The 56,730-nt window shown below is 65.5% G+C and carries 52 protein-coding genes; 32 read left to right on the forward strand and 20 right to left on the reverse strand.

The features are described 5' to 3' along the window. The first annotated feature begins 68 nt into the window (after window positions 1-68). From AO684_RS11255 to AO684_RS11285, 7 genes are all read left to right on the forward strand, one after another. Window positions 69-812: an ABC transporter ATP-binding protein gene (locus AO684_RS11255; protein ID WP_054303032.1), complete on the forward strand. Its 744-nt coding sequence runs from the start codon at window positions 69-71 to the stop codon at window positions 810-812. Continuing rightward, a complete protein-coding gene (locus AO684_RS11260) occupies window positions 809-1,477 on the forward strand; it encodes an adenosylcobinamide amidohydrolase (RefSeq protein ID WP_054302845.1) in 669 nt (222 codons plus the stop codon). The genes AO684_RS11255 and AO684_RS11260 overlap by 4 nt, the downstream gene beginning before the upstream one ends. A 96-nt stretch (window positions 1,478-1,573) precedes the next feature. Then, window positions 1,574-2,257, forward strand: coding sequence for a MotA/TolQ/ExbB proton channel family protein (locus tag AO684_RS11265; RefSeq protein ID WP_054302846.1), 684 nt, complete (start codon window positions 1,574-1,576; stop codon window positions 2,255-2,257). Continuing rightward, the gene (locus AO684_RS11270) at window positions 2,254-2,631 is read left to right on the forward strand and encodes a biopolymer transporter ExbD (RefSeq protein ID WP_054302847.1); all 378 of its coding nucleotides are present in this window, start codon (window positions 2,254-2,256) and stop codon (window positions 2,629-2,631) included. Before AO684_RS11265 ends, AO684_RS11270 begins: the two co-directional genes overlap by 4 nt. Before the next feature lies 1 nt (window position 2,632). After that, window positions 2,633-3,055, forward strand: coding sequence for a biopolymer transporter ExbD (locus AO684_RS11275; protein ID WP_054302848.1), 423 nt, complete (start codon window positions 2,633-2,635; stop codon window positions 3,053-3,055). Next, complete coding sequence (locus tag AO684_RS11280) at window positions 3,052-3,915, forward strand: TonB family protein (RefSeq protein WP_054302849.1); 864 nt, start codon at window positions 3,052-3,054, stop codon at window positions 3,913-3,915. Before AO684_RS11275 ends, AO684_RS11280 begins: the two co-directional genes overlap by 4 nt. Window positions 3,916-3,978: 63 nt before the next feature. Then, window positions 3,979-5,139 carry an exo-alpha-sialidase gene (locus AO684_RS11285; RefSeq protein ID WP_054302850.1) on the forward strand — a complete coding sequence of 387 codons (1,161 nt, stop codon included), beginning with the start codon at window positions 3,979-3,981 and terminating at the stop codon, window positions 5,137-5,139. A 20-nt stretch (window positions 5,140-5,159) separates the two neighbouring features. Here AO684_RS11285 and AO684_RS11290 read toward each other — a convergent pair whose 3' ends face one another. Together AO684_RS11290 and AO684_RS11295 are read right to left on the reverse strand one after the other, a co-directional pair. Further along, on the reverse strand, window positions 5,160-6,800 hold the full coding sequence (locus tag AO684_RS11290) for a BCCT family transporter (protein ID WP_054302851.1): 1,641 nt from the start codon (window positions 6,798-6,800) through the stop codon (window positions 5,160-5,162). Window positions 6,801-7,144: 344 nt separating this feature from the next. Then, window positions 7,145-8,080 carry a hydrogen peroxide-inducible genes activator gene (locus tag AO684_RS11295; RefSeq protein ID WP_054302852.1) on the reverse strand — a complete coding sequence of 312 codons (936 nt, stop codon included), beginning with the start codon at window positions 8,078-8,080 and terminating at the stop codon, window positions 7,145-7,147. 152 nt (window positions 8,081-8,232) lie between these two features. Here AO684_RS11295 and katG point away from each other — a divergent pair, with 152 nt between their 5' ends. Then, on the forward strand, window positions 8,233-10,410 hold the full coding sequence (katG, locus tag AO684_RS11300; RefSeq protein WP_054303033.1) for a catalase/peroxidase HPI: 2,178 nt from the start codon (window positions 8,233-8,235) through the stop codon (window positions 10,408-10,410). Window positions 10,411-10,477: 67 nt separating this feature from the next. Here the strand turns inward: katG and AO684_RS11305 are convergent, their stop codons facing one another. Both AO684_RS11305 and AO684_RS11310 read right to left on the reverse strand, forming a co-directional pair. Continuing rightward, a complete protein-coding gene (locus AO684_RS11305; protein ID WP_054302853.1) occupies window positions 10,478-10,768 on the reverse strand; it encodes a DUF1330 domain-containing protein in 291 nt (96 codons plus the stop codon). Continuing rightward, window positions 10,765-11,448, reverse strand: a complete 684-nt coding sequence (locus AO684_RS11310; protein ID WP_054302854.1) for a GntR family transcriptional regulator — start codon at window positions 11,446-11,448, stop codon at window positions 10,765-10,767. The genes AO684_RS11305 and AO684_RS11310 overlap by 4 nt, the downstream gene beginning before the upstream one ends. 103 nt (window positions 11,449-11,551) lie before the next feature. Between AO684_RS11310 and AO684_RS11315 the strand changes: the two genes are divergently transcribed. The 10 genes from AO684_RS11315 (at window position 11,552) to AO684_RS11360 (ending at window position 21,623) form a co-directional block, all read left to right on the forward strand. Then, window positions 11,552-12,154: an amino acid synthesis family protein gene (locus AO684_RS11315; RefSeq protein WP_054302855.1), complete on the forward strand. Its 603-nt coding sequence runs from the start codon at window positions 11,552-11,554 to the stop codon at window positions 12,152-12,154. Continuing rightward, window positions 12,126-12,920, forward strand: coding sequence for an alpha/beta fold hydrolase (locus tag AO684_RS11320; protein ID WP_054302856.1), 795 nt, complete (start codon window positions 12,126-12,128; stop codon window positions 12,918-12,920). Before AO684_RS11315 ends, AO684_RS11320 begins: the two co-directional genes overlap by 29 nt. Beyond that, window positions 12,917-13,837: a flavin reductase family protein gene (locus AO684_RS11325; RefSeq protein ID WP_054302857.1), complete on the forward strand. Its 921-nt coding sequence runs from the start codon at window positions 12,917-12,919 to the stop codon at window positions 13,835-13,837. The genes AO684_RS11320 and AO684_RS11325 overlap by 4 nt, the downstream gene beginning before the upstream one ends. Before the next feature lie 3 nt (window positions 13,838-13,840). Continuing rightward, complete coding sequence (locus tag AO684_RS11330; protein WP_054302858.1) at window positions 13,841-14,878, forward strand: LLM class flavin-dependent oxidoreductase; 1,038 nt, start codon at window positions 13,841-13,843, stop codon at window positions 14,876-14,878. Window positions 14,879-14,887: 9 nt separating this feature from the next. Beyond that, complete coding sequence (locus tag AO684_RS11335) at window positions 14,888-16,345, forward strand: aldehyde dehydrogenase (protein ID WP_054302859.1); 1,458 nt, start codon at window positions 14,888-14,890, stop codon at window positions 16,343-16,345. Window positions 16,346-16,374: 29 nt separating this feature from the next. Beyond that, window positions 16,375-17,385, forward strand: coding sequence for an ABC transporter substrate-binding protein (locus AO684_RS11340; RefSeq protein ID WP_054302860.1), 1,011 nt, complete (start codon window positions 16,375-16,377; stop codon window positions 17,383-17,385). Between the two features lie 70 nt (window positions 17,386-17,455). Further along, complete coding sequence (locus AO684_RS11345) at window positions 17,456-18,292, forward strand: ABC transporter permease (protein WP_054302861.1); 837 nt, start codon at window positions 17,456-17,458, stop codon at window positions 18,290-18,292. Further along, complete coding sequence (locus AO684_RS11350) at window positions 18,292-19,092, forward strand: ABC transporter permease (protein ID WP_054302862.1); 801 nt, start codon at window positions 18,292-18,294, stop codon at window positions 19,090-19,092. Before AO684_RS11345 ends, AO684_RS11350 begins: the two co-directional genes overlap by 1 nt. Next, complete coding sequence (locus AO684_RS11355) at window positions 19,089-20,177, forward strand: ABC transporter ATP-binding protein (protein ID WP_054302863.1); 1,089 nt, start codon at window positions 19,089-19,091, stop codon at window positions 20,175-20,177. The genes AO684_RS11350 and AO684_RS11355 overlap by 4 nt, the downstream gene beginning before the upstream one ends. A 3-nt stretch (window positions 20,178-20,180) precedes the next feature. Continuing rightward, entirely contained in the window at window positions 20,181-21,623 is a 1,443-nt protein-coding gene (locus AO684_RS11360; protein WP_054302864.1) for an NAD-dependent succinate-semialdehyde dehydrogenase, read from the forward strand. A gap of 37 nt (window positions 21,624-21,660) precedes the next feature. Here the strand turns inward: AO684_RS11360 and AO684_RS11365 are convergent, their stop codons facing one another. Next, on the reverse strand, window positions 21,661-24,084 hold the full coding sequence (locus tag AO684_RS11365) for an FAD-dependent oxidoreductase (protein ID WP_054303034.1): 2,424 nt from the start codon (window positions 24,082-24,084) through the stop codon (window positions 21,661-21,663). Between the two features lie 350 nt (window positions 24,085-24,434). On the opposite strand from AO684_RS11365, the gene AO684_RS11370 reads away from it, so the two are divergent. From AO684_RS11370 to AO684_RS11400, 7 genes are all read left to right on the forward strand, one after another. Then, window positions 24,435-25,484, forward strand: a complete 1,050-nt coding sequence (locus AO684_RS11370; protein ID WP_054302865.1) for a hypothetical protein — start codon at window positions 24,435-24,437, stop codon at window positions 25,482-25,484. Next, complete coding sequence (locus AO684_RS11375) at window positions 25,484-26,830, forward strand: acyl-CoA dehydrogenase family protein (protein ID WP_235451272.1); 1,347 nt, start codon at window positions 25,484-25,486, stop codon at window positions 26,828-26,830. Before AO684_RS11370 ends, AO684_RS11375 begins: the two co-directional genes overlap by 1 nt. A 3-nt stretch (window positions 26,831-26,833) precedes the next feature. Continuing rightward, window positions 26,834-28,123 (forward strand): alpha/beta fold hydrolase, encoded by a 1,290-nt coding sequence (locus tag AO684_RS11380; RefSeq protein ID WP_054302866.1) that lies wholly within the window; start codon window positions 26,834-26,836, stop codon window positions 28,121-28,123. Next, entirely contained in the window at window positions 28,120-28,812 is a 693-nt protein-coding gene (locus AO684_RS11385; protein WP_054302867.1) for a TetR/AcrR family transcriptional regulator, read from the forward strand. The genes AO684_RS11380 and AO684_RS11385 overlap by 4 nt, the downstream gene beginning before the upstream one ends. Further along, window positions 28,802-30,142, forward strand: coding sequence for a glutamine synthetase family protein (locus AO684_RS11390; RefSeq protein WP_054302868.1), 1,341 nt, complete (start codon window positions 28,802-28,804; stop codon window positions 30,140-30,142). The genes AO684_RS11385 and AO684_RS11390 overlap by 11 nt, the downstream gene beginning before the upstream one ends. A 3-nt stretch (window positions 30,143-30,145) precedes the next feature. Continuing rightward, the gene (locus tag AO684_RS11395; RefSeq protein WP_054302869.1) at window positions 30,146-30,658 is read left to right on the forward strand and encodes a flavin reductase family protein; all 513 of its coding nucleotides are present in this window, start codon (window positions 30,146-30,148) and stop codon (window positions 30,656-30,658) included. Window positions 30,659-30,724: 66 nt separating this feature from the next. Then, window positions 30,725-32,167 carry an APC family permease gene (locus AO684_RS11400; protein WP_054302870.1) on the forward strand — a complete coding sequence of 481 codons (1,443 nt, stop codon included), beginning with the start codon at window positions 30,725-30,727 and terminating at the stop codon, window positions 32,165-32,167. A 19-nt stretch (window positions 32,168-32,186) separates the two neighbouring features. Here AO684_RS11400 and AO684_RS11405 read toward each other — a convergent pair whose 3' ends face one another. The 6 genes from AO684_RS11405 to AO684_RS11430 form a co-directional block, all read right to left on the reverse strand. Then, entirely contained in the window at window positions 32,187-33,317 is a 1,131-nt protein-coding gene (locus AO684_RS11405) for an MFS transporter (protein ID WP_054302871.1), read from the reverse strand. After that, window positions 33,314-34,102, reverse strand: coding sequence for a DeoR/GlpR family DNA-binding transcription regulator (locus AO684_RS11410; protein WP_054302872.1), 789 nt, complete (start codon window positions 34,100-34,102; stop codon window positions 33,314-33,316). The genes AO684_RS11405 and AO684_RS11410 overlap by 4 nt, the downstream gene beginning before the upstream one ends. A 41-nt stretch (window positions 34,103-34,143) precedes the next feature. After that, a complete protein-coding gene (locus AO684_RS11415; RefSeq protein WP_054302873.1) occupies window positions 34,144-35,139 on the reverse strand; it encodes a YeiH family protein in 996 nt (331 codons plus the stop codon). 68 nt (window positions 35,140-35,207) lie between these two features. After that, on the reverse strand, window positions 35,208-36,572 hold the full coding sequence (locus AO684_RS11420) for a HAMP domain-containing sensor histidine kinase (RefSeq protein ID WP_082400911.1): 1,365 nt from the start codon (window positions 36,570-36,572) through the stop codon (window positions 35,208-35,210). Beyond that, window positions 36,569-37,231: a response regulator transcription factor gene (locus AO684_RS11425; protein ID WP_054302874.1), complete on the reverse strand. Its 663-nt coding sequence runs from the start codon at window positions 37,229-37,231 to the stop codon at window positions 36,569-36,571. The genes AO684_RS11420 and AO684_RS11425 overlap by 4 nt, the downstream gene beginning before the upstream one ends. After that, window positions 37,231-37,545 carry a PepSY domain-containing protein gene (locus AO684_RS11430; RefSeq protein WP_054302875.1) on the reverse strand — a complete coding sequence of 105 codons (315 nt, stop codon included), beginning with the start codon at window positions 37,543-37,545 and terminating at the stop codon, window positions 37,231-37,233. Before AO684_RS11430 ends, AO684_RS11425 begins: the two co-directional genes overlap by 1 nt. A gap of 116 nt (window positions 37,546-37,661) precedes the next feature. Here AO684_RS11430 and AO684_RS11435 point away from each other — a divergent pair, with 116 nt between their 5' ends. Together AO684_RS11435 and AO684_RS11440 are read left to right on the forward strand one after the other, a co-directional pair. Beyond that, window positions 37,662-37,907 carry a PepSY domain-containing protein gene (locus AO684_RS11435; RefSeq protein WP_054302876.1) on the forward strand — a complete coding sequence of 82 codons (246 nt, stop codon included), beginning with the start codon at window positions 37,662-37,664 and terminating at the stop codon, window positions 37,905-37,907. Window positions 37,908-38,049: 142 nt separating this feature from the next. Then, window positions 38,050-38,658 carry a calcium-binding protein gene (locus tag AO684_RS11440; RefSeq protein ID WP_054302877.1) on the forward strand — a complete coding sequence of 203 codons (609 nt, stop codon included), beginning with the start codon at window positions 38,050-38,052 and terminating at the stop codon, window positions 38,656-38,658. A 64-nt stretch (window positions 38,659-38,722) separates the two neighbouring features. Here AO684_RS11440 and AO684_RS11445 read toward each other — a convergent pair whose 3' ends face one another. Continuing rightward, window positions 38,723-41,794 (reverse strand): efflux RND transporter permease subunit, encoded by a 3,072-nt coding sequence (locus AO684_RS11445; protein WP_054302878.1) that lies wholly within the window; start codon window positions 41,792-41,794, stop codon window positions 38,723-38,725. 10 nt (window positions 41,795-41,804) lie between these two features. Further along, window positions 41,805-42,905 carry an efflux RND transporter periplasmic adaptor subunit gene (locus AO684_RS11450; RefSeq protein ID WP_054302879.1) on the reverse strand — a complete coding sequence of 367 codons (1,101 nt, stop codon included), beginning with the start codon at window positions 42,903-42,905 and terminating at the stop codon, window positions 41,805-41,807. A 263-nt stretch (window positions 42,906-43,168) separates the two neighbouring features. On the opposite strand from AO684_RS11450, the gene AO684_RS11455 reads away from it, so the two are divergent. After that, window positions 43,169-43,705, forward strand: coding sequence for a GNAT family N-acetyltransferase (locus AO684_RS11455; protein WP_054302880.1), 537 nt, complete (start codon window positions 43,169-43,171; stop codon window positions 43,703-43,705). A gap of 7 nt (window positions 43,706-43,712) precedes the next feature. Here the strand turns inward: AO684_RS11455 and AO684_RS11460 are convergent, their stop codons facing one another. The 6 genes from AO684_RS11460 to AO684_RS11485 form a co-directional block, all read right to left on the reverse strand. Continuing rightward, complete coding sequence (locus AO684_RS11460; RefSeq protein ID WP_054302881.1) at window positions 43,713-44,732, reverse strand: GSU2403 family nucleotidyltransferase fold protein; 1,020 nt, start codon at window positions 44,730-44,732, stop codon at window positions 43,713-43,715. 93 nt (window positions 44,733-44,825) lie between these two features. Then, window positions 44,826-45,884 carry a hybrid-cluster NAD(P)-dependent oxidoreductase gene (locus tag AO684_RS11465; RefSeq protein ID WP_054302882.1) on the reverse strand — a complete coding sequence of 353 codons (1,059 nt, stop codon included), beginning with the start codon at window positions 45,882-45,884 and terminating at the stop codon, window positions 44,826-44,828. A gap of 4 nt (window positions 45,885-45,888) precedes the next feature. Next, on the reverse strand, window positions 45,889-47,118 hold the full coding sequence (locus AO684_RS11470) for an SRPBCC family protein (protein WP_054302883.1): 1,230 nt from the start codon (window positions 47,116-47,118) through the stop codon (window positions 45,889-45,891). A gap of 45 nt (window positions 47,119-47,163) precedes the next feature. Further along, on the reverse strand, window positions 47,164-48,198 hold the full coding sequence (locus tag AO684_RS11475) for a glycine betaine/L-proline ABC transporter ATP-binding protein (protein WP_054302884.1): 1,035 nt from the start codon (window positions 48,196-48,198) through the stop codon (window positions 47,164-47,166). Continuing rightward, on the reverse strand, window positions 48,195-49,235 hold the full coding sequence (locus AO684_RS11480; RefSeq protein ID WP_054302885.1) for a proline/glycine betaine ABC transporter permease: 1,041 nt from the start codon (window positions 49,233-49,235) through the stop codon (window positions 48,195-48,197). Before AO684_RS11480 ends, AO684_RS11475 begins: the two co-directional genes overlap by 4 nt. A gap of 48 nt (window positions 49,236-49,283) precedes the next feature. Then, a complete protein-coding gene (locus AO684_RS11485) occupies window positions 49,284-50,249 on the reverse strand; it encodes an ABC transporter substrate-binding protein (protein WP_054303037.1) in 966 nt (321 codons plus the stop codon). A gap of 180 nt (window positions 50,250-50,429) precedes the next feature. Between AO684_RS11485 and AO684_RS11490 the strand changes: the two genes are divergently transcribed. The 3 genes from AO684_RS11490 (at window position 50,430) to AO684_RS11500 (ending at window position 53,804) form a co-directional block, all read left to right on the forward strand. Beyond that, entirely contained in the window at window positions 50,430-51,353 is a 924-nt protein-coding gene (locus AO684_RS11490; RefSeq protein ID WP_054302886.1) for a LysR substrate-binding domain-containing protein, read from the forward strand. 118 nt (window positions 51,354-51,471) lie between these two features. After that, window positions 51,472-53,019, forward strand: a complete 1,548-nt coding sequence (locus tag AO684_RS11495; protein WP_200907809.1) for a trimethylamine methyltransferase family protein — start codon at window positions 51,472-51,474, stop codon at window positions 53,017-53,019. 5 nt (window positions 53,020-53,024) lie between these two features. Next, complete coding sequence (locus AO684_RS11500; RefSeq protein WP_054302888.1) at window positions 53,025-53,804, forward strand: pyrroline-5-carboxylate reductase; 780 nt, start codon at window positions 53,025-53,027, stop codon at window positions 53,802-53,804. A 2-nt stretch (window positions 53,805-53,806) separates the two neighbouring features. On the opposite strand, the gene AO684_RS11505 is transcribed toward AO684_RS11500, so the two are convergent. Continuing rightward, on the reverse strand, window positions 53,807-54,430 hold the full coding sequence (locus tag AO684_RS11505) for a TetR/AcrR family transcriptional regulator (protein ID WP_054302889.1): 624 nt from the start codon (window positions 54,428-54,430) through the stop codon (window positions 53,807-53,809). 134 nt (window positions 54,431-54,564) lie between these two features. Between AO684_RS11505 and hpbA the strand changes: the two genes are divergently transcribed. After that, the gene (hpbA, locus tag AO684_RS11510; protein ID WP_054302890.1) at window positions 54,565-56,601 is read left to right on the forward strand and encodes an N-methyl-L-proline N-demethylase HpbA; all 2,037 of its coding nucleotides are present in this window, start codon (window positions 54,565-54,567) and stop codon (window positions 56,599-56,601) included. Window positions 56,602-56,730: the final 129 nt, after the last annotated feature.

Here is a 56,730-nt window from a genome sequence, read left to right on the forward strand (position 1 = left end):
GGCGTTCTGATGGCGCTGGTGGGCGCGCCGGTGTTCCTGCATCTGATCTGGCGCATGCGGGGGCAGACATGAGCCTGTTGACGCTCGACCGTCTGAGCCTGTCCCGTAATGGCACGCCCGTTCTGCGCGAGATTTCCCTGACCATCGCGCCCGGCGAATGCGTGGGGTTGCTGGGGCCGAATGGCGCCGGGAAATCCACGCTGATGCGCGCGGCGCTGGGGCTGGTGCAGGCCAGTGGCCAGAGCTCGCTCGCCCGGCTGCGCCCGGCGGAGCGCGCGGCGCAGGTCGCCTGGCTGCCGCAGGCGCGTGAAATCGCCTGGCCGGTCAGCGTGGCCCATCTGGTCTCGCTCGGCGCGATGGCGCGTGGCCGGGCCGGAGATCACCCCTCGGTCGCGGCTGCCATCGCCCGCATGGGGCTGGAGCCATTCCGCAACCGCGTGGCAACGGCCCTTTCTGGCGGGGAGCAGGCGCGGGTTCTGTTGGCCCGCGCGCTGGCCCAGGATACTCCGCTCCTCATGGCGGATGAGCCCGTCGCGGGCCTCGACCCTGCCCAGCAGATCCGCAGCATGCGGGTGCTGCGCGCGCTGGCGGACGAGGGGCGCGGTGTAGTGGTCTCGCTGCACGATCTCGGGCTGGCGGCGCGACACTGCACCCGGCTTCTGGTGCTGCATCAGGGCGCGCTGGTGGCCGATGGCGCGCCCGAGGCGGTGCTGACGCCTGAGCTTCTGGCCGGGGTGTTCGACATCATCGCCCATCGTGCCGATACGCCCGAAGGCCCCAGTTTCCAGCCGCTCGCTACGGTGTCGGAATGACTGTGCTCACCCTTGCCCGTCCCTGGCTGATCGCCGATCTGGGGCAGGAGATGCGCGTGCTCAGCTTCGCGCCGTGGCGGCCGGGCTTTGCCACTGCGCGCCGCATCCTGTGGCGCGAGGTGCGTAATGCTGATTTGACGCCGGATCTGGACGTGGACCGCTGGTTCGCGGCTGAAATGGCGGGGCAGGGCGCGTCGGGGGATGTCGGCATGCTGACCTCGCGCGATATCGGGCGACATTTCACCGCGCAGGCAGAGGTGGAGGGGATAGCCGTCACCTGTATCGCCACGGTCGGGCTTGGCAATGCCGAAACGGCGGGCGCCCGCCGCGCGACGGCCCCCGCGCCGGTGGGCACCATCAACCTCGCTGTTGTGGTCGGGGCCGGGCTGACCGAAACCGCGCAGCTTGAGGCGCTGACCATCGTGGCCGAGGCGCGCACGGCGGCGGTGATGGACAGCGGGTTGCGCCTCGGGAATGGTGCCCGAGCCACCGGCACCGGCACGGATTGCATCGCGCTGGCCGCCCGGCCGGGAGAGATGCGTTTTGCCGGGCTGCATACCGCCCTGGGCGAGGCACTTGGCCGCGCGGTGCGGCAGGCCGTTGCCGTGGGGGCTGAGGACTGGATGCTGGAAAACGGCAGGGTGGCCGACGGCTATCCGCCGTGAACACGGCGCCGCCCGGGGGCGAGGCTTTCTCCGGGCGGGGATTTTTGCTAACCATGGCTCAGGCTGACGCCGTGCCGCACGTTTGAGGAAACGCCGATGTCCGGTCAGGAACCCATCACCGCCACGGCCCCTGCGCTGATGTCCTTCATCGCCATGGGCGGCCCTGCCATGTGGGCCATCGCCGTGCTGTCGGTTCTGGCGCTGGCGCTGATCCTGTGGAAGGTGATGCGGCTTCTGTCCTTCGGGGCCTGGTCCGGCGGGCGGCGCACGGCCGAGGCGCTGGTGCTTTGGCACACAGGGCAGCGGGATTCGGCGATGCAGCTGCTGGCCGGGCGCAGCTCGCTGCGCGCGCAGCTCGCACTGGCCGCAATGCGGGCGGCGCAGAACCCCGCCCTTGATCGTGAGGCAGCCGAGGCGGAAACCGCGCGGGTGGCGCGCAAGCTGCTGGCGCAGGCGCGGGCGGGTTTGCGGGGGCTGGAGCTTGCCTCGACCATCGGGCCGCTTCTGGGGCTGCTGGGCACCGTGACCGGCATGATCGCGGCGTTTCAGGCATTGCAGGAGGCGGGCAGCCGCGCTGATCCGGCCACGCTGGCAGGCGGCATCTGGGAGGCGCTGCTGACCACCGCCGCCGGCATGGCGGTGGCCATTCCGGCGCAGGTGGCGCTGACCTGGTTCGACAGTGTGGTCGATGCGCTGCGGCACGACATGGAGGATGCGGCGACGCAGATCCTGCATGGCGCCCCGCCCGCCGCGCCGAAATTGCGACAGGCGGCGGAATGATCCGCTTCGGCCCTGACCGGCCGCGCCGGAGGCCCAATCTGACGCCGATGATCGACGTGGTGTTCCTGCTGCTGGTGTTCTTCATGCTCGCCTCGCGCTTTGGCACCGACCGGGCCCTGCCCGTCGCCACCGCAGGAACGGGGGGCAGTTACAGCGGCCCCCCGCGCCTGGTGGAGCTTGCACCGGCTGGCCTGCGGCTGAACGGTGTCACCGTGACGCCCGATGCGCTGGTGGCCGGGCTGGAACGGCTGACCGAAAGCGGATCGGATGTGATCGTGCTGCGTGCCCGCGACGGTGCTGATCTTCAGGCGCTGGTCGCGGTGATGGACAGGCTGTCGGCGGCGGGCTTCAGCCGTCTGGTTCTGGTGCCCTGAGATGGATTTCTCGGACCCGCCCCGCCGTCGTGGCGATGAAAACCTGCTGCCGATGATCAACGTGGTCTTCCTGCTGCTGATCTTCTTCCTGATTGCTGCCCGGCTGACCGCGCCCGAACCTTTCGCGGTCGAACCACCTGAGGCCCGATCCAGGGCAGAGGCGCTGGGGGAGTTCACGCTGTTCCTGTCAGCAGACGGCAAGATCGGTTATCGCGATGCCGAAGGCGACCAGGCGCTTGAGGCCCTCGCTTCTGCCCGGGTGGAACATTGCGCCGTGGTGGATTGTGCCGCGGTTCCGACCCGGCTGACCCTGCGCGCCGATGCGGCATTGCCTGCCGCCGATCTTGCTGCCTTGCTGCCCCGGCTGTCTTCGCTGGGCTTTGCGGCAATCGAGCTGGTGGCGCGGCCCGGAGGCGCAGAGTGAGCGGGCGCCTGCAAGCCGTGCTGGCGCTGTGTCTGGCGGTGGGCCTTCATCTGGCGGCTTTTGCGCTGCGGCCCGAGGCTGCGGGGGCGGCGTCGTCCGGGGCAGGCGGGCTGGATCTGCTGACGCTGCAAGCCGCTGATCCCGCGATTGCCGGGCTGGTGGCGGAATGGGATCGCCCGCCCGTGCCCGTTGCGGAACCGTCCCTCCCGGATGCGCCCGAGGCCCCGCCGCTTTCCGAAGCGCCGGATCTGCCCGCGCCAGAGGCGGCACCACCTCTGCCGCTGGCACCATCCGCGCTGGCGATGCCAGAGGTGGCGGAGGCTGCCCCGAACCTTGATGCCAGCCCCGCCGCCCCGCCGCCGCCCGAGGTGCTGCCCGAGGCGGCCCGGAAGCCTGCGCCGAAACGACCGGAGCAGAAACAGGCGGCGGAACCGCCCAAGCCCGCCAGGACGACAGAGGCCAAACCTGCCGGGTCACCGAAGGCAGCAGGCGCTCCCAAGGCCGCGCCCGGTCAGAAGGCCAGCCGTGCGGCAGGCAGCGGCGGTGGCGATACGGCGGCAGCAGGCAAACCCTCGCAGGCGCAGACCGCCAATCTGGCGAAGCAATGGGGGGCGGCGATCCAGGCGCGGATCGAGCGCCGCCTGCGCCAGTATCCGGGCGTCGGCAGGGTCACGATTCAGGTGACGGTCGCCCGCTCGGGGCAGGTGTTGGGCATCCGCCTCGTCGCCTCCTCGGGCAAGCCCGCGCTGGACGAGGCGGCGCTGCGGGCCGCGCGTGCGGCGGGCCGGATGCCTGCCGCCCCAAAGGGCCTGGCTGAGGACAGCCACAGCTTCAACCTGCGCCTGCGTTTCACTCGCTGACAGAAGCCGCTTCGGCCCTGCGGGGACGCGTGCTACCATCCCGCCGGGACAGGGAGGCGCGAGATGGACAAAGGATTGTTCCGCATTCTGATCGGCACCACCAAGGGGGCCTTTCTGCTGACAGCACTGGAGGGGCGGGGCGGCTGGAAGGTTTCCGGCCCGTTCTGCGACGGATGGCCGATCAACCATATCATCGGCGACCCCGAAACCGGCACGATCTGGGCAGGCGGGGGCGGGGACTGGCATGGCGCCGGGGTCTGGCGCTCTGATGATGGCGGGGAAAGCTGGACGGTCACACGGCTCAGCCGGGGCCAGCTTGACCGCTGGGCCGAAAGCGACGCCGATTTCGCCGCGATGATCGGATGGAGCCCCGAGCCGCTGCCTTTCGGCGAAACCATGTCGCAGATCTGGTCGCTGGGGCTGGTCGGGGGCACGCTTTACGCGGGGACCAAACCGGCACATCTTCTGGCCAGCACCGATGGCGGCCAAAGCTTCGCGCTGGTCGAGGGGCTGGACAATCACCCCTCTGCCGGAAGCTGGAGTCCCGGTGCGGCGGGGCTGGTGCTGCATACCATCCTGTCGGACCCGGAAGCCCCCGAAAAGCTCTGGATCGGGATTTCCGCCGCCGGGGTCTTTGCCTCGGAAGATGGCGGCACGACATGGGAGCGCCGGAACCGCCTGTCCAATCTGGGTGGCTGTGCCGGGCATGACCATCCCGCAGGGCCGCAGGGTGGCGAGATCGGCCATTGCGTTCACAACATGATGCGCGCACCGGGGACGGGGGATGTGCTGTATCAGCAGAACCACCATGGAGTCTGGCGATCCCCTGACGGCGGGCGAAGCTGGGATGATATCACCGCCGGTCTGCCTTCAACCTTTGGCTTTCCGATCCGGGTGCATCCGCGCGATCCGAACCGGCTGTGGACGCTGCCACTGAACGGGGATCGTGATGGCCGATTCCCGCCCGGCGCGGCGGCGGCGGTGTGGCAGTCGGATGATGCCGGGGCAAGCTGGCGGGCGCAGCGCGCGGGCCTGCCGCAACAGGGTTGTTTCTTCACGGTGCTGCGACAGGCAATGGCGGGCGATGCGCGCGACCCCGCCGGGGTCTATTTCGGCACCAATTCCGGCTCTGTCTTCGCCAGCATCGACGAAGGAGAAAGCTGGGAGGAAATCGCCCGCCACCTGCCGACCATCCTGTCGGTGGAGGTGCTGGACCGCGGCTGAGGCCGCGGCCCGGCATGGGTTCAGCGTGGCTCGGACATCAGCCCCTTCAGCACGGCCCAGCACATCAGCAGCAGGACCAGCGCAAAGGGCAGCCCGGTCGAGATCACCATGGCCTGCAAGGCGCCGAGGCCACCACCGACCAGCAGCACGATGGCCACCGCGCCCTCGAACGTTGCCCAGAACACGCGCTGCGGCATGGGCGCATCGACCTTGCCGCCCGCCGTGATCGTGTCGATCACCAGCGAGCCGGAATCCGACGAGGTGACGAAGAACACGATGACCAGCACAATGGCGATGACCGAGGTGATGGAACTGAGCGGCAATCCCTCCAGCATTGCGAACAGGGACAGCGGCGGGTCGTAATTGTCGATGACCTGAGCCTTCACCGCCGAAGTGGCGGGGTCCGTCAGAACCTGATCAATCGCCACGCCGCCGAAGACGGCCATCCACAGCACGCAGACCAGCGAGGGAATGATGAGGACACAGGTGATGAACTCGCGCACCGTCCGGCCGCGCGAAACCCGCGCGATGAACATGCCGACAAACGGCGACCAGCTGATCCACCACGCCCAGTAGAACGCCGTCCAGCCCTCGCGGTAATCGTCATCCGAACGGCCGAAGGGGTTCGACAGCGGCACGAGATCCTGCGCATAGGCCAGAAGCCCCTGCCCGAAATCGCCCAGAATGGCCAGTGTCGGCCCGGCGAGCAGCACGAACAGCAGCAGCAGTGCTGCGATGCCCATGTTGATCTCTGACAGCAGCTTCACCCCGCCATCCAGCCCGCGCAGCACCGAAAACAGGGCGACGCCGGTGATCAGCGTGATCAGGATGACCTGCACCGTGGTGTCGACCGGAATGCCGAAGACATGGTTCAGACCGGCATTCGCCTGTTGCGCGCCGAAGCCGAGGCTGGTGGCAAGGCCGAACAGCGTGGCGAAGACGGCCAGAATGTCGATGATATGCCCGGTCCAGCCCCAGATCCTTTCGCCGAAGATCGGGTAAAAGGCGGAACGGATGGTCAGTGGCAGACCCTTGTTGAAGGAAAACAGCGCCAGCGCCAGCGCGACCACGGCATAGATCGCCCAGGGGTGCAGACCCCAGTGATAGATCGTCGCGGCAAGGCCCATCGCCTTCGCCCGGTCCACATTTTCCGGAATCAGGTTGCCTGCCTCGTCAAAGGGCGAGGGCGTGCCCAGCGGGGCGGAAATCGCCATGTGATAGACCGGCTCCAGCACGCCGAAGAACATCAGCCCGATGCCCATCCCGGCTGCGAACAGCATGGCGAACCAGCCGGTGTAGCTGTAATCCGGCGTCGCATCGCGCCCGCCCAGCCGGACATTGCCCCAAGGGCTGACGATCAGCACAAGGCAGAACACCACGAAGATGTTCGCGGCGATCATGAAGAACCAGTCAAAGGTGGAGGTCAGCCAGGGGCGGAGCCAGCCGAAAGCCGCGCCCGCCTGTTCGGGCAGTGCAAGGGCGTAAAACACAAAGGCCACGACCGACAGGGCCGAAACCAGAAAGACCGGGTTGTGGATGTCAAACCCCAGGGGGCCGAGGTTGCCCTCGATATTGTGTTGTCCGATTTCATATTCGGTATCAATGATCTGTGTCGCGCCTTCGGGCGCGGGTATGCCCTGCGTGTCGCCGGACTCGGCCATGGCCTGTCTCCTGTTCTGATACATCATGTGGCGGAATGCGAATGCACCCATCCGCGTGGCAGAAGGGCCGAAACCCTGAACGGGACGTCAGATACGGCGCCTCAATGCCGTTGGGGCGACACCGGGCTGACCCGGCAGGAGCCCCGGAAACTGCGTGACGGCAAGGCTGGAGGCGGACCCGGTTGCGATGGATCGCGTCTTGCCGGTGCGGGCCGGGCGGCGCAGATCCACAGGAACCAAGGTTTTATCCAGCATACTCTTCCCTCACGGTTTCGAGACGTCACCCTAAGGAAAGTGCCTGCGGGAGTCCACCAGCGGGGGCACAAAAGCGACGTATCAGGTCGCTAAATTCCTTTTCCGGACGTTTTGGCGCCTCTATTTGCAGGGTTCTCCCCGGATTCGACGGTGCGCAGGATCGTGGCGATGCGAGTCAGCTGCGGGGCCAGCGGGTTGGTCTTGCGCCAGACCATGCCAATGGTCCGGCGCGGGCGCGGCTCTGCCAGACGGGCCAGCGATACCGCTGCCGACCGGGTTTCGATCGGCGCTGCCATTTCCGGGATCAGCGTGACGCCGATCCCGGCGCCGACCATCTGCACCAGTGTTGAAAGCGAGCTGCCCTCCATCAGATCGCGAGGGGTGGCCGATGTCATTTCGCAGAAGGACAGCGCCTGATCGCGGAAGCAATGGCCCTCTTCCAGCAGCAGAAGCCGCATCTCGCGCAGCTTTTCGGGTTTCGGAACCGGCTTTGCGGCATCCTCCTGTGGCCGCACCAGCACGAATTCCTCGTCAAAGAGGGCCTCTTCATGCAGGAAGGGTTCGGAAATCGGCAGGGCGACGATGGCGGTATCCATCCGTCCTTCGGCCAGATCCTCGATCAGGCGCTGAGTCACCGCCTCGCGCGGGCGCAGGTCAATGCCGGGGAAGGCAGCGGCCAGTTCCTTGATCACGCGGGGCAGGAGATAGGGCGCGACGGTGGGAATAACGCCGATCCGCAACTGCCCCACCAGCGGACCCTGCGAGGCACGGGCCAGTGCACCCAGTTCATCCACGGCCCGCAGGATATCCCGCACCCGCAGCGCAAAGGCCTCGCCCAGGGCCGTCAGCCGGATGCGTCGCGCCCCGCGTTCGACCAGAGGCGTGCCAAGGATTTCCTCCAGTTCCTTGATCTGAAGCGACAGTGCAGGCTGCGAGATCGCGCAGGCCTCGGCCGCGCGACCGAAATGGCCATATTGGGCCAGCGCATCGAAATATCGCAGATGGCGCATCGACAGACCGATCATAAGCCTTGCATATCGCCATCATTAGAAAATGCAAATTCTAATTATGGAAGAACCGTGCCACAACCTTGCCATCAAGCGCCGGCCAGCCTTGGGGAACAGGATTCGGACCGACCCTGATGCAGCAGGCAGGAAGCCAGAAGTGGGAGAGCAAGATGGACGGAAACGACATGAACCCCGCCGGGAAATGCCCGGTGATGCATGGCGGGAACACCGAGACCGGCGCATCGGTCGTCAGCTGGTGGCCCAATGCACTGAACCTCGACATTCTGCATCAGCATGACAGCAAGTCCGACCCGATGGGGGCAGAGTTCAGCTATCGCGAAGCCGTCAAGACGCTGGATTTCGATGCGCTGAAAAAGGATATGCATGCGCTGCTGACCGACAGCCAGGACTGGTGGCCGGCGGACTGGGGTCACTACGGCGGCCTGTTCATCCGCATGGCCTGGCACTCGGCCGGATCGTATCGCCTTGCCGATGGCCGTGGCGGTGGCGGCACCGGCAACCAGCGTTTCGCGCCGTTGAACTCGTGGCCGGACAACGCCAGCCTCGACAAGGCCCGCCGCCTGCTGTGGCCGCTGAAGAAGAAATACGGCAACAAGATTTCCTGGGCCGATCTGATGATCCTCGCCGGGACGGTGGCCTATGAAAACATGGGCCTGAAATCCTTCGGTTTCGGTTTTGGCCGCGCCGACATCTGGCACCCCGAGAAAGACGTTTACTGGGGTGCGGAAAAGGAATGGCTGGCGCCTTCGGACAATCGCTATGGCGATGTCGAAAAGCCGGACACCATGGAAAACCCGCTGGCCGCCGTGCAGATGGGCCTCATCTACGTCAACCCGGAAGGCGTGAACGGCAAACCCGATCCGCTGAAGACCGCCGCTCAGGTGCGCGAGACCTTCGCCCGCATGGCGATGAATGACGAAGAGACCGTGGCGCTGACCGCGGGTGGTCACACCGTCGGCAAGGCGCATGGCATGGGCAATGCCGCGCGGCTCGGCCCGGAGCCGGAAGCGGCCGGGATCGAGGCGCAGGGCTTCGGCTGGGCTAACCCCGACCAGAACGGCCAGGCCAACCGTGCCATGACCTCGGGCATCGAAGGCGCCTGGACCACGCACCCGACGAAGTTCGACATGGGCTTTTTCGAGATGCTGTTCGGCCATGAGTGGGAGCTGCGCAAATCTCCCGCCGGTGCCTGGCAGTGGGAGCCGGTCAGCATCCGCGAGGAAGACAAGCCGCTGGACGCCACAGACCCGTCGAAGCGCCATAATCCGATGATGACCGACGCCGACATGGCCATGCGCATGGACCCGGACTACAACGCGATCTGCCAGAAGTTCATGGCGGACCCGGAGTATTTCAAAGAGACCTTCGCCCGTGCATGGTTCAAACTGACCCACCGCGACATGGGGCCGAAGGTGCGCTACATCGGGCCTGACGTCCCGGCCGAAGACCTGATCTGGCAAGATCCGGTTCCGGCGGGGTCGACCGGCTGGGATGTGGCGGCGGTGAAGGCGAAGATTGCCGCCTCCGGCCTGTCGCTGGCCGATATGGTCGCGACCGCATGGGACAGCGCCCGCACCTATCGCGGCTCTGACATGCGGGGCGGGGCTAATGGCGCCCGCATCCGTCTGGCTCCGCAGAAGGACTGGGCCGGGAACGAGCCGGCGCGTCTGGCGCGTGTACTGTCTGTCCTGGAGCCGATTGCCGCCGCAGCGGGCGCTTCGGTCGCGGATGTGATCGTGCTGGCGGGCAATGTCGGGGTGGAACAGGCGGCCCGGGCTGCGGGCCATGCCGTCGAGGTGCCCTTCGCACCGGGCCGTGGCGACGCGACCGATGCGATGACCGATGCCGAGTCCTTCGATGTGATGGAGCCGTTGGCCGATGGCTTCCGCAACTGGCAGAAGAAGGATTACATTGTCAGCCCCGAGGAGATGCTGCTGGACCGGGCGCAGCTTCTGGGCCTGACCGCACCGGAAATGACCGTGCTGGTCGGGGGGATGCGGGCCATGGGCACCAACCACGGCGGCACGGCGCATGGTGTGTTCACTGATCGCGTTGGCGCGTTGACCCCGGACTTCTTTGTCAACCTTACCGACATGGCCTATAGCTGGCATCCCGTCGGTTCGGGTGTCTATGAAATCCGCGACCGCAAAACCGGCGCGGTGAAATGGACGGCGACGCGGGCGGATCTGGTGTTCGGTTCTAATTCGATCCTGCGCTCCTATGCCGAGGTCTATGCTCAGGACGACAACGCCGGGAAGTTCGTGAAGGACTTCGTGGCCGCCTGGACCAAGGTGATGAACGCCGACCGTTTCGATCTGAGCGCCTGACAGGGCAACGGAAACATCAGGCCGGGCGCGTGCATCGCGCCCGGCTTTTCATTGTCGTTCAGACCGTTCAGCCGGGCAGGCCTTCAACAATGACCACATGCACCGTTGCCGCCCCTTCACGCCGGGCGCGGGCGGCCCGGTATTCGGCCGAGTCGTAGCAGGCGCGCGCATCCGCCAGAGTCGGAAATTCGATCACTACGTGCCGATCCAGCACCGGACCTTCGAGCACCTCGGAGGGACCACCCCGCGCCAGAAACCGTGCGCCGTGGGCGGCGAAGGCTGCCGGGGCCAATGCCTGATATCCGGCATAGGCATCCGGGTCCGTGACCGTCACATGGGCAATCCAATAGGCGCTCATCCCTGATCCTCCAGCAATTGCCGGGCGATTTCAGCCGCATCCCGCAGATGGGCGCGGACCGCGTCGGCAGCAGCTTTGGGGTCATTGGCGCAGATGGCGGCACAGATTCGCGCCATATGTGCGGGGCCGGAAATCCGACGGTCGGTTGTGGCCAGTGTCAGCGCCCGCAGCCGCGAGATACGGCTGTTCAGGCGCTGCACGATCTCCCATGCGATGTCATGCCCCGCGGAGGTGAAAATCACTTCGTAAAACGCTGTTGTAGCAGCATAAAGTTTCTGCGGGGCCGCATCGGTGAAGGCGGCCTCAAGCTCTGCCAGCGCGACGCGCAGCCGGTCTTTTACCACCGCATCCGCAACGCGCGCGCAGGCAGCGGCGGCATCGGCCTCCAGCAGGCGGCGGATGTCATAGATCTGCCGCGCGCGCGGCCAGTCCAGTGTCGCCACCACCGGGCCACTGCGGCCCAGCGTTTCCACCAGCCCCTCGGCCTCCAGATAGCGGATCGCCTCGCGCACCACCGACCGCGACACGCCCAGTTGATCACAGAGCGTGCGTTCCACCAGACGGTCACCGCCGGTGAATCGTCCGGTGATGATGGCATGGCGGAGCCGTTCAACCGCCAGCTCCCGCAGGGTGGTAGGTGAATGGGCGATGCGCAGGTCGTGTTCGGGTGTCTGATCCATGGCCGCAGATTAGACGCGCCCCGGTCTTCGCGCAAGTTGTTCTTGACATGTCGTATTATGGTATACCAACATACCATCACAACGAACCGGAGGGACTCAGGGCATGTCGGCGCAGATTCGCAAGACGCTCATCACCATCGAAACCACGCTGGTCGAAGGCGGCCGCGCCGCACCGCGTCCGCTGAAACTGATTGCGGCGGCGGCTGTGCTGAAGAACCCCTGGGCCGGGCGTGGTTTCGTCGAGGATCTGAAGCCGGAAATCCACGCCGTCGCGCCGGAACTGGGCGCGCTGCTGACCGGGATGATTTTGGACGCAGCGGGCGGCGCCGATAATGTCGAGGGTTATGGCAAGGCGGCAGTCGTGGGGCTCGACGGCGAGCTGGAACATGCCAATGCGCTGATCCACACGCTGCGCTTCGGCAATCATTACCGTCAGGCGCTCGCCGCCAGGACCTATCTGGCTTTCACCAATGTGCGGGGGGCGGCCAACTGCCCGGTGATGATCCCGCTGATGGACAAGAATGACGAGGGTCGCCGCTCGCACTACCAGACCATTCATTTTGCCATTCCCGACGCGCCTGCGGCGGATGAGATCGTGGTGGCGCTGGGGGCCTCGACCGGCGGGCGCCCGCATCACCGTATCGGCGACCGCTATCAGGATCTGAAGGATCTGGGGCATGATGTCTCGAACCCTGCGGCTGTCTGACGGCAGCGCGGTCCGGTTGCTGGAGGCCGGAACCGGCGCAGCCCTGCTGCTGATCCACGGCGTCGGCCTTCGGGCCGAGGCCTGGGGGCCGCAGATCGGGGCGCTGGCCGACACCGCGCATGTGATCGCGGTGGACATGCCGGGCCATGGCGGCAGCGACCCGCTGCCCGAAGGCGCGCGCCTGCCCGACTATGTCGCCTGGGCGGCGCAGGTGGTGGAGTCGCTGGCCCTTGGGCCGGTCGCGCTGGCGGGGCATTCGATGGGCGCGCTGATCGCCGGGGGCCTCGCGGTTGAACGCCCGGATCTCGTGCGCGGGGTTGCACTTCTGAACGGCGTGCATCGTCGCAGTCCCGAGGCGCGCGCGGCGGTCGAGGCGCGGGCGACGGAAATCGCGGCCGGGGCCAACGGGATCGAGGTGCCTTTGGCGCGCTGGTTCGGGCCGGGGGACGAGGCGGCGCGCGATCAGGTTGCGGGCTGGCTGCGCAGGGTCGATGCGGCGGGCTATGCCGCCGCCTATCGCGCCTTCGCGGAAGGTGATGATGTCTATGCCGACCGCCTGTCGGCCATCCGCTGCCCGCTGCTGGTGCTGACGGGTGACGGAGATGCCAACTCGACCCCGGCGATGACCGAGGCGATGGCCGCCATGGCGCCGCAGGGCCGGGCGGTCGTGATTGCCGGGCACCGCCATATGGTCAACCTCACCGCGCCCGAGGCGGTGACGGCCGAGATGAAACGCTGGCTAGCAACGATGGAGGCGCAGGCATGACCGGAACTCCGCTGGACCCCCGCGCGCTGCGCGATGCCTTTGGCTGTTTCATGACCGGGGTGACCGTGGTCACCGCCCTCGGGCCGAATGGCAAGCCCCTGGGCTTTACCGCCAATTCCTTCTCCTCCGTCTCACTCGATCCGCCGCTGCTGCTGGTGTCCATTGCCAACAGTTCGATCAACCGCGCCGCTTTTGAAAGCGCGCCGGGCTTTGCCGTGAACATTCTGGCCGAGGGGCAGAAGGATGTTTCCGCCACTTTCGCGCGGCCGGTGGAGGATCGCTTTGCCACCGTCTACTGGCGCAAGGGGCCGGTCGGCTCACCGCTGATCGCGGGGGTTTCGGCATGGTTCGACTGCACGCTGGAACAGGCCGTTGCGGCGGGGGATCACACCATTCTTATTGGCCGCATCGGCGGGTTCGAGGCCACGCCTGCGCCGGGGCTGGGCTATTACCGCGGCGCCTATGTCACCCCGGCCCAGACGGCGGCGCAACTGCCGACCGGGCCCGATGTCGTGATCTCGGCTATTCTGGAGGCGGGTGGCCAGATCCTGTTGATGGATGACGGGCAGGGCGGGCTGACTCTGCCCACCGCGCGGGTGGGCCGCGAAGGTGTCCAGACCGCGCTTGCGCAGTTGATCGCCGCGACCGGGCTGACCGCAGCGCCGGGCTCGATCTACGCCGTTTACGAAGATGTCGCGCAGGGACGGCAGCATATCGCCTTCCGCTGCGCCGCCGAGACAGGCCGCCCCGCACGCGGCGCTTTCGTTGACCTGACAGCCGAAGGCGTGGCCGACGTGACGGACCCGGCGATGCGCGTCATGCTGGAGCGGTTGGCCGACGAGGCGCGGATCGGCAATTACGGCATCTATTTCGGGACCCACGAACAGGGACGCGTGCAAAGGACCGGGGAAAGGTAACCCATGAAATTCTCACTTTTCATCCATATGGAGCGCGTCTCGGCCGAAGAGGACCAGAAGCAGCTTTACGACGAGATGATCGCACTGTGCCGGATTGCCGACGAAGGCGGGATGCATGCCATCTGGACGGGTGAACATCACGGCATGAACTTCACCATCGCGCCCAATCCGCTGTTGAACCTCGTCGATCTGGCGCATCAGACGAAGAACGTGCGTCTGGGCACCGGCACAGTGATCGCGCCGTTCTGGCATCCGATCCGGCTGGCGGGCGAGGCGGCGATGGCCGACATCATCACCGGCGGGCGGCTGGAACTGGGTATCGCACGCGGCGCCTACAACTTCGAATACGAACGGCTGATGCCGGGGATGGATGCCTGGGGCGCGGGCGGCCGGATGCGCGAGCTGGTGCCGGCCATCAAGGCGCTGTGGCAGGGCGATTATGCCCATGACGGCGAATATTGGCAGTTCCCGAAAACCACCTCCGCGCCCTTGCCGATGCAGCAGCCGCACCCGCCGATCTGGGTGGCGGCGCGTGATCCGAACAGCCATGAATTTGCCGTCTCGCAGGGCTGCAACGTGCAGGTGACGCCGCTGCATCTGGGCGATGAGGAAGTGCAAAGCCTGATGGAGCGTTTCAACGCGGCCTGCGCCAAATTCCCTGAGATTGCCCGGCCCAGGATCATGGTCCTGCGCCACACCTATGTCGCGGACAGCGAGGCCGATGCGCAGCAGGGCGCGGAGGAGCTGAACATGTTCTACAACTACTTCGGCGCCTGGTTCAAAAATGAACGTCCCATCTCGATGGGTCTGATCGAAACGCTGACCCCTGAGGATGTCGCCGCCCATCCGTTCTATTCAGCCGAGGCGATGCGTAAGAACCAGATCATTGGCGAGGCGCCCGAGGTTATCGAACGCATCAAATCCTATGAGGCGATGGGCTATGATGAGTTCAGCTTCTGGATCGACAGCGGCATGAGCTTTGCACGGAAAAAGGCTTCGCTCGAACGCTTCATCCGCGACGTGATGCCCGCCTTCGCCTGAGGACAGACCATGGACCGTTTCCAGCATTATATCGACGGGCGTTTCGAGGATGCCGCGCAGGGGTTCGACAGCATCGACCCCGCGACCGGCACGCCTTGGGCGCGGATGCCCGCCGCCTCGGCCGAAGATGTGGGCCGGGCGGTGGTGGCGGCGGACCGGGCCTTTGGCGCCTGGGCCGCGACCACGGCGACCGCGCGGGGCAAGCTGCTTTATCGTCTGGCCGATCTGGTGCAGGAAGCGGCGCCGCGTCTGGCAGCGCTGGAAACCCGTGATACCGGCAAGATCATCCGCGAGACCAGCGCGCAGATCGCCTATGTCGCGGAGTACTATCGCTATTACGCAGGGTTGGCCGACAAGATCGAGGGCGCGCATCTGCCCATCGACAAACCGGATATGGAGGTCTGGCTGCGGCGTGAACCCGTGGGCGTGGTGGCGGCCATCGTGCCGTGGAACAGCCAGCTGTTCCTCAGCGCGGTGAAGCTGGGCCCGGCGCTGGCAGCTGGCTGCACGGTGGTGCTGAAGGCCAGCGAGGACGGCCCCGCGCCGCTGCTGGAATTCGCGCGGCTGGTCGATCAGGCGGGATTCCCCGCCGGGGTCGTGAACATCCTGACCGGCGGGCCCGAGGCGGGGGTGGCGCTGACCACCCATCCGAAGGTTGCCCATATCGCCTTCACCGGCGGGCCGGAGACCGCGCGGCATATCGTGCGCGCGTCTGCCGAGAACCTTGCGAAAACCTCGCTGGAGCTGGGCGGCAAGTCACCCTTCATCGTGTTTGACGACGCCGATCTGGACAGCGCGGCCAATGCGCAGGTGGCAGGCATCTTCGCGGCCACCGGGCAAAGCTGTGTCGCCGGTTCGCGCCTGCTGGTGCAGCGCAGCGTGAAGGATGCTTTCCTTGCGCGGCTGAAGGCCAAGGCAGAGGCGGTGGCCATCGGCGCCCCCGATGCGATGGCAACCGAGGTCGGCCCGCTGTGCACCGCGCGGCAGCGCGACCGGCTGCACGGGCTGGTGACGGAAACGCTGGCGGCGGGGGCAAAGCTCGTGACCGGCGGGCAGATGCCGCAAGGCGCGGGTTTTTACTATCCGCCGACGATCCTTGATTGTTCCGACGTGCCCGATGCGCCTTCGGTCAGGCAAGAACTGTTTGGCCCGGTCCTTTCCGTCGTCACCTTCGACACCGAGGCCGAGGCACTGCAACTGGCCAATGACACCGCCTATGGCCTTGCCTCGGGCGTGTTCACCCGCAGTCTGACGCGGGCGCACCGGATGATCCGCGGTATCCGCGCCGGCATCGTCTGGGTGAATACCTATCGCGCCGTTTCTCCCATCGCGCCTTTTGGTGGCCACGGTCTTTCCGGCCATGGCCGCGAGGGCGGGCTGGCGGCGGCGCTGGACTACACGACGGTGAAGACCGTGTGGCTGCGCACCTCGGACGATCCGATCCCGGACCCGTTCGTCATGCGCTGAAAACTGAAAACACAACAGGGAAGAATGCCATGAAGAAAACGATGTTCGCGCTGGCCGTCGCCAGCGCCGTGACGGCGCATGCCGCCATGGCCGAGGATATGGTCTTCACCTCCTGGGGCGGCACAACCCAGGATGCGCAGGCCGCCAACTGGGCCCAGCCCTTCACCGAGAAAACCGGCACTGGTGTGATGCAGGACGGGCCAACCGACTATGGCAAGATCAAAGCCATGGTCGAGGCGGGTGCCGTGACCTGGGATGTGGTCGATGCGGAATTTGACTGGGCGCTGCAAGCGGGGAAGCAGGGCCTGTTGGAGCCGCTGGATTTCACGGTGATCGACAAGGCGAAGCTCGACCCGCGCTTCGTGTCGGATTACGCGGTGGGCTCGTTCTATTATTCCTTCGTTCTGGGCTGGAACCCGGCAAATTTCAGCGATGCGCAGCCCGCCACGCTGGCCGATCTGTTCGACACCACCAAATTTCCCGGCAAGCGGACCTTCTACAAATGGTCGGCCCCCGGTGTGATCGAGGCGGCGCTGCTGGCCGATGGCGTGGCCCCGGATGCGCTCTATCCGCTGGATCTGGACCGGGCGTTTGCCAAGCTGGATACCATCAAGTCCGATATCATCTGGTGGGAAGGGGGCGCGCAGTCGCAGCAGCTTCTCGCCTCCGGCGAGGCGCCGATCGGTTTCTTCTGGAACGGCCGTCTGGCCGCGCTGCAAGCTGACGGTATGCCGGTCGGCATCAGCTGGGACCAGAACATTACCGCCGCCGACGCGCTGGTCGTGCCGAAGGGCACCGCCCACAAGGACGCCGCGATGAAGTTCATCGCCGAAGCGACCAGTGCGGAGGGGCAGGCCGCCTTTGCCGCCGCGACCGGCTATGCGCCCGTCAACCTCGGGTCGGCCGATCTGATGGACCCGGCGGTTCGTGCCACGCTGCCCGATGCGCAAACGGCGGTGCAGGTGAATGCCGACATGGCCTATTGGGCGGAGCACCGTGACGAGATCGGCAACCGCTGGTACGCTTGGCAGGCGCAGTAACGCCTGAACGACCGCCCGGATGACCGCCGAGGGCATCCGGGCCATTTCCCGACTTTCTGGAGGTTCTGCAATGCTCTCCGCCACTTCCGGCGGCCGCGGTTCGGGGTTGGGCTTCGCCATGCCCGCGATCCTGCTGCTGCTGGCTTTCTTCGTCATCCCCGTCGCATTCCTGCTGATGCGTTCGGTGACCGAGCCCGCGCCGGGCTTGCAGAACTATGCGACCCTGCTGGGCAGCACGACTTATGCGAAGATCTTCTTCAACACCTTCTTCGTGGCAGGGGTGGTGACGGCCATCACCGTGCTGATCGCTTTCCCCGTTGCCTGGGCACTGGCCATCATGCCCGCCCGCTGGTCGGCGGTGATCTTTGCTGTCATCCTGCTGTCAATGTGGACCAATCTGCTGGCCCGCACCTATGCTTGGATGGTGCTGCTGCAACAGACGGGCCTGATCAACCGTATGCTGAAGGCCATAGGGCTGATCGACCAGCCGCTGCAACTGACCAACAATCTGATCGGCGTGACCATCGGCATGGTCTATATCATGCTTCCCTTCATGATCCTGCCGCTGCTGGGCGTCATCAGGAAGATCGACCCCGCCATCCTGCAAGCCGCCGCGCTGTGCGGTGCCACCAGGGCGCAGGCCCTGCGCCGGGTGCTGCTGCCGCTGGCAGGGCCGGGGCTGACCTCTGGCGGGCTGATGGTTTTCGTGATGTCGCTGGGCTATTTCGTCACCCCCTCGCTTCTGGGCGGCACCGCCAACATGATGCTGGCCGAGTTGATCGCCCAACAGGTGCAAAGCCTTGTGAACTGGGGCATGGGCGGCGCGGCAGCCTTCGTGCTGCTGGTCGTCACGCTCGGCCTTTATGCCGTGCAACTGCGGTTCTTCGATCAGGCGGAGGCGCGCTGATGCTTCTGGATTTCGACAAGCTGGGCGCGTGGAAATGGGCGCTGTCGGCCATCTGTGCAGTGATGGCGCTGTTTCTGCTGCTGCCGATCCTGTTCATCGTGGCGCTGTCTTTCGGATCGTCCCGCTGGCTGATCTTTCCGCCACCGGGCTGGACGCTGAAATGGTATGAGGAGCTGTTCGCCGATCCGCGCTGGATCGGGGCGGCGCTGACCTCGGCCAAGATCGGGGTCATCGTCATGGTGCTGTCGGTGGTGCTGGGGTTGCTGGCCTCGATGGCGCTGGTGCGCGGCACCTTCCGGGGCCGGGCGGTGCTGCGTGCCTTCTTCCTGACGCCGATGGTGCTGCCGGTGGTCATCGTCGCCGTGGCGCTTTACGCGGCCTTCCTGCGGTTGGGGCTGAACGGCACCTTGCCCGGCTTTGTCATCGCACATCTGATCGTGGCGCTGCCTTTTGCCATCATCACCATCTCCGGCGCGCTGGAAACCTTTGACCCTTCGATCGAGGATGCCGCCATCCTGTGCGGCGCAAGCCCGTGGGAGGCGCGGCTGCGCGTCACCCTGCCGGGCATCCGCCATGGCCTGTTCTCGGCCGCGATCTTTTCCTTCCTCATCTCCTGGGATGAGGTGGTGCTGGCGATCTTCATGGCCTCCCCCGCGCTTCAGACGCTTCCCGTGAAGGTCTGGACGACGCTGCGGCAGGATCTGACCCCGGTGATCGCCGCCGCCTCCACCCTGCTTGTCGCGCTGACGGTGATCCTGATGATCGTCGCCGCCCTGATCCGCAAAGGCAAATCCGAATGACCACGCCCTTCCTGCACATCAACGGCATCCGCAAGACCTATGGCGATGTCGTGGCGACCGATCATGTGGAGCTTTCCATCGCAGAAGGCGAGTTCATGACCTTCCTCGGCCCATCAGGCTCCGGCAAGTCCACCACGCTTTATATTCTGGCAGGCTTTCAGGACCCGACGGCGGGCGACATCCGCCTGCGCGGGCAGTCGATCCTGCGCACGCCTTCGCACAAGCGCAACATCGGCATGGTGTTCCAGCGCTATACCCTTTTCCCGCATCTGAGCGTGGGCGAGAACGTCGCCTTCCCGCTGCGCGTGCGCCGGATGGGGCAGGCCGAGGTGGCCGCAAAGGTGAAGCGCGCGCTGTCACTGGTGCGGCTGGACGGGTTCGAGGACCGGATGCCGGCCAGGATGTCGGGCGGCCAGCAGCAGCGCGTGGCCCTTGCGCGGGCGTTGGTCTATGATCCTCCGGTCCTTCTGATGGACGAGCCGCTTTCTGCGCTGGACAAGAAGCTGCGCGAGGAAATCCAGTTCGAAATCCGCCGCATCCATCAGGAAACCGGGGTGACCATCCTTTACGTCACACACGATCAGGAAGAGGCGCTGCGCCTCTCGGATCGCATTGCCATCTTCAACCGTGGCAAGATCGAACAGGTTGGCACTGGGCCAGAGCTTTACGCCAATCCCGCCACGCATTTCGTGGCCGATTTCATCGGCGACAGCGCCTTTCTTTCGGGCCGTCTGGCCTCATTGAAGGGTGGCCGCGCTGCGATCCGGTTCGAGGGTGGGCAGCAGATCATCGATGTGCCACTGCATGGCGCCGGGCAAGAGGGGCAGGCGGCCGATCTGATGCTGCGCCCCGAGCGGATGGAATTGACCCCCGAGGCCGGACCGGCGGGTGCCTCGCTGCCGGTGACGGTGCAGGACATAACCTTCCTCGGGAACTGTACTTCGGTCGCGGCGCGCACCGACTGGGGCGATGCGCTGACCGTGCGGCTGAACTTCGGTCATCCGCTGGCAGGCCGCGTGGCGCGCGGTGACCGGCTCAACGTGCGCTGGTCGCCCGAGGCCGCCCATGCCTTCGTGCGGGGGTAAGCGATGCGGTTGAACGATCCGACATTGCTGGAAACCCGCGCCTTCCTCGCCGGGGTCTGGGTGCAGGGCGGAAGCCACATCGCGGTGCATGACCCTGCACGCGGCAGCCTGCTGGCCGAGGTGGCGGATTGCACGCGCGCTGACGCCGCGGCGGCCATCGCGGCCGCGCAGGCGGCGCAACCCGGCTGGGCCGCGCTGACAGGCAAGGAACGTGCGGCACTTCTGCGGCGCTGGCATGATCTGGTCATCGCCAATGCCGACGACCTTGCCGCGATCCTGACTGCCGAGATGGGCAAGCCGCTGGCCGAGGCGAAGGGCGAGATCCTCTATGGCGCCTCTTACATCGAATGGTTCGCCGAGGAAGCGAAGCGGCTTTACGGCGAGATCATCCCCGGCTATCAGCGGGACAAACGGCTGTTGGTGCTGCGTCAGCCGGTCGGCGTGGTGGCCGCGATCACGCCCTGGAACTTCCCCAATGCCATGATCGCCCGCAAGCTTGCACCTGCTCTGGCGGCAGGCTGCACCATCGTGGCGAAACCGGCGGCGGAAACCCCGCTGTCGGCACTGGCGCTGGCGGTGCTGGCCGAACGCGCCGGGCTGCCGAAGGGCGTGCTGTCGGTCCTGCCGTCAATCGATGCGGTCGGGTTGGGGCTGGAGTTCTGCGAAAACCCGGCGGTGCGCAAGATCAGCTTCACCGGTTCGACCAACGTGGGCCGCATCCTGATGCGGCAGGGCGCGGCGCAGATCAAGAAACTGTCGCTGGAGCTTGGCGGCAACGCCCCCTTCATTGTCTTTGATGATGCGGATCTGGAGGCGGCGGTGCAGGGCGCGCTGGTGGCGAAGTTCCGCAACGCCGGGCAAACCTGCGTCTGCACGAACCGTATCTATGCGCAGGCCGGTATCCATGATGCCTTCGTCGCGCGCCTGTCCGAGGCTGTGGCGGCCCTGCGGGTCGGCCCCGGCGATGAGGCAGGCAGCGAGATCGGGCCGCTGATCTCCGTCGCCGCACTGGCCAAGGTTGAAGCGCATCTGGTGGATGCCCGCGCAAAAGGCGCGGTCGTCACCACCGGCGGCGCGCGGCTGGAGGGCACCTTCTTCCAGCCTACCGTCCTTTCCGGCGTCAGGGCGGATATGCAGATTGCGCACGAGGAAACCTTTGGCCCGCTGGCCCCGGTCTTCCGGTTCGATACCGAGGCCGAGGTGATCGCCGCCGCAAATGACACCGAATTCGGGCTGGCATCCTACGTTTTCACCCGTGACCTCGGCCGGGTCTGGCGGGTGATGGAGGCGCTGGAATACGGCATGGTCGGGGTGAACACCGGCCTCATCTCGACCGAGGTGGCGCCTTTCGGCGGCATCAAGCAATCGGGATTGGGCCGCGAGGGCAGCCGCCACGGGATCGAGGATTACACGGAACTGAAATACGCCTGTCTGAGCCTTGGCTAAGACCCGGGCGGCGGGCGTCGGTGACGCCCGCCATCGCTCAGCCTGTGCCGCGCAGGCGCTTGCCATCGGGGTCGAAGGGCGGTTCAGCGAGAGCCCGCGCGGTATGCGGACGGCCAAGGATCGCCACATGGACCGTGTCACCGGGCTGCGTCGTCCCTGCCTTCAGATAGGCGATGGCCAGTGACTTGCCGACGGAATAGCCATAGGCGCCGGAAGTCACCTGCCCGACGGGCGTGCCGTCGGTCAGAAATATCGGCTCCCCGCCTGTGGCATCGGCATCTGCCGCGTCGATTTCCAGCATGGTCATCACGGCGCGGGGGGCGTGACCGGCAATGCTCTGCCACGCCGCCTTGTTCAGGAAGTCCTTGTCAGCCCTGATCAGCCGGTCCAGCCCGCTTTCCTGCGGCCAGTATTCGGGGCTGTAATCCCGGCCCCATGAGCCGTAACCCTTCTCGATCCGCAGGCTCATCAGCGCACGGCTGCCCACCGGACCGGCACCAAGGGCGCGGCCAGCGTCCAGCAGCGCGGCGTAAAGCCGGGTCTGGTCGGCCTCGGCGCAGTGCAGTTCCCACCCCAGATCGCCGGTAAAGCTGACGCGGATCGCCACGCAATCCACCCCCGCCACGCTGATGCGGGCCGAACGCATGAACGGGAAGGCCGTGTCCGACAGATCGGCCCCGGTCAGCCCCGACAGCAGATCGCGCGCCTTTGGTCCGGCGACGTTGAAACCGCATATCGCCTCAGTCCGGCTTGCGAAACGGGTGCCTTCGGGCAGCGGTATCTGACGGAAGAACCGCAAATGAAACCGTTCGGCCATGCCGGAGCCCACGATCAGGAATTCCTCTGCCCCGAGCCGGGTCACGGTGAAATCGCCCGCGATGCCGCCCCGCCGGCCGATCAGCGGCGTCAGGCAGGACCGCCCCACCGCCCTGGGCATATGGTTGGCGAACAACGCGTTGAGCCAGTCCTCAGCCCCCGGCCCGGTGACGCTGTATTTCGCGAAGTTCGAGATGTCGATGATCCCGGCGAGCTCGCGCAGCATCCGCGCCTCGCGCCCGACCGGCGCCCACCAGTTCTGCCGGGTGAAGCCGCAGGTCTCATGATCCGGCTCGCCCTCGGCGGCAAACCACAGGGGATGCTCCCAGCCGTAGTTCAGCCCGAAGATCGCACCCATGTCCTTTTGCATCGCGAAGGCCGGGCGCGTGCGGACCGGGCGGCCCGCAGCGCGTTCTTCATTCGGGAAGTGGATCTTGAAGCGGTGGGAATACTGATCTTCGACCCGCGCTTTGGTGAAAGCCCGCCCCGCCCAGTGGCCAAAGCGCGCCATGTCCCAGCCGAACATATCGAGCGAGGGCTCCCCCTCGACGATCCATTCCGCCGCAAGCTTGCCCAACCCCCCGGATTGCGAAAAACCGGGGATGATGCCGTTGCAGCAGAAATAGCCGGTCAGTTCCGGCACCGGGCCGAACAACGCCGCGCTGTCGGGCGACCAGATCATCGGCCCGTTGATGACGCGCTTGATACCCGCCGCGCCCACCGCTGGCACGCGGTCAATGGCGCGCATCATATTCGGCTCGATCCGTTCCAGATCGTCGGCGAAAAGCTCGTGGCCAAACCCCTGCGGCGTGCCGTCCTCGGCCCAGAACTTCATGTTCTTTTCATAGGCGCCGACCAGCAGGCCAAGCCCTTCCTGCCGCAGGTAATATTCGCCGTCGCGATCCGCGACCGAAGGCAGGCGGCGGCCCAGATCCGCGATGGCGGGGATGGTTTCGGTGACGAAATACTGATGTTCCGTCGGGATCAGTGGCAGTTCGACCCCCGCCATCCGCGCCACCTCGCGCGCCCAGAGCCCTGCGGCATTGACGACCCAGGGGCTGCGGATGTCGCCCTTGTCGGTGCGCACGATCCAGCTGCCGTCGGGCTGCGGTTCCGTCCCGGTGACGGGGGTGAAGCGCATGATTTCCGCCCCCATCTGGCGGGCCCCTGCGGCATAGGCCATGGTCACGCCCGATGGATCGACATTGCCGCCGTCGGGTTCATACATGATGCAGCGGATGCCGTCGAAATCGACCAGAGGATGCAGACGCTCGGCCTCGTCCCGGCTGATTTCGTGGAAATTCATTCCGTAGCGGCGGGCCTTGGCGGCCTGAATCCGCAACTGGTGTTCGCGTGCCTCGGTCTGTGCCAGATACAGCGAACCGGGCTGGAAGATGCCGCAACCCTGACCCGTCTCGGCCTCGAGCTGCTTGTAAAGCGTCATCGTATAGTGCTGAAGCCGCGAGATATTGGTGACATCATGCAGCCCGTGGATATTCGCCGCCGCATGCCAGGTGGAGCCGGAGGTCAGCTCTGACCGTTCCAGCAGGATGACATCGCGCCAGCTAAGCTTCGCAAGGTGATAGAGGATCGAACAGCCGATGAGGCCGCCGCCGATGACAACGGCTTGGGCATGGGTCCGCATTTTGTGGTCCTTGTGGGTCATGTCGGTCATTCCGGGGCTTCGTCTCCGGCGCTGGTCACTGCGTTGCGGCAGGAGGGGCGGCCTCTGGCGCGCGGGCGGGGACGGGCTGTTGCTATGTTCCATCGCATCTTGCCCACGCACCGTCGCGCGGTTCAGCGACGCCAGCCTTTGCCATCCGCGGCAGCATTTTGCCCGAGATCTGTCAGCTCCAGTCTGCCATGGCGCTGAATTTTCGACGTTTTTAATATTTTCGAAAATTCTGTTGACAGAATCCGGGCTGCGATAAAATCTTAACTACAGAGTTAAGAAATTCGCGCGAACGCGAATCGTCAACAGGGAATGAGGAACCGATGCTTCAGGAACGCATCGAGGGGAAATGGCTTGCCTGTTTCCGGCGCGTCTTCGCGCTGAACGGGATCGGGCAGGGCACACCCGTCGCCATCCTTTCGGAAACCCAGTCGCGGCCGGTGCTGGTGCATCTGTCGGAACTGGCCGCCTATGATCTGGGGGCGGATTTCTGCATGATCCAGATGCCCACCCCGGTGCAGACCGCGCCGGTCCCGGTCAAATCCACCGGCACCTCCTGGGCGATCCAGGGCAATCGCGCGGTGATCGAGGCGCTTAAACGCGTCGAGGTGATTGTGGATTGTACGGTCGAGGGGCTGATCCACGCCCCGGAATGGCCGGAGATCGAGGAGGCGGGGAACACCCGCCTGCTGGTCATCACCAACGAACACCCCGAAATCCTGGAACGGACCGAGCCGAAGGCCGAACACGGTCCGAAGGTGCAACTGGGTATCCAGATGCTGCGTGAAGCGTCCGAGATGCGGGTGACTTCGGCGCTTGGTACTGATCTGACGGTGGATCTGCGCGGCGCCCCCTGCGGCGGGACAGCGGGCTTTGGCACCACACCCGGCGCGGTGGCGCACTGGCCGGGCGGCCTGTGCCTCGCCTTTCCCGGCAGGAATGCGGTCAACGGTCGCATCGTCATGGGGGTCGGTGACATGAACCTGACCTTCAAGACTTACCTGACCAGCCAGATCGACTTCACCATCGAGAATGATTTCGTCACCGCGATCCGGGGTGACGGCATCGATGCGCTGCATTTCCGCGAATACATGGAAGCCTGGGATGACCGTAACGCCTATGGCATGAGCCATGTCGGCTGGGGGATGCATCCCGGTGCGCGCTGGATCTCGGCGGCGATGTACGACAAGCGCGACATGCAGGCGGTGGAATTCCGCGCGCTGGCCGGGTCTTTCCTGTGGTCCACCGGGGCCAATCAGTATGCGGGGCGCTACACGCTCGGCCATTTCGATCTTCCGATGAGGAACTGCACCATTGCCCTCGACGGGCGCGTCGTCGTTCGCGACGGCGTTCTGCAAGGAGAGCTTGCCTGATGACCGACCAGAGCGCGATCACCGCCCACCCGCCCATGAGCGACCCGGCCGATTACTACGACATCAGCCGCATCCGCCCCGTTGTGCTGGAAAAGCTGCGCCGGGTGAATGAGCTTGGCGCCACGAGATTTGCCGCCCGCGCAAGGGCGGTGGATGACGAGGCCAGCTTCCCGGTGGAAAACTACCGTGATCTGGCGGAGGAGGGCTTTCTGGGTCTCTGCATCCCCGAGGAATATGGCGGCTGGGGCTTTTCCATGTGGGAATATGCCATGGTCGGGGCTGAGATCGCCAAATACTGCGGGGCGACTGCGCTGACCTTCAACATGCACAATTCCTCGATGGCCTGGTCGCGGTTCATGTTCGACATGCCGAACCTGACGCCCGAGGAAAAGGCGGCCTTCGCCCCGCTGCGCGACCGCCAGTTCCGCCGTGCCATTGCGGAACGGGCGATCTTCTCGCAACCGATCTCCGAGGGCGGGCAGAACTGGACCTCGAAACCCAACCAGACCCAGTGCCGCAAGGTGGATGGGGGATGGCGCATCAACGGATTCAAGAAGTTCGCTTCGCTGGCAGGCTATTGCGATTACTACACCATCGTCTGCACCGAGGTGTTCGAGGGGGTAGAGCCGCAGCACGAGGACACGATGCTGTTCGTCGTCCACAAGGATGCGCCGGGTCTCAGCGTGAAGGGCGAATGGGATCCGCTGGGCATGCGCGGCACCAATTCGCGCGACCTGATCCTGAAGGATGTCTTCGTCACCGGGGATGATCTGCTGATGCCGCGCGGCATCTTCGGCAAGACGCTGCCGAACTGGCCGCACATGATGGCGACGCTGTCGCCCACCTATATGGGCGTCGCGCAGGGGGCGTTTGATTTCACGGTGGCCTACCTGAAGGGCAAGGTGCCGGGCCAGCCGCCCATCGACCGTCGCATGTATGCGACCAAGCGCGTTGCGGTGGGCAAGATGTATGCCCGCCTTGCCAATATGCGCGCCCTCTGGTGGCAGGCGTTTACCGAAGCGAAGGGCTTTCCCACCAAGGGTGAGGTCATGCGCATGTATGCCGCACAGTATAACGTGATGGAAGGCGCGGCCGAGATGACTTCGATGGCTATTCGCACCTGCGGCGGGCAGTCCATGCTGCGCAGCCTGCCGCTGGAGCGGATGTATCGCGACAGCCGCTGCGGGGCGCTGATGCTGCCCTATACCTCTGAAATCATGGAGGACTATCTTTCGATCCTCACCCTCTACGACATGGACGAGATCGACACCGCGCCGGGCGACGAGGGCGGTGCCCGCAACTCGCTGTGGCGGGGGGATTCCGGCACGCTCAGGGCGCTGCGCTAGACTATGCCGCGCGATCAGGTCCATGTGCATGGCCATGTGCCGCTGCCGCCAGAACAGGTCTGGCAGGTGGCAGGCGACTTCTGCGCCGCCTGGCATCCGGCGATCCGCGAGATCGGCGTCGAACGCGATGCCCGTGGTGCTTTGATCCGGGCGTTCAGGGTTCATGGTGAGGATACGCTGTACCGCGAACAGCTCACCTATCGGTCAGACAGCGACCGGGTGCTGGGCTATACCCATCTTGAGGGCATCGCCGGCTGCGAGGCCTATGACGCCCGCTTTTCGGTCGCCCCGGCAGAAGGCGGCGGGTCCAGCGTCCTGTGGACGGCGGCGATCCGGGCCCCCGCCGTGCGGCTGGGCCAGATTGCCGAAGGTACGCGGGCGGTGTTCGAGGCTGGAATTGCCGCGCTGGCGGTGCTGCGTGTGGCCCCGGCTCCCGCTGTGCAACCGCTGCCTCACCCGATGGGCAGCACCTCGATGATGGTGGATGATCTGCCCCGGCTGGCATTGTCGGTCACGCCTGAAATCGGCAGCCGCACGCTCTGCCTGTTCCTGCATGGGATCGGCGGCGCGCGCGGTAACTGGCTGCCGCAGCTGGGTCAGGCAGGGCGGCTGATGCGGGCGGCGGCGCTGGATCTGCGCGGTTACGGCGACAGCACGCTCGGTCCACGGCAATCCACCGTCGACGATTACTGTGCCGACATCCTGCGCCTGCGCAGCGTTCTGGGTGCCGACCGGCTGGTGCTGGTGGGGCTGTCCTATGGCTCGTGGATCGCGACCTCCTTCGCGATGCGCCACCCAGAGCTTCTGGCCGGGCTGGTCTTGTCCGGAGGCTGCACCGGCATGTCCGAGGCGGGACCGGAGGAACGCGAGGCGTTCCGGCTCAGCCGTGAGGTGCCCCTGAACGCGGGTCAGGTGCCTGCCGATTTCGCGCCGGCGGTGGTGAAGGTTCTGGCGGGGCCGGAGGCTGATGAGGCGACACGGCAGGCGCTGCATGCCTCGATGGCGGCCATTCCCGCCGCCACTTATCGCGATGCGCTGGTCTGCTTCACCAACCCGCTGGAGCGTTTCGATTTCTCGAAACTGACCATGCCGGTTCTGCTGATGACGGGAGAGCACGACCGCCTGGCGCCGCCTGCCGAAATCCGCGGCATCGCGGGCCGGATCTGGGATCAGGCGCCGCATCCTGCGGTTCAGTTCGAGGTGATCGCCGGGGCAGGCCATGTCTGCAACGTGGAATGCCCCGAAAGCTACAGCCGCATCCTCACCGGCTTTCTGGAGGCGCTGCCGCGATGACCGTCCTGTCCCGCCGCGAACAGAACCGGATCGACCGCGAAAGGCGCATTCTCGATGCGGCGCTGAAGGTCTTTGCCGAAACAGGCTATTCCGGCGCGACGATGGATGCGGTGGCCATGGCGGCGGGGCTTTCGAAGCCGACGCTTTACCAATACTTCGCGTCGAAAGAGGCGCTGTTCTCGGCCATGATGCTGGGCAAGCGCGACCGGATGCTCGATGTCTTTGAACATCCGACCGAAGAGGGCATGGTCAACGACCTGCTGGAGTTTGCCTGGGACTATGCCGACACGGTGATGCGCCCGGACCTGCTGTCACTTGCACGGCTGATCATCGGCGAGGTGCAGCGCTTTCCCGAGATCGGCCGGGCCTATCAGGCCTCTGGCCCCGATCATGTGCTGCAAGGGATCATGGCCTATCTCGTGCGGCGGCGTGACGAGGGGCGGCTGACTTTCGAAGATGCCGAACTCGCCGCGCAGGATCTGTGGGGCCTGATCCTTTCAGCCCCGCGGACGCAGGCGCTTTACATGCCGGACGCGGCGCCGACCCAGGCGCAGCTGGCCCGCTATATCCACAATGGCCTGCGGGTTTTCCTGCGCGCCTATTCGACCGATCCGCAAACCGATCTTCATCAACTAGAGGCGCTGACAGGCGCCCGACCGCTTCCGACAGGGGAACAGGATGACGCTTGAAGACTTCCTTGCCGATCCCGGCAGCCGCTTTGCCACGGTGGCCATGGCCGATACGAACGGGCTTTTGCGGGGCCAGATGGTTTCGGCCCGCAGCCTGAAAGGGATCGCGCAGAACGGCATGGGCATGGCTCCGGCCCAGCTTGCGCTGGATCCGACCGACGAGATGCTGACCATTCCGGGCGTGAATGATGACAGCGGGGATTTTCACGACGATCCGCTGCAACTGGACCCGGCCTCGGCGCGCAGCCTGCCATGGTCGAAGCCGGGGCATGATCTGCTGGTGTTGTCCAACTACACCGGAGCGTCAGCCGCGATCTGCCCGCGCGCGATCCTGAAATCGGTGCTGGCGCGGGCGGCGGACGCCGGGTTCTTCCCGAAATACGGGATGGAACTTGAATATACGCTGTTCGACGAAACCCCGGAAAGCGCGCGTGCCAAGGGATACCGAAACCTCAAGACCGCGACGCCACATGCCAGCCATGACCTGATCCTCTATCAGGTCATGCAGACGGAATGGTATGAGGCGCTGGCCGCGATCTGTGAACCGCTGCGCATCGACCTTGCCAAGATGCACGAGGAAATCGGCGCCGGTTTCATGGAAGCCTGCATCGGGGCGGGCGAGGGAGTGGAGCCTGCCGATCAGATGGTGCTGCTGAAGAACTTTGTCCGCGCGCTGGCGCTGCGGCAGGGGCGCAGCGTCACCTTCATGCCGCGCTGGAACGAACAGGCCGACAGCCAGTCCATCCACCTGCATGTCAGCCTGAAGGGGGCCGATGGCAGGGCGCTGTTCCATGACCCGGCGGCGCGGCACGGCATGAGCGCGACCTTCCGCCAGTTCATGGGCGGTTTGCAGAAATATCTCGGCGACATGACGCTGATTTTCCAGCCCACGGTGAATTCCTATCGCCGCTTCGCGCCGGGCACCTTCGCGCCGCCCGGCCTGACCTGGGGGTACGAAAACCGCACGACCTGCCTGCGGGTGGTAGGCCATGACGCGGGCAGCCTGCGGGTGGAGAACCGCCTGCCCGGCGCCGATACCAACCCCTATCTTACCACCGCCGCCACACTGGCCGCAGGCGTTGCCGGTATCCTTGAAGGGCTGGAACCCGACCCCGAAACCATCGGCTCCGGCTATGCACAGGAAACGCCGCGCGATTTTGCCCGCTCGATGCCCGAGGCGATCTCGCGGCTGCGCGGCTCTGCCTTCGCGGCCGACTGGCTGGGCCCGCGCTTTGTCGAGGCTTTCACCGCCACGCGCGAATGCCAGTACGATGCCTTCCGCCGCAAGGTTCCCGATGTGGAACTCGAACGCTTTTTCGATCTGGGCTGAGCCATGGCGGATCTGCGCAGCCTGTTTCTGGAAGGCATGAGCCGCGCCGCGACGTTTGTCGCGGTCGCGACCACCGATGGCGAGGGCGGGCGCGAGGCGGTGACGATTTCGTCGCTCACCTCCGTTTCTGCCGATGGCGACCATCCTTCGCTTCTGGCCTGCATTCATCACCAAAGCCCGGCGGCGGCGGCCATCCTGAAGAACCGCGCCTTCTGTGCCAACCTTCTGGGGGAGCACCAGATGGATGTGTCGAACCTCTTTGCCGGGCGCGGCCTGACCGGCCACCGGGCCGGGCGTTTCGATCACACGCCCTGGCAACCCGGCGAACTGGGCCAGCCGCTTCTGACCGGCGCGACCGCAGCCTTTGAATGCCGTCTTGGCACCGCGCTGCTGTGGGAGACGCATCACATCATCATCGGGCATGTCGTCGGTGTGCGGCTGTCCGAAAGCCCGGCGGCACTGCTTTACGGCCAGCGCGCCTATCGCCGGGCCGTGCATTTCTCCGAGGGCGACTAGGCCCGAGGCACTGCATCGGACAGCTGGCACAAAGACCGGCGTCCGCAATCCAGCAAGGAGTGGACCATGACTGATACGACTGGCGCGGGGGCGAACCGGCTCCGCAGCAATTCTCTCGGGCTTCTGGCGGTCACCTTCATGGTGATTTCAGCCGCAGCCCCGCTGACCGGGGTGGCGGGCGCGGTGCCCATTGCCTTTCTGATCGGCAATGGCACCGGGGTGCCTGCGACCTTCCTTTTCATGACGCTGGTCATGCTGGCCTTCTCGGTCGGCTATGTCGCGATGTCGCGACATGTGAAGAATGCGGGTGCCTTCTATGCCTATGCGGCGCGGGGCCTGGGCGGCACCTGGGGTGGCGCCACCGCTTTCACCGCGCTGGTGGCCTATAATGCCATGCAGTTCGGGCTGATCGGCCTGCTGGGTGGCATCGCGGCTGGCGTCTTCGGCAGCTTTGGCCTTGTCCTGCCCTGGTGGGTCTGGAGCCTTCTGGCTATCGCGCTGGTGGGCGTTCTGGGCTACCGGCAGGTCGATCTTTCGGCCCGTGTGATGATGGTGCTGGTCGCGCTGGAATACCTTGTGGTGTTCATCGTCGATTTCGCCATCCTCGGCAAAGGCGGGGCCGGGGGGCTGGCGCTGAACATCTTTGACACCGGGGCCATCTTTTCGGGGTCGATGACGGCGGCGATCCTGTTCTGCCTGGGCTCTTTCATCGGCTTCGAGGCGACGACAATCTATGCCGAGGAAGCCCGCGACCCTGACCGCACGATCCCGCGCGCAACCTATCTGTCTGTCCTGATGATCGGGCTGTTCTTCGTTTTCACCACCTGGCTGATGATCGTCGCGGTGGGGGCCGACAACCTGCTGCCGACCATCGGCGGGCTGGCCGATCCGACCGAATATTTCTTCGTGCTGGCCGATCAGTATGTCGGCGGGCCGGTGCCACCCATCGCGGGTATCCTGCTGGTATCGAGCCTTTTCGCCGCGCTGTCCGCCTTTCACAATTACATCGCGCGCTATTCCTATGTCGCCGGACGCGAGGGGCTGTTGCCCGCAGTGTTTGGCCAGACCCATGACCGGCATCAAAGCCCGCATATCGGCTCGGTTGTGCAGACCGTCGGGGCGCTGGTCGTGCTGGCGATCTTCGCCGGGTTGGGGCTTGATCCGATCCTGAACATGTTCACATGGATCAGCCAGATCGGCACCCTGGGCGTGTTGGGCATGATGACCGTAACCTCGGTTGCCGTCATCGTATTCTTCGGCAAGGGCGCGGCGGGGGCCTCGCCGCTGAAGACGCTGATCCTGCCCGGCGTCTCGGGGCTGATCATGGCGGCGCTCTTCGTCTACATCTTCCTGAACTTCGGCGATCTGACGGGCACCACCGGCGGGGCGCTGGGGATCATCCTGCCCTCGCTGATCCCGCTGGCGGCGCTGGTGGGGGTGCTGGCGGCGCGGCGGCTGAAGGCGGCGAACCCTGCCGCCTTTGCCCGGATGGGCCAGAACCAGCACTGAGCCGCCGCGGCCCGCCCCCTCAGCGCGTGACGATGCGGGCCGACAGCGGTACCAGCGCGACCAGCACAGCCAGCAGCCAAAAGGCGGTGGACAGGCTGGTCGCCTGCGACAGCGCGCCGATGGCGGCGGGACCGGCAAGGATGCCAGCGTAGCCGGTCGTCGTCACCGCGGCGATGGCCAGCCCCGCCGGCATCGCTTTCTGCCGCCCGGCAAGGCTGAACAGCACCGGCACGAGGTTCGAGGCACCGAAGCCGATCAGCACGAACCCGGCCATGGCGGGAACCGCCAGCGGCGACAGCAGAAGGACGGCAAAGCCGGCAAGCGCCAGAAGCCCGCCGCAGACCAGCACGCGCCGCGCGCCCAGCAATGCGACCACCCGGTCGCCGCTGAACCGGCCCAGCACCATCGCGACCGAGAACAGCATATAGCCGAGGCCGCCCTGTTCCGCAGGCGCAAGGGCACGATCAAGGATCAGCAGCGCGCCCCAGTCCAGAATGGCGCCCTCGACCAGAAAGGTCACCGCCGCAAGCCCGGCGAGGATCAGGACCAGCCCGCGCGGCAGGGCAAAGGCCGCAGGTTCGCCCGCCGGGGCGGGCAGCAGGCCGGGGGCGGCAAGGATCAGCGTGATCAGCGCCAGCGCGCTGCACCACAGGGCGGCATGCCCCGGTGTCAGGCCTGATGACAGCAGGAAGGTCATGCCGCCCGCACCGGCCACCCCGCCCAGGCTGAACATTGCATGAAATCCGGACATCAGCGGGCGCGCGGAGTCGCGCTCCACCTCGACCGCATGGACGTTTACCGCCACGTCGATCGTACCAAGCGCTGCCCCGAACACCAGCAATGCGCCCCCCAGCATCACCGGCAGGCTGACCACCGCCAGCGCAGGCAGGATCAGCACGAGCCCAAGACCGCCCAGCAGGATCATCGGTCGTGCCCCGGCGCGGGTGCTGAACCAGCCCGTCAGCGGCATGGCGATCAGCGAGCCGATCCCGAGGCACAGCAGCAGCAGGCCCAGCTCTCCCTCACTCGCGCCCGTATTGGCCTTGGCATAAGGCACCAGCGGCGCCCAGCAGGACATGACGAACCCGGCAATGAAGAAGCCAAGCCGCGTTGCCCGCCGTGTTGCGGGGGTATTGGCGGAAGGGGTCATGTCATGCTCCGGTCGGGGTAGGCCAGATGCACCCGGGCCCCGGCCGCGCGCAGGGCGTCGGCCACGGGGGCAGGGGCATCGGCGGCAAGGATGTAATCGGCCACCGCATCAAGCCCGGCGATGGCATAGGGCGCCGTGGTTCCCAGCTTCGCGGTGGTCATCATCAGGGCGGTTTCCGCACTACGGTCAATGAGCTGTCGTTTGAAATCGACATCCGCCAGATCGAACCCCGCCAGCCCCTGTTTCTGCGACAGCGCACAGGCACCCAGGAAGCAAAGGTCGAAGCGATACAGGGCCAGTGCGGCCTGCGCGCGGGCATCGGTGCAGCCGCCCGTCGACGGATCGACGCCGCCGCCAATCAACACCAGCGACAGATCATTTCGCTGCATCAGCACTGCGGCGGCGGGCAGGGAGTTGGTAATAACCCGCAGATCGGGCAGAACAGGCAGGCGCGCCGCCAGATGTGCGACAGTGCTGCCGGTATCCAGAAACAGCGTCATGCCGGGCTGGATGAGGCCGCAGGCCACCTGTGCAAGGGCCTGTTTTTGCGCGGGCGCTTCGGCCTGACGTGCGGCAACCGGCCCCGAGGCAGGTGAAAGCGGTAAAGCCCCGCCATAAACCCGTCGACACAGGCCCTGCTGTGCCAGCGCCCTCAGATCCCGGCGGATCGCATCTTCGGAAACCCCGAACTCGGTCGCCAGCGCGCCGGAGTGAACCGATTGCCCGGCGTCAAGCCGGTGGGCAATCAGGTCACGGCGGGCGAGGGGGAGTGTTGAATCGTGCATAATCGTGCATTAACCGGATAAAACAGGAAGGTCCAGCGCGATTACAGGCCCCAGATCAGCAGCGGCCCCAGCACGATGGCCAGCAGGAAAACCGTTTCCGCCACGATCATCAGCGCCGCCGTTGCCCCCACGGTCATCAGCCCCGGCAGATTGGTACGCAGCCCCACCGCGCCGACGGCCATCAGAAGGCTTGCCCGGATCAGCGGGTCCAGCAGATCGCGCAGCGCCTGCGGCACCAGACCCAGCGAATTGGCTGCCGCCAGCACCAGAAAACCGATGACGAAGCCGGGCACCAGCGGCGGGCGCCGCCCGCCTGCCGCGGAGCCATTGCGCAGCGTCAGCGCCGCGATCACGACGACCGGCGCCAGCAGCATCACCCGGAACAGCTTGAACACCGTCGAAATCTCGCCGGTTTCAGGCGAAACCGAAAAGCCTGCGCCCACCACCTGCGCGACGTCATGGATCGTCGCGCCCAACAGCAGGCCGGTGGAGGCATCGGTCAGGCCCAGCCGGGCGGTCAGCACCGGATAAAGGATCATCGCCAGCGTTGACATCACCGTGACCGCGATGACGGTGAAGGCGATGTCCCGCTCGCGCCGGTCATCCTGCGGCAGCAGGGCGCCGATCGCCATGGCAGCCGAGGCGCCGCAGATCGCTACCGCACCGCCGGTCAGAAAGCCGAACCGGCCGGGCTGCCCCAGAAGCCGGGCCAGCAGCAGGCCGAAGCCGATGGTTAGCGGCACGGCCAGGGCAACAAGGCTCAGCGGTGCAAGACCCAGCCCGGCAAGGGTATCGGCGCTGATGCGGATGCCCAGCAGCGCCACCCCGATCCGCAAGACATGCCGTGCCGCAAGCCCGATGCCTGGCGCAGTCCGGGTGTCCTCGCCCAGAAAGTTCAGCGCAAGGCCAATCAGGATCGCCATGAGCATCGAGGGCGCGCCGTAGTGATCGGCCAGAAACTGCGCCGCCAGTGCGACGACGGCAGCAATGGCAAAGCCGGGAAAGTAGCACCGGAACAGCGGAGCAAGACGGGTCATGCCCTGTTGTCGGCCATCCCGACCGGCGCTTCAACCGCGATCCGCACCGTGGTGGCCTGATCCCGACATCAGCCTTTTGCAGCCGATAAAAGCCGCAGCGTGACCTCCAGGCCCGGTGTGGCGTTGCGCAGCATCAGTTCACCCCCCGCCGCAGCCGCAATATCCGCCACGATGGCCAGTCCGAGACCATGGTTGTCGCCCGCCTCGTCCAGTCGCGCACCCCGCTGGCGCAGCCGGGTCAGCGCGGCATCGGGCGCCCCCGGCCCGTCATCGCGCAGAGTGATGGCCAGATGCGCGCCGTCGCGCCGGGCCGATATCGCAATGCGTCTCCGGGCATGCTGCACCGCATTTTCGGCCAGGGCGCCGACGGCCTCGGTCAGGTCGGCGGGGTCAATGCGGGCGGCGAGGCCGGGCGCCACATCAACCTGCCAGTCCAGTTCAGCGCCTGCGGGCGTGCGTTGCAGCACCGCCACCACCCGGCCGATGACCACGGCGGGGTCCGCAACAGCGGCGACCAGACGGTCCGAGCGGATGCGCGCGCGCGCCAGTTCGTGATCGACCAGACGCCGCATCGACCCGGCCACAAGCTCGATACTCTGCGCGATATCCGCCTCGCCGCGGTCGCGCAGCAGCCTGGCATCACCCATCAGCGCCTGCAACGGCGTCTTGAAACCATGCGCCAGGTCGCCCGCGCGATGGTGGGCCTTGGTCAGCTCGTCGTCGCGGGCATCAAGCAGGGCGTCAATCTCTGCGGCGAGGGGCTGCACCTCCTGCGGCATGTCCGGGCCAAGCCGGGCGCGCTGCTCCGAGCGCAGCGCGGCAACCTGCGCGCGGATCTGGCGCAACGGGTGCAGGCCCACGGTGATCTGCACCGACGAGGCTGCCAGCAGGCACAGGCCCAGAAGGCCCAGATAGGGCAGCAGATCCGACAGAAAACCCTGGCGGGCGTTATCCAGCTCGGCGCGGTCGCGGGCGACAATGATGCGCAGCGGCAGGCTTTCGCCGCCCGAGCGAACCTCCAGCCACCATTCCAGCGCCAGCAACGGTCTTTCCAGCGGTCCGGTCAGCGCCAGAACGCGCCGCCCCTGCGGCGGGGCGGGGTCCGGCGGCGCCTCTGCCGGGGGAAAGCCAAAATCCCACAGTGACCGCGAACGCAGCACTGAAGACCCAAGCCCGATCTGCCAGTAATGCCCGGAAAACGGCTGTTCATAAAGCGGGTCGGAGGCCACTTTGCGGAAGGCCGGCGGCCCGTCGGGCTGCGGCTCCACCAGGGCAGCGACGGCCATGGCGCGGGCCTCCAGATCGGCGACTGCCACCCGTTCCACATGACGCTCGAACAGCAGGGCAAGGCCGAGGGCCGCCAGCACCAGCGCCAGCACGATGGCCCCGCCTCCGGCAAGGATCAGGCGCCAGCGCAAGGACCGCAGGATCATTCCGCCGCTTCCAGATAATAGCCGAAGCCGCGCCGTGTGCCGATGACACCGCTGCCGAGCTTGCGCCGCAGCCGCGCGACGATGGCCTCGACCGCATTCGCCTCCTTGGCATCTTCATCCCCGTACAGATGCTCCAGCAACTCGGTTGGCGGCACCGTCCGGTCGCGGTGCAGCGCCAGATAGGCGACCAGGCGAAACTCCAGCGGTGTCACGGCCACCGGTACGCCGCGCAGCGCTACTATCATGCGGTTCAGATCGACCGAAAGATCCCCCACCGCCTGCTGCGCCGCCCCGCGCCCGCCTGCCCGTCGGACCAGCGCCCGCGCACGGGCCAGCAGCTCTTCCATACGAAAGGGTTTGGGCAGATAATCATCGGCCCCGGCGTCTATGCCCTCGACCCGTTCGGTCCAGGCGCCGCGTGCGGTCAGCACCAGAACCGGGCATTCCACCCCTTCCGCGCGCCAGCGTTTCAGCACGGTGAGCCCGTCAAGCTGTGGAAGCCCGAGGTCGAGGACGATCAGGTCATAGGTTTCCGTCCCGCCGCGAAACCACGCGGTTTCACCGTCCGCCACCCGTTCCACCCTGAACCCGGCCGAGGCAAGCGCCCGGTGCAGATCGCTCGCGATCCTCGCGTCATCCTCGACAACAAGCGCGCGCATCAGGAGGGGTCTTCCTCTTCATAATCGAGGATTTCCGCCGTGGCGGCGTCAAGCTCCACTTCGATCAACCGTCCATCGGGGGTCACCAGCTCGACCTCGTAAACCATCTTGTCGTCGCTGATTTCCAGTTCAACCTCGATCACCCGGCCGGGATGCACGGTCTGAAGCCGCGCCAGAACCTCGGCCAGTGGCAGGATCTCGCCCCGCGCGACGGCATCGCGCGCGATTTCAAAATCACGGCGCGGCGTGTCGCCATGTCCTGCGGAAGACAGGAGCGCGAGGGCACAGGCAGAGGCAAGGACATGGGCTTTCATGCAGGCAATCTAGCCGATCCATCCTGACATCACACTGACAAATCGGATCAGAGCCGCGTCAGCGCAGCTTTGCCAGAAGGGGGCGGGCGTCATGGCCCGGTCCTCAGGAGGTTGATATGAAACAGGCTATTCTTCCGGCGCTTCTGGTGCTGGTGACAGGGGCGTCCGCCGCTGTTGCGCAGACCGAACCTCGGCTTTCCGGGCTTGTCGCTCAGATTGAGGCGCAGGGCTATCGCGTCAGCGAGGCGGAACTGGACGCGGGCCTGATCGAGGCGAAAGCGATTACCGCCGAAGGGCTGCGGGTCGAGTTGCGTGTTGACGCCGCGACGGGCCGCATCCTGCGCCAGCGTGCTGATGACTGAGACCACATGACCCGGCGGGAACATGCCTGTCTGACAATTGGCTGACATCCGGGATCGGAACACTGTCAGCAGCGCCGGGTTAAGCCAAGCCACCTTCGGGACATCTCGTCCTGTATCCAACGCGCAAGAAAAGGAGCCACCGATGGCACGCAAGACTGGAACCCCGACTGCCGATCTGCTGAAAGGCAGCGATGGCATTGACTGGCTGGACGGTCGTGGCGGCAATGACACGCTGAAAGGCTACGCCGGCAATGATGAACTGGACGGCGGCGCGGGCAATGACCGCCTGTTCGGATACAGCGGAAATGATGAACTGGATGGCGACAGCGGTGACGATGTGCTGCACGGCGGCCTTGGCCATGACGAGCTGGACGGCGACGGCGGCAACGACCGGCTGTTCGGTGGTTCCGGCAATGACGAACTGGACGGGGGCGCGGGACGCGACCGTCTGTTCGGTGGCACCGGGCGTGACTGGCTGGAAGGCGGCCGGGGCAATGATACGCTGACCGGCGGTTCGGGCGCCGATGTGTTCGAGTTCGAACGTGGCGACGGCCGCGACCGCATCACCGATTTCACCAACGGGCAGGACCGGCTGCATCTGGATGACTTCAGCCGCGCGCAGGTTCAGGCGGTGATCGACACGGCCCGGCAATCGGGGGACGATGTGGTGCTGAGCCTGTCTGCCGGCAGCTCGGTCCGGCTGGAAAACATGCGCGTGGCCGATCTGGACATCGGCGACTTCGTTTTCTGACTCTGAAACGCACAGGGCGGCGCAGTGTCCCGCGCCGCCCTGTCGATATCAGTCTGCGCCACGGTCAGGCGAATTTCTTCGTGACCTCGTTCTTGTGCAGAAGGTAGGCGCTGTCGCTGCGCGAGATCAGCGTATAGAACATCGGCACCACGAACAGGGTGAAGACCGTTCCGATCATCAGACCGGCGAAGATCACCACACCCATCGCCTGCCGTGCCGCAGCCCCCGCACCCTCCGCGATGATCAGCGGCACCACGGCCAGTGCCATGGCGGCAGTGGTCATCAGGATCGGGCGCAGACGGGTCTTGGCGGCGGCCACGATGGCCTCCTTGCGGGACAGGCCGTGTTCCTCACGCTGCTGGTTGGCAAATTCCACCATCAGGATGCCGTGCTTTGTAATCAGCCCGATCAGCGTGATCAGCCCGACCTGCGTGTAGATGTTCAGCGTGCTCACGCCAAAGAACAGGGGCAGCACCGCGCCGAAGATCGAGAGCGGCACCGACATCATGATGATGAACGGATCCCGGAAGCTTTCGAACTGCGCGGCCAGCACCATGTAGATGACGATAAGCGCGGCGCCGAAGGCCAGAAGGATGGTGTTGCCTTCCGTCTTTTCCAGCCGCGACTGGCCGGAATAGTCGATAAAGAACCCGTCCGGCAGCACCTCGCCCGCGATCCGCTCCAGCTCGGCCAGGGCGACCCCGGTGGACAGACCGATCATCGGCATGGCGGAAAGCGTGGCGGAGTTGAGCTGGTTGAACTGCTCGATAGAGGCCGCCGCCACACCGGGTTGCAGCGAAACCACCGAGGACAGCGGTACCATCTCGCCCGATGAGGAGCGGACGAAGAACTGTTCCAGCCGTTCAGGGTTGTTCCGCCACTCCTGCGGCACCTGCGTGATCACGTCATAGCTGTTGGAGTCGCGGTCAAATTGCGCGATGGCCCCGCCGCCGACCAGCAGGCCCAGCGTATTGCCGATCTCGCTGACCGACACGCCCAGTTCCGCCGCCCGGTCGCGATCAATGGTAATGCTGATCTGCGGCGCGTCGAAAGCAAGGCTGTTCTGCACCACGATGAACTTGCCGCTTTGCATGGCTTTCATGCGGATTTCATCGGCGATCTCGACCACGCGGTCGGGCGAGTGGATCGACTGGATCACCATGGAAATCGGCAAGCCACCCCCGGCACCGGGCAGCGACGGCGGGGCGAAGGCATAGCCTTGCAGGCCGGGCGTCGTATCCAGTTTGCCCTGAATCTCTGCCTGGATCTCTGCCTGACTGCGGCTGCGCTCGGACCAGTCCTTCAGCGCCCAGATATAGAAGCCGGTATTGTCTGCCCCGCCCATCCCGGCGACCGAGAACGAAGTATCGACCTCGGGGATGTCGGCGGTACGCTTGCCGATCTCGCGGGTGAAGGCGTCGGTATAATCCAGTGTCGCATAGCGCGGGCCGTTCAGGATCGCGAACAGCGCACCCTGATCCTCTTCCGGGGCCAGTTCGGAGGAGGTGTTCATGAACATGAACCCGGTGGCCCCCAGCAGCGACACCACCATAAGCAGCGTGACCGGGCGGTAATCCAGAGACGAGGACACCCGGCGTTCATACCAGTTGGCGACGCCGCCCAGCACCCGGTCCACCGTGCGCTGGAAGCGGCCCGGGGCGTCGTGGCTCAGCAGACGGGCGGACATCGTGGGGGTGATGGTCAGCGCGACGATCCCCGACAGGATGACCGACCCGGCCAGCGTCAGCGCAAATTCGGTGAACAGCGACCCGGTCAGCCCGCCGGTAAAGGCCAGCGGCGCCAGCACGGCGGCCAGCGTGATGGTCATGGCGATGACCGGCCCGGTAATTTCCTTCATCCCGACAATCGCAGCACGCGCCGGAGACAGGCCCTCGTCAATATGGCGATGGATGTTTTCCACCACCACGATGGCGTCATCGACCACCAGACCGATGGCCAGCACCATGGCCAGCAGCGTCAGCAGGTTGATCGAATAGCCCAGCGTCAGCATGATGGCGCAGACCCCGATCAGCGACAGCGGGATCGTGACGATGGGCATGAGAACCGACCGGAACGAGCCGAGGAACAGCAGGATCACCACCACCACGATGGCCACGGCTTCGCCAATGGTCTTGAACACCTCCTGAATGGAGGCGGCGATGGTTTCGGTGGAATCGTAGACCAGCTTGATGGTCATGCCCTTGGGCAGCGTGTCGTTCAGCGCCGGAAGGGCCGCCAGCACGTTGGCGGCGACATCCAGCTGGTTCTCGCCCGGCGCGGGAATGATACCGATGAAAGTGCCCGGCTCGCCCGCGAAGGTTACGATGGCATCCTGCTCGCCCGAGGCCAGTTCGATCCGCGAAACGTCGCGCAGGCGCACGGTGCCGTTCTTGCCCTGCACCAGCGGCAGCGCGCCGAAAGCTTCGGCCGACTGTACGGTGGAGGCCAGCGTCAGCGAGTAGATGAAGTATTCATTCTCGGTCTTGCCGGGCGCCGACAGGAAGTTCGAGGCCCGGATCGCGCCCAGCACCTCGGAGGCGGTGACACCGCGTGCGGCCAGTTGCAGCGGATCAAGCCAGATTCGCATGGCATATTCCGAGGCGCCCATGATTTCCATCTGCGCCACGCCGTCGATATTGGTCACGCGCGGACGGACCACGCGTTCCAGATATTCGGTCAGCTGCTCGGGGGTCATGTTGGGGTTCTGGACCGCCAGATACATCAGCGCGAAGGTCTGGCCGGTGCCTTTCACGATCACCGGGTCTTCGGCATCCGACGGCAGTTGCCCGCGCACCTGCTGCACCTTGGACATGACTTCGGTCAGGGCGATATCCGGGTCGGCGCCCAGTTTCATTTGTACCGTCACGACCGAGGCAGAGGGCCGCGATGCGGTGCTGATATAATCGACATGCTCGGTCGTCGACACCGCTGAGGCGATGGGCGAGGTGACGAAGCCCTGGATCAGATCGGCCGATGCGCCGGGATAGACTGTGGTGATGGTCACCACGGTTTCCTCGACTTCGGGATACTGGCGAACCGGCAGGTTCACCACCGAAACCAGACCCAGAAACAGGATCAGTGCGGCGACGACGGTGGACAGGACCGGGCGTCGGATGAAGATTTCCGAAAAATTCATCTTTCGGCCCTCACTCGCCCGCAGGGGCGTCAAGCACCACCGAATTGTCGACCTTGACCCGTGCGCCCGAGGTCAGGCGGTTCTGACCCGAGGTCACGATCTCGTCGCCGGCAGCGATGCCCTTGACCACTTCGATCCGCGCGCCGGAACGGCGACCGATGGTAACGAACACCTGTTCGACCTTTTGCTCTTCCGCCGTGTCTCCCGGCCGCAGCACATAGATCGAATCCCCGTAAAGGGTGGAACTGACGGCCGTTTGCGGCACGGCGATCACGCCTTCCTCTTTCGGCAGGGCGATACGCACGCGCAGGAACTGGCCCGGATACAGCTCGCCGGAGGGGTTATCCACCTCGGCCCGGACCGAAACCATGCGCGAGTTGGAATCAACGCGCGGTTCGATGGCGATGATGTTGCCCTTCGCGCTGAAATTGCCGACCTCGGAGGTCACGCTGACCGGCCCGCCCATGGTCAGATCAGCGATCTGCTGTTCCGGTACGGCGAAATCTACCCGCATATGCGACAGATCCTGCAAGGTGGCGTAGATCGTGCCGGGGGTCACATATTGCCCGACCTCGATCTGCGGAATGCCGATCACCCCGTCGAAGGGCGCCACCAGTTTCTTGCTGTCCAGCGCGGTCTGCACCTGGGCGACCTGTGCACGGGCGCTTTGCACCTGGGCATCGGCGCTTTCGACGGTATTCGCCGCACCGACGCCGCGTTCGGACAACGTATGCGCGCGGTTGGCATCGGCCAGCGCGACGCTCAGCCCCGCTTTCGCGGCGGCCAGCGAAGCAGCCTCGCTGTCATCGTCGATCTGAACGAGATGCTGGTCTTTCGAAATCTTGTCATTGGCGGAGAACTGGATCGCGCGCACCAGCCCGCCGGATTCGATGGCGAGATCGACGCCGCGCGCCGAAAGGGCGGTGCCGATCGCCTCGATCCCCGGCTCCCATGTGACGGCCTCGACCGTCTCGGTGCTGACGGGAACCGGCGGCGGAACCATGCCGCCGAGATACTGTGCGATCATATCGTCCCGGAAGTACTTGAACCAGACAATGCCGCCGACAATCAGCCCCAGCAAAATGACCGCGATTACCAGCCGCTTGAACATCGAGGGTCTCCAATAGCTACAAACCGGGAAGGGAAGGGTTCGTTGTATTCTGTTCGCCGCACCTTGCTGGTTCAGCCAGCGGGCGAGGTCAAGAGAAAGCATTCCCATTTTGGTGGCAATACTGCCTTACGTTAGGTCATTCACGGCTTTCCATGCTGTGTTATCAGAGACTTGCCCCGCCAGACGACAGCCGGTTTCCCGCATTGCGCCATGCCGCACCCGATGGTCTTATGGAACAGCCCGCGCAATCAGGATACCGCATCATGACCGTCCTGCACACGTTGAATCTGACGCTCCGCCCGTGTCACCCGGCGGACGGGCCGGATTTCATCGCGCTGGAGCGGGATGCCGAAGTCATGCAATTTCTGAACGGCGGTCCGGTCGATCATGACCGCGTGGACCCGGACGAGGTGACCTTCCTGATGCCGCGGGGTCACGAACCGCATGTCTGGACGGCCCGGCGTCGCGCGGATGAGGCATTTGTCGGCTGGTTCGGCCTGTTTCCCGAAGGTGGCGGGCTGGCCGAGCTTGGCTATCGGCTGCGCCGCGATCACTGGGGCAGGGGGCTGGCCAGTGAAGGGGCGATGGCCCTGATTGACTGGGGGTTCGGTCATGCGGGCCATGACCGGATCATCGCCTGCACACTGGCGGTCAACCACGGCTCGCGTCGCGTCATGGAAAAGACGGGGATGACCTATGAGCGGACGGAGTATCCCGCAGCCCCGGTTCCGGTTGCCGGGTCCGAACAGGGTGAGGTCTGGTATGGTCTCAGCCGCGACCGCTGGGCCAGACGGCGCTGAGCCAGCGTCACGCAAGATCGCGCAGGATGGCGGCGGTGTCCGGCATCCGCGACAGGCTTGCCCCGATCCGTTGCCGCCAGCGCGGGCCACGCGCCTGCGCCTCTGCCAGAGCTTCGGCCAGATCGTCCGGTCGGTCCTGCGCCAGAATCCCGATCAGGAAAGCCGCCTGGCCGCGATCCTTGCGGGCCTTGGCCTGATCGACCCCGCCGCGCCGCCGGTCTGCGACGATCAGCTTGTGGATGGCGAACCGCTCGGGGCGGGGGATCTGTACCAGCACGCCGGAGCGGTAAAGCGCGATGGCCGGGATCGGATCGGCGATCAGGTAATTCAGGTAGTTCAGCGCCTGCGCGCTGACCCCCAGCGCGGGCAACGGCTTCACGGTTTCATCGCCGAAAGCCGGGGTCAGGAACTCCACCAGCGCCTCGCCCCGGTTCTGCCGCCACTTCCACACCTGCCGGTCCGGCATCCCCGGCACCGGGTCGAATTTCAGCGCCTGAAGGATGTCGCCGGGGTTTTCCTCCACCCGGTCCCCCAGTGCCACGGACAGCCGTTCGAAACTGGCGAAATCAATGTCGCCGGTCTGGGCCAGTTCGTCTGAATCGAAACGCACGCCCAGTTCGCCCTGATAAAGCGCATAGGCCGCCGTTCCGACCAGCGTGCCACCCAGCCGGAACACCCCGGCCCGCGCAAAGGCAAGCAGCAGGGAGCCGGTGTCACGGTCGGTGGCGATGAAGCCTTCGGCCCGCAGGATCCGGGCAAGCCGCGTCATCCCCGCCCTGCGTGCCCCGGCCCCCGCCCGCAATTCCGCCGCGCGCGCCAGCCGGGCGCGCAACTCGGGCGTGCCTTCGCCCAGATAGCGGCTTTTCATCTCGGTCCCGATGCGGAACCTGTCATAAAGATAACAGCGCCCGTTGCGCACCCGCTCTTCGACACTGCCGATGAGTTCTGAGGCGGTTTCTTCCAGATGCAGGCGCAGCAGATCCTGATAGGACACCTGCGCGGCGCGGGAATGGGAAAGGGCAGGCATGGCAGGGTCCGTCTTGTGTGTAGCGAATATATGTTTGATGCACACAAAAGTGCATGTGCGGCAAGAAAATTCTTGCTGCACATGAGGGGGCGGTCAGACCTCGACGGTAATGGCACCCTGCGGGTGCGAACAGCAGGCGAGGATCAGCCCCTCGTCAATCTCGTCATCCGAGATGCCGCCGTTATGCACCATGACCACTTCACCGGAGGTTTTCTTCACCTTGCAGGTGCCGCAAAGGCCAAAGTTGCAGCTGGACGGAATGTTCAGCCCGGCGCGTTTCGCCACGGTCAGCACGGTTTCCGAGCCGTCGCAGCCCAGCGTTTTGCCCGACAGCGCGAAGGTCACGCTGGCCGCGCCGCCAAGCTCCACCGTCTCGACCGGCTGTTCGACCAGCGCGGGGGCAGCAAAGCTTTCCTCGTGATAGCGCGCCATGTCGTAGCCGAGCGAGGCCAGCATCTCGCGCACCGCCCGCATGAACGGTTCGGGGCCGCAGCAGAAGATCTCACGTTCCAGATAATCCGGCGCCATCAGGCCCAGCATGATCTGGCTGAGCCGCCCGCGATAGCCGGGCCAGACCTCGAACGGGTCCACCTCTTCCACCGTGAAGCGCAATTGCAGCCCCGGCACGCGGGCGGCGAACTGTTCAAGCCTGCGGCGGAAGATGATTTCGGCCGGGCGGCGCGCGGCATGGACGAAGGTGATGTCGGGCATTTCGCCCGAATCCCAGGCCCACATCGTCATCGACATCATCGGGGTGATGCCTGATCCTGCCGAAATGAACAGATATTTCGGTGCCTTGTGGCGCAGGAAGGTGAACTGCCCCGCCGGGCCATGGGCGCGCAGACGCATGCCGGGCTTCAGATGGTCGATCAGCCAGCGCGTGCCTTCGGACCCCGGCTGCGCCTTGACGGTGATCGACAGCGACAGCGGCCGCGAGGGCGAGGAAGAGATGGTATAGGTCCGGCTGACCATGCCCGAAGGCAGTGGCAGATCCAGCGTCAGGAACTGCCCCGGCTGATAGTCGAACCACGCCCCGGAAGGGGCGCGGAAGGCGATGGTGGCGCAATCGGGCGCTTCGGGGATGACCATGGCGCATTCAAGCTCCTCGTGGTCATCCCAGGGTTCTGCCGTCCAGTTCTGGCGCTGCGGCATCGGTTTACTCTGCCGCCAGCCGGGCGCCGCCGGGGGCCTGCGCCGCGATCATCGCGCGGACATACCAGTCGACAAACTGGATCACGCCGCTTTCCTGTTTCGCCGAATAAGGGCCGGGTTCATAGGCAGGCGAGCTTACGCCGATCTGGTTTTCCTCGACCACGCGGCGATCCTCGTCATTGGTGGCAAGCCAGACCTCGGTCAGGCGTTTCAGATCGTAGTCGCGCCCTTCCACGGCATCTTTGTGGACCAGCCAGGTGGTCACAACCTCGGTTTGGGTGGCGCTGATCGGCAGGACGCGGAAGTTCAGCACATGATCCGACAGGAAGTGGTTCCAGGTGTTCGGATAGTGGAAGAACAGCAGCGACCCGGCATTGGCGAAGGGCATGCCCGGCAAGCGCGGTGCGGCGGCGGCGCCATCCATGGTGTAGCTGACACCCTCGCCCACGAAGGGGATGCGCACCAGACGCCACTGATCGTTCGGCGCGATGACATAGCGCGAGGGCAGCCCAGCCTCTTCGCAGCGGTTCACATGGGCGGCACCGGCGGGCGAGGACAGGCTGTCATCCGCGCCGACCAGATCGGGGTCGTCGCTGAAGGTGCGGCAGAGCGACGGATGCGATCCCGCGCAGTGATAGCATTCGCGGTTGTTTTCCAGCACCAGCTTCCAGTTGCCTTCCTCGACGATGCGCGACTGGAAGGCGACCTTAAGGTCGGCCATGCCATGCGGCGCGGCATAGCGATCCGCCTCGGCCTGCACGGCGGCGAAATCCGGCGCTTCCTCGGCCAGACAGACAAACACCATCCCGGCGGCCTGAGTGCAATGCACCGGCTTCAGCCCGTGCTTGGAGGCGTCGAAATCCGTGCCCATGTCGCGCGCCCACAGCAGGCGCCCGTCCGGGTCATAGGTCCACTGGTGGTAGGGGCAGACCAGCTTTGCCGCCTGACCCGAGGGTTTGGAGCAGATGCGCTGTCCGCGATGGCGGCATACATTGTGGAACGCGCGGATCACACCATCCGCACCACGCACCACGACCACCGGATAGGCGCCCAGTTGCAGCGTCACATAACTGCCGGTCTTGGGAAATTCCGCGATCGAGGCGGCGAAGATCCATTCGCGCTGCCAGATGGCGCGCAGGTCCTCGGCAAAGACCTCGGGGTCGGCATAGAAGGGCCGGGCCAGCGAGAAGCCAGAGCGTTGTTCATTCAGCAGAGAAAGGAGATCGCCTTGCATGACGGTGTTTCCTGAAGGGAGGAGGGGAGGAGGAAAGCGGGATGGTCAGCCCACCTTGGGAACGAGCGCGCGCACCACGTCGCGCATGTCGATCCGCCCAGCGGGCTGGCCCTTGTTCAGAACGGTATAGGCGCGATGGGTGTCGCCATCGGACAGCGCGATCAGCGCCTCCAGCGTGGTTTCGGTATCCACCGTCTCGGGCGGCATGTCGTCCGACAGGCCCGGCGTCATCACCGACCGTACCCGCAGCACGCGGGCGCGGTTGATGTCGCTGACGAAGTCCACGATGTAGGGATCGCGCGGATGCAGCACGATGCTCTGCGGATCGCCCTGCTGCACCACACAGCCATCCTTCAGGATGACCAGATGATCCGCCAGCTTCAGCGCCTCGTCCAGATCGTGACTGATGAAGATGATGGTCTTGTGCAGTTCCGTCTGCAATTGCAGCAGCAGGTTCTGCATGTCGGTGCGGATCAGCGGATCGAGTGCCGAAAACGCCTCGTCCATCAGCAGGATCGGCGCGTTGGAGGCCAGCGCGCGGGCAATGCCGACCCGTTGCTGCATCCCGCCCGACAGCCGGTGCGGATGGCTGTCGGCGAATTTGCCCAGCCCGACACGCTCCAGCCATTTCATCGCTTCGGCGCTGCGTTCCGCCAGCGGTACGCCCTTGACCTCCAGCGCCAGCGCCGCGTTTTCCAGAACCGTGCGATGCGGCAGCAGCGCGAATTTCTGGAACACCATGGTCATCTGGTCCTGCCGCAGCCTGCGCAGCCCTTCGGGCGACAGGCCGGTGACATCGGTGCCGTCAATCAGGATCTGACCGGCCGTCGGCTCGATCAGCCGGTTCAGGTGGCGCACCAGCGTGGATTTGCCCGAGCCCGACAACCCCATGATGACGGTGATCTGCCCCGCCCGCATGTCGATGTTGATGTCGGACAGACCCAGCACATGCTTGCCGTTTTCCAGAAGCTCGGTCTTGCCCATGCCTTTCCGGACATCGGCAAGCGCCGCCTCGGGGCGTGGCCCGAAAATCTTGTAGAGATTGCGGACCGAAATCTTGACCGGGGCGGGCGCGTTCATTGCTGGTCTCCGGCATTCATGCGCGACAGCGCGGTCTTGGTCACCCGGTCGAGGATGATGGCCAGCAGCACGATGCCCAGACCGGCCACCAGACCCACGCCCAGCTCAAGGTTGTTGATGCCGCGCAGCACCAGCACGCCCAGGCCCGGCGCCGACACCAGCGAGGCGATGACGACCATCGCGAGGCTCATCATGATGGTCTGGTTCAACCCCGCCATGATATTGGGCATGGCCAGAGGCAGCTCGACCTTCACCAGCTTCTGCCAGCGGGTCATGCCGAAGGCATCGGCGGCCTCGGTCACATCGGGATCGACCAGACGGATGCCCAGATCGGTCAGCCGGATGATCGGCACGATGGCGTAGAGGATGATGGCGATGCCATAAAGCTTTGGCTCGGTCACACTGAACAGGAAGATCAGCGGGATCAGATACACGAAGGACGGCAGGGTTTGCAGCAGGTCCAGAACCGGCAGCACCACTTTCTGCGCCCGGTCGTTTTTCGACATCAGGATGCCGATGGGCAGGCCCAGCAGCACCGAAATCACTGTGCAGACGAGGATGATGGCGAAAGTCTGGATCGCCGCGTCGAAATGGTTGATGAGGGCCAGAACCAGCATGGCTGCGCCGACAAAGGCGGTCAGCCCGCGCGACCGCGTCACGCGCTGCACCACCAGCAGGATCAGCAGCATGGTCAGCCACCAGGGCAGGAAAGCAAAGCCCTTCAGCGTGCCGGTCAGCGCCCAGCTCAGCGGCTGGGTCAGCGGGTCCAGCACCAGCTTCAGACCGTCTTTCATGCTCATGAACAGGCTTTCGACCGCGGCGGTCAGATCGCGCGTGCGCCAGATGGCGTTGCAGCTTTCATTCAGCACATCCAGCGACGGAAAGGGCCGCGACCAGAACGCGACCTCCTCGGCCCCGCCGGATTGCGCCTTCGCCTTGGCCATCAGTTGCGCCATGGTCATCGGCCCGCCGGTCGATCCGGCGTCGCACCAGGCGCGCAGGCCCAGCGTATCGAAAAGTTGAGTATAGGCTGCCATCGGTCCTCACCGGAAGGTGGGGGGCGCAAGACCGCCCCCCGATCAGGGTCACTGTGCGAAAGCGGCCAGTTTTTCCTTGGCTTCCGGGCTGACCCATGCCGTCCAGACATCCGGGTAGGTCATCAGGAAGTGCACCACGGATTCGTCAATCGAGGCCTTGTTTTCTTCCTGCCACGCCAGAACCTCGCCCATCTGCTGGTTGGTGAAGGCGACTTTCGACATCAGATCGACGACTTCGGGTTCGCGGGCGGCGAAATCGGTGGTCACGGCGGTCACGACCTCGGCGCTGGGGAAATCCGATTTTTTCGGATTGGCGCAGCCGACAGTCTGGTTGCAGACATGCGCCTCGGCGTCATAGGGGCCGACATCGACCTTCACCATCGGATATTTGCCCAGAACGGCGGTCGGTGCCCAGTAGTAGCCGAACCACGGTTTCTTGTCGGCATAGGCTGAGGCGATGGAGGCGGCCAGCGTCTCGCCCGAGCCGTGGTCGAAAACCGTCACGCCATGTCCGGCCAGATCATAGGCAACCTTCAGGTTATCGTTGGCCACCCGGCAGCCCCAGCCTTCGGGGCAGTTGTTGAACACGCCGCCCACCATGTCGGGATGCGCCAGAATACCGTCGATCTTGGTCAGCTCAGGATGTTCGGCCGCCAGATAATCGGGAATCCACCAGCCTTCGACACCGCCATCGGACAGTACATGCGCCACGGTCCTGACTTTGCCCGCTTCCTCCAGCGGCTTGTACTCCGGCAGCGAGTTCAGCCAGAGTTCGGTCACGATATCCGGTTTGCCGGTTTCCGCCACCGAGGCGAGCGCGGGCACAGTGTTCGAAGGAACCACGGTAACCTTGCAGCCATATCCTTGTTCCATAAGGAATTTCGATACGCCGGTCACGATCCCGGCCGAGGCCCAGTTCATTTCGGTGATCGTCACATCGCCACAGGCCGCAGCGGTCTGGGCTGTGGCAATCGTGGCCAGGACGGCCGATGTCACGAAGAGGCTGGCTTTCATCATTTGCTCCCTGCGCCGGGGAGGCGCCTCCCCGGCCTGTTGCTTTTGCCGGCTTGTTCCGCCGACTGGTAAGTGCCGTTGACGTTCCGTTGCGGAAGCTTTTCGCTCAACCGCAAAAATTCTCGACGTTTAGATAACTCTGAGTTATGCGTTTCGTAAAATCGCGACAGGAGGTCGAAAATGGTCAGTCTGCGGCGAACGATTTCCTCGCTTGGCGCATTGACCACCTTCGAGGCGGCGGCACGGCTGGAAAGTTTTACCCGTGCGGCCTCGGAACTGGGGGTGACGCAAGCGGCAGTGAGTCGGCAGATCAAGCAGCTTGAGGCCGAGCTGAACACCGCGCTTTTCGTTCGCGCGCATCGCAAGGTCGTGCTGACCACGCAGGGTGCGGCGCTGTCCTCGGTGCTGTCCGGCTCGTTCCAGCGCATCGCCGAGATGATCGAGACGATCCGCCAGCCTGTCGTGCATGACAGCATCACCGTCGGGGCGACGCTGGCCTTCACACATTTCTGGCTTCTGCCGCGTCTGGCCGAGTTTCGCGCGGCTTATCCCGACATCAAGCTGCGCCTGGTGGCCGAAGACAGCATCACGGACCTGCGCCGCGACCGGCTGGACCTGTCGATCCGCTACGGCAAGCCGCCCTTTGAAGATGCGCGCAGTCTTGCCACCATCGCGGACGAGGTGTTCCCCGTGTGCAGCCCGCGCCTGCTTGCGCGGCTGGGGATGCAGGCGGCCACCGCCGATCTGGCGAAGATGCCGCTTCTGGCCTCGGATTGGGTGGACCCGGCCTGGCTGTCCTGGCGGTCCTGGGCCAAGCTGGCGGGGGAATCCCCGGCCATCGCCAAAGCCTCGGATACCAGCCGTCTGCGGTTCAACCATTACACCGATACGATTCACGCTGCCCTGCACGGCGAGGGTGTGGCGATTGGCTGGGCTACGCTGATCAACCCCTATCTGGTGGAAGGCCGTCTGATTCAGGTGGGCGGGCGCCGGGTGATGCTGGAGGAGCGCTATCACCTGATGGAACCGCATGGCCGCGAACTCTCGCCCGCTGCTGCGGCCTTCCGCGACTGGATCATCGACGAATTCGCTGCCGGTATATAACCTCAGATCATCGACTCGGGCCTTTTTTCTGCTCGTCACAACTGCCGCGCGGCGGCCTTAAGGTCATGCTGTCCCACGCTCTGCCGAAGGTGAAATCATGGATGACCTCAATACCGACATGAACGAGTCCGGCCGCGGGCGGCGCCGCAGCGGCGGGCGCGACATGCGCCGCAGCGAGCGCGGCACAGGTGCCACGCGCGGCGTGCATGTGCCCTACATCACGCGGGGCATCCCCACCTATGACGTGATGGGCGAGGAAAACCTGTTGAAGATCGAGGCGGCTGCTAACCGCATTCTGGCGGAAACCGGGCTTGAGTTTCGCGACGACCCCGAGGCGCTGGACCTCTGGCGCCGTGCCGGGGCGAAGGTGGACGGCGTTTCGGTGAAGTTCGAACCCGGTATGCTGCGCGAGATCGTGCGCACTGCCCCGGCCGAATTTACCCAGCACGCCCGCAACCCGGTCAACAATGTGCAGATCGGCGGGCGCAACGTGGTCTTCGCCCCGGCCTATGGCAGCCCCTTCGTGATGGATCTCGACCGGGGCCGCCGCTTTGGCACCATCGAGGATTTCACCAATTTCATCAAACTGGCGCAGTCGTCCCCGTGGTTCCACCATTCCGGCGGCACGATCTGCGAACCGACCGACGTGCCGGTGAACAAGCGCCATCTCGATATGGTCTATGCCCATATCAAATATTCCGACCGCGCCTTTCTGGGCTCGGTCACGGCGGCGGAACGGGCCGCCGACAGCGTGGAAATGGCGCGCATCCTGTTCGGCGCCGATATGGCCGACCGCAATTGCGTGATCATGGGCAATTTCAACGTGAACTCGCCGCTGGTCTGGGATGGCACGATGACTCGTGGCATGCGGGAATATGCGCGGGCGGGACAGGGCACCATCCTCGTGCCGTTCATCCTCGGCGGTGCCATGGGGCCGGTCACCAGCGCGGGCGCCATCGCGCAGGCATTGGCCGAAACACTGGCCGGTTGCGCGCTGACGCAGCTTGAACGCCCCGGCGCCCCGGTGGTCTTTGGCAACTTCCTGTCGTCGATGAGCCTGCGCTCCGGCAGCCCCACGTTCGGGACGCCCGAACCCGCCATCGGCAGCATGGTCATTGGCCAGCTTGCGCGGCGGCTGAACCTGCCCTTGCGCTGCGCCGGCAATTTCACCACCTCGAAACTCCCCGACGCGCAGGCGATGATGGAGGGCACGATGTCCATGCTCTCGGCCATTCACTGCGGGGCGAACTACATCCTGCATTCCGCCGGGTTCCTCGACGGCCTGCTGTCGATGTCCTACGAGAAATTCATGCTGGACGCCGACCTTTGCGGCGCGCTGCATTCCTATCTGAAGGGCGTGCAGGTCGATGACGACCAGCTTGCCGTCGATGCCTTCGCCGAAGTGGGGCCGGGCAACCATTTCTTCGGCTGCACGCATACGATGGGCCATTACGAAACCGCCTTCTGGGACAGCGAGCTTTCCGACAACGAACCTTTCGAAAAATGGGAGGCTGCCGGGTCGGAGGATGCCGCGAGCCGTGCCAACAAGCTGTGGAAGCGGCGGCTGGCGGAATATGAGGCCCCGGCGCTGGACGAAGGTATTGACGAGGCGCTGCGCGATTTCGTGGCGCGGCGAAAGGCGGAAGTCGCGGATATGTGGTATTGATCGGCATGGCACAGGGCATTGCAATTCTTGGCGGAACCGGCTGGCTGGGGCTGGCGCTCGGACAGAACCTGCTGCGGCGCGGCCTGCCGCCGGGGGCTTTGCACCTGCTCAACCGGCGCGGGCCGACGGCGGATTATGACGGCTGGCCGGGCGTTCACTGGGCGACAGACCTTGATGACCTTCTGGCGGGCGCCGGGGTTGTGGTGCTGTCGGTGCGTCCCGGGGATTACCACATCCCCGTCCCGCAGAGCTTTGGCGGGCTGGTGATTTCCTTCATGGCGGGCGTGCCGCTGGAACGGCTGGCGCGGGACTGGCCGCGGGCCACCATCGCCCGCGCCATGCCCGGCGGCGGTGCGCAGGAGGGGCAGGCTCATGTGCCGTGGTGCGCGGGCGAGATCCCCGCCGCAGCCGCAACCCGGGTGGCCGGGGTGCTGGGCGCCATCGGCATGGTGGATCGCGTGGCGGATGAGACGGCGCTGGCCTATATGTCGGCGCTGTCCGGCTCGGGTGCGGCTTATCCGGCGCTGATGGCGCAGGCAATGTATCACGACGCCATCAGGCGGGGCATCGCGCCGGATGTGGCATGGCGGGCCGTGCGGTCGGTGGTCTGCGGTGCCCCCGCGCTGTTCACCCAGGGCCCGGAACAGGCGGCGGCGCTGCTGGAAAGCTACCACGGCTATCGCGGTGTCACGGCGGCGGGGCTGACGGCGGCCGAGGCGTCGGGCTTTGCCGAGGCCATTACCGCGGCGCTGGAGGTCGCCACCGAAAAGGCCCTGAATTTCTGAGCCTAGAGGCCGAAACGACCCCGGAACCGGGCAATCTCGCGTGGTTCCGGCGGGCGCCCCGTGTAGATCTCGACATAGCTCGGAATCCGCTCCAGCCGGGTTTCCAGCGTCTCGTCAGCCTGCATCGAGATATAGCCGATCTGCACCAGATAGATGGTGCGCGCCCGCACATCGGCATCCAGCGCCGCATGGCCCCAGCGTTCCAGCAGGGCAGCCAGCGCGGCCAGTCGCTGTTGATCAGCCTCGGCCACGCGGGCAAGGATGGCCGGGTCTTTCAGGCCCCAGCCGCGCATGGCGAATTCCAGCTTCGCGTCGAAGGTCTCGGGCCGCAGGAAACAGGCGATGACATTCAGCATCGCCTCCGTCTCCGTTTCGGCAAATTCACGCGTCGCGGCGGTCAGGGGGGTTGTGGTCCGCGCCTCCCACATCTCGGCCAGTGCGGCCAGCAGCGCGTCGCGGTTCTGGAAGAACCAGTAGAACGACGTCCGTGACAGCTTCAGCTGCTCCGCCAGCGGCAGGATTTTCACCGCATCCACGCCCTCGCGGATCAGCGCACCATAGGCCGCTTCCAGCCAGCCCTCGCGCGATCCGCGCCAGCCCGTTTCAGGTTTTTCCGTCTCTTCCATGACACGCAGACTAGGCGGAACGAACGGTATCCGCAAGAAATGTTCTACACTGACTGTTTTCTTGACAGTTATGAACATTTTTCCGATGATCCCGCCAGACTCACCTGCCAGCCCGCATCCGAAAGGCGCCCGCCATGTCGAACGACCCGCTTTTGCAGCCCTACAAGCTGAAGCATCTCACGCTGCGCAATCGCATCATGATCACCAGCCACGAACCGGCCTACCCGGAAGACGGGATGCCGAAGGGCCGCTACCGCGCCTATCATGTGGAACGGGCAAAGGCGGGGGTGGCGCTGACAATGACGGCCGGTTCCGCCAGCGTGGCGCAGGACAGCCCGCCGGTGTTCAACAACATCCTCGCCTGGAAGGACGAGGTGGTGGGCTGGATGAAGCAGATGGTCGATGAATGCCACGACCATGGCGCCGCCGTGATGATCCAGCTGACCCACCTTGGCCGCCGCACCCGCTGGGACAAGGCCGACTGGCTGCCGGTCGTCGCCCCCAGCCATGAACGTGAGGCGGCGCATCGTGCCTTTCCGAAGCGGATCGAGGATTGGGATATCACCCGCATCATCAGCGACTTCGCCGATGCCGCCGAGCGGATGAAGGCGGCGGGCGTGGATGGGATCGAGCTGGAGGCTTACGGCCACCTGCTCGAACAGTTCTGGTCGCCGCTGACCAATGATCTTGAGGCGCCCTATGGTGGCAGCCTCGACAACCGGCTGCGCTTTACCTTCGACGTGTTGCGCGCCATCCGTGCCCGCTGTGGCGAGGATTTCATCGTCGGCCTGCGCTATACCGGCGATCAGTGCCAGCCGGGCGGCATGACGGCGGCCGAGGGGCTGGAGGTCAGCCACAAGCTGAAGAACAGCGGGCTGGTCGATTTCCTCAATGTCGTGCGCGGGGCAATCGACACTGACCCGGCGCTGACCGATCTGATCCCGATTCAGGGTATGAAGAACGCGCCGCATCTGGACTTCGCGGGCGAGATCCGTGCGGCGACCGGCTTTCCGACCTTCCATGCGGCGAAGATCCCCGATGTGGCGACGGCACGGCACGCCATCGCCAGCGGCAAGCTGGATATGGTCGGGATGACGCGGGCGCATATGGCTGACCCGCATCTGGTGCGCAAGGTCATCGAAGGGCGGGAGGATGACATCCGTCCCTGTGTCGGCGCCAATTATTGCCTTGACCGTATCTATCAGGGCGGGCTGGCCTTCTGTCTGCACAACCCGGCGACGGGCCGGGAAGAGACGATGCCGCACAGCATCCCCGCTGCCGCCACGAAGAAGCGCATCACCATTGTCGGCGCCGGTCCGGCGGGGATGGAGGCCGCGCGGGTGGCGGGCGAACGTGGCCATGCCGTCACCGTATTCGAAGCGGCTGACCAGCCGGGCGGCCAGATCCGCCTGACCGCGCAGGATGAACGGCGGCGCGAGATGATCTCGGTCATCGCCTGGCGTCAGGCGCAATGCGAAAAGCTGGGGGTGGATTTCCGCTTCAACACTTTCGCCGATGCCGCTGATATTCTGGCGACCAACCCCGACGAGGTGATCATCGCCACAGGTGGTCTGCCGCATACCGAGGTGCTGTCGGGTGGCAATGACCTCGTGGTCTCTGCCTGGGACATCCTGTCGGGCGATGTGAAGCCGGGCAGCAATGTGCTGATCTATGACGACGCGGGTGATCATGCGGCGCTGCAAGCGGCCGATCTGATCTCGGCCACCGGGGCCGCGGTAGAAATCGTGACCCCGGACCGCAGCTTCTCGCCCGAGGTCATGGCGATGAACCTTGTGCCCTACATGCGCAACCTGCAAAAGCGCGACACCACCTTCACGGTGACCTGGCGTCTTATGTCGGTCGCACGCGAGGGCAATGCGTTGCGCGCCACGCTGGGCAGCGACTACGGCGATTTCCGGCGCGAGCGGCTGGTGGATCAGGTGGTGGTCAACCACGGCACCCGCCCGCTGGACGAGCTTTATTTCGAGCTGAAGCCGCAGTCGTCGAACCTGGGCGAGGTGGATTACCGCGCGCTGACCGCCGGTGCTGTGCAGGATGTGCGGCGCAACACCGAAGGCCGGTTCCGGCTGTTCCGCATCGGCGATGCGGTGGCGGCGCGTAACACCCATGCCGCGATCTATGATGCGCTGCGGCTGGTGAAAGACCTGTAATCCGGCTGCCGCCGCCCCGGGGCCTCCGGGGTGGCGGCCCGCCAAACCTTCCCCGTGGGGAATTGGCACGCCCCGGCGAAGGCCGCATACTGCGCGTGATCGGCGGTGGTGCGGCGTGGCAAGGAGCGG

The organism is Gemmobacter sp. LW-1 (genome assembly GCF_001303875.1).
Lineage (GTDB): Bacteria > Pseudomonadota > Alphaproteobacteria > Rhodobacterales > Rhodobacteraceae > Gemmobacter > Gemmobacter caeni.

Coding starts and splice junctions, on each gene's coding strand:
- AO684_RS11255 (WP_054303032.1), top strand. CDS start 69: ATGAGCCTGTTGACGCTCGACCGTCTGAGCCTGTCCCGTAATGGCACG.
- AO684_RS11260 (WP_054302845.1), top strand. CDS start 809: ATGACTGTGCTCACCCTTGCCCGTCCCTGGCTGATCGCCGATCTGGGG.
- AO684_RS11265 (WP_054302846.1), top strand. CDS start 1,574: ATGTCCGGTCAGGAACCCATCACCGCCACGGCCCCTGCGCTGATGTCC.
- AO684_RS11270 (WP_054302847.1), top strand. CDS start 2,254: ATGATCCGCTTCGGCCCTGACCGGCCGCGCCGGAGGCCCAATCTGACG.
- AO684_RS11275 (WP_054302848.1), top strand. CDS start 2,633: ATGGATTTCTCGGACCCGCCCCGCCGTCGTGGCGATGAAAACCTGCTG.
- AO684_RS11285 (WP_054302850.1), top strand. CDS start 3,979: ATGGACAAAGGATTGTTCCGCATTCTGATCGGCACCACCAAGGGGGCC.
- AO684_RS11290 (WP_054302851.1), bottom strand. CDS start 6,800: ATGGCCGAGTCCGGCGACACGCAGGGCATACCCGCGCCCGAAGGCGCG.
- AO684_RS11295 (WP_054302852.1), bottom strand. CDS start 8,080: ATGATCGGTCTGTCGATGCGCCATCTGCGATATTTCGATGCGCTGGCC.
- katG (WP_054303033.1), top strand. CDS start 8,233: ATGGACGGAAACGACATGAACCCCGCCGGGAAATGCCCGGTGATGCAT.
- AO684_RS11305 (WP_054302853.1), bottom strand. CDS start 10,768: ATGAGCGCCTATTGGATTGCCCATGTGACGGTCACGGACCCGGATGCC.
- AO684_RS11310 (WP_054302854.1), bottom strand. CDS start 11,448: ATGGATCAGACACCCGAACACGACCTGCGCATCGCCCATTCACCTACC.
- AO684_RS11315 (WP_054302855.1), top strand. CDS start 11,552: ATGTCGGCGCAGATTCGCAAGACGCTCATCACCATCGAAACCACGCTG.
- AO684_RS11320 (WP_054302856.1), top strand. CDS start 12,126: ATGATGTCTCGAACCCTGCGGCTGTCTGACGGCAGCGCGGTCCGGTTG.
- AO684_RS11325 (WP_054302857.1), top strand. CDS start 12,917: ATGACCGGAACTCCGCTGGACCCCCGCGCGCTGCGCGATGCCTTTGGC.
- AO684_RS11330 (WP_054302858.1), top strand. CDS start 13,841: ATGAAATTCTCACTTTTCATCCATATGGAGCGCGTCTCGGCCGAAGAG.
- AO684_RS11335 (WP_054302859.1), top strand. CDS start 14,888: ATGGACCGTTTCCAGCATTATATCGACGGGCGTTTCGAGGATGCCGCG.
- AO684_RS11340 (WP_054302860.1), top strand. CDS start 16,375: ATGAAGAAAACGATGTTCGCGCTGGCCGTCGCCAGCGCCGTGACGGCG.
- AO684_RS11345 (WP_054302861.1), top strand. CDS start 17,456: ATGCTCTCCGCCACTTCCGGCGGCCGCGGTTCGGGGTTGGGCTTCGCC.
- AO684_RS11350 (WP_054302862.1), top strand. CDS start 18,292: ATGCTTCTGGATTTCGACAAGCTGGGCGCGTGGAAATGGGCGCTGTCG.
- AO684_RS11355 (WP_054302863.1), top strand. CDS start 19,089: ATGACCACGCCCTTCCTGCACATCAACGGCATCCGCAAGACCTATGGC.
- AO684_RS11360 (WP_054302864.1), top strand. CDS start 20,181: ATGCGGTTGAACGATCCGACATTGCTGGAAACCCGCGCCTTCCTCGCC.
- AO684_RS11365 (WP_054303034.1), bottom strand. CDS start 24,084: ATGCGGACCCATGCCCAAGCCGTTGTCATCGGCGGCGGCCTCATCGGC.
- AO684_RS11370 (WP_054302865.1), top strand. CDS start 24,435: ATGCTTCAGGAACGCATCGAGGGGAAATGGCTTGCCTGTTTCCGGCGC.
- AO684_RS11375 (WP_235451272.1), top strand. CDS start 25,484: ATGACCGACCAGAGCGCGATCACCGCCCACCCGCCCATGAGCGACCCG.
- AO684_RS11380 (WP_054302866.1), top strand. CDS start 26,834: ATGCCGCGCGATCAGGTCCATGTGCATGGCCATGTGCCGCTGCCGCCA.
- AO684_RS11385 (WP_054302867.1), top strand. CDS start 28,120: ATGACCGTCCTGTCCCGCCGCGAACAGAACCGGATCGACCGCGAAAGG.
- AO684_RS11390 (WP_054302868.1), top strand. CDS start 28,802: ATGACGCTTGAAGACTTCCTTGCCGATCCCGGCAGCCGCTTTGCCACG.
- AO684_RS11395 (WP_054302869.1), top strand. CDS start 30,146: ATGGCGGATCTGCGCAGCCTGTTTCTGGAAGGCATGAGCCGCGCCGCG.
- AO684_RS11400 (WP_054302870.1), top strand. CDS start 30,725: ATGACTGATACGACTGGCGCGGGGGCGAACCGGCTCCGCAGCAATTCT.
- AO684_RS11405 (WP_054302871.1), bottom strand. CDS start 33,317: ATGACCCCTTCCGCCAATACCCCCGCAACACGGCGGGCAACGCGGCTT.
- AO684_RS11410 (WP_054302872.1), bottom strand. CDS start 34,102: ATGCACGATTCAACACTCCCCCTCGCCCGCCGTGACCTGATTGCCCAC.
- AO684_RS11415 (WP_054302873.1), bottom strand. CDS start 35,139: ATGACCCGTCTTGCTCCGCTGTTCCGGTGCTACTTTCCCGGCTTTGCC.
- AO684_RS11420 (WP_082400911.1), bottom strand. CDS start 36,572: ATGATCCTGCGGTCCTTGCGCTGGCGCCTGATCCTTGCCGGAGGCGGG.
- AO684_RS11425 (WP_054302874.1), bottom strand. CDS start 37,231: ATGCGCGCGCTTGTTGTCGAGGATGACGCGAGGATCGCGAGCGATCTG.
- AO684_RS11430 (WP_054302875.1), bottom strand. CDS start 37,545: ATGAAAGCCCATGTCCTTGCCTCTGCCTGTGCCCTCGCGCTCCTGTCT.
- AO684_RS11435 (WP_054302876.1), top strand. CDS start 37,662: ATGAAACAGGCTATTCTTCCGGCGCTTCTGGTGCTGGTGACAGGGGCG.
- AO684_RS11440 (WP_054302877.1), top strand. CDS start 38,050: ATGGCACGCAAGACTGGAACCCCGACTGCCGATCTGCTGAAAGGCAGC.
- AO684_RS11445 (WP_054302878.1), bottom strand. CDS start 41,794: ATGAATTTTTCGGAAATCTTCATCCGACGCCCGGTCCTGTCCACCGTC.
- AO684_RS11450 (WP_054302879.1), bottom strand. CDS start 42,905: ATGTTCAAGCGGCTGGTAATCGCGGTCATTTTGCTGGGGCTGATTGTC.
- AO684_RS11455 (WP_054302880.1), top strand. CDS start 43,169: ATGACCGTCCTGCACACGTTGAATCTGACGCTCCGCCCGTGTCACCCG.
- AO684_RS11460 (WP_054302881.1), bottom strand. CDS start 44,732: ATGCCTGCCCTTTCCCATTCCCGCGCCGCGCAGGTGTCCTATCAGGAT.
- AO684_RS11465 (WP_054302882.1), bottom strand. CDS start 45,884: ATGCCGCAGCGCCAGAACTGGACGGCAGAACCCTGGGATGACCACGAG.
- AO684_RS11470 (WP_054302883.1), bottom strand. CDS start 47,118: ATGCAAGGCGATCTCCTTTCTCTGCTGAATGAACAACGCTCTGGCTTC.
- AO684_RS11475 (WP_054302884.1), bottom strand. CDS start 48,198: ATGAACGCGCCCGCCCCGGTCAAGATTTCGGTCCGCAATCTCTACAAG.
- AO684_RS11480 (WP_054302885.1), bottom strand. CDS start 49,235: ATGGCAGCCTATACTCAACTTTTCGATACGCTGGGCCTGCGCGCCTGG.
- AO684_RS11485 (WP_054303037.1), bottom strand. CDS start 50,249: ATGAAAGCCAGCCTCTTCGTGACATCGGCCGTCCTGGCCACGATTGCC.
- AO684_RS11490 (WP_054302886.1), top strand. CDS start 50,430: ATGGTCAGTCTGCGGCGAACGATTTCCTCGCTTGGCGCATTGACCACC.
- AO684_RS11495 (WP_200907809.1), top strand. CDS start 51,472: ATGAACGAGTCCGGCCGCGGGCGGCGCCGCAGCGGCGGGCGCGACATG.
- AO684_RS11500 (WP_054302888.1), top strand. CDS start 53,025: ATGGCACAGGGCATTGCAATTCTTGGCGGAACCGGCTGGCTGGGGCTG.
- AO684_RS11505 (WP_054302889.1), bottom strand. CDS start 54,430: ATGGAAGAGACGGAAAAACCTGAAACGGGCTGGCGCGGATCGCGCGAG.
- hpbA (WP_054302890.1), top strand. CDS start 54,565: ATGTCGAACGACCCGCTTTTGCAGCCCTACAAGCTGAAGCATCTCACG.